Origin of the sequence: Streptococcus suis YS161, from assembly GCF_002760245.1 — a bacterium.
Lineage (GTDB): Bacteria > Bacillota > Bacilli > Lactobacillales > Streptococcaceae > Streptococcus > Streptococcus suis_I.
The window spans coordinates 1-57,671 of the sequence record NZ_ASCA01000059.1 but is presented as its reverse complement, the minus strand read 5'-3'; the positions used below and the strand labels follow the sequence as shown (position 1 = coordinate 57,671).

The following is a 57,671-nucleotide window of genomic DNA, read 5'->3' as shown; positions in this document are numbered from 1 at the left end:
TATATTCTTTGCTGTTCTATCGCTTATTTACAATAGCTCCGCTATATCTCCAACAACCTCAAAATTCCAACCAAGTCTCCTATAAGAGTCGATTTCTTCCTGACTATACGGGAAAGTATTCAGCAAAATGGAATCCATTCCCAATTCATGAGCAATAGCTATATCGGATGTCAAATCATTACCAACCATAACCGTTTCCTCAACATCAAGATTATTTTCCTCTAAAACCAGTTGAAGAAATGCTGGTTCAGGCTTCTTCATCTTAAAGTCAGAAGAGATATAAATTTTTTCCATCAAATCAGCACAACCTGTTATTTCTATTTCTGGTTGAGTAAAAATTCGTTGAGCATTGGAGAGAATAAATAATCGCACTTCTCTGTCCTTTAATGTCTGTAGACTAGTTAGGGTATTTTCATAAGCTTCTAACTTTTCACGTGAAAGCACGCGGAAAATCGTGGCTGCTACTTGCCCAAAAGTCTCTAAATCAGTCGGCTTATTGGTACTTTGGTTTTCATTTGGTGCATCCGTTAATAGGCGAATGAAGATTGTTTCTAAATCAATTTCGACATACTGATAACTCACTGTTTCCGCGAGAGATCTCTCTGCCTCTTCTACAAAACGATGATAGGCATTTTTCAACTGGCGCGGTCGATAGGAACAACCAAAAGCATTGTAAATCTGTGTTAGCTGATTCCAGACCTCTAGTTTATTCTCATCTGTACGAATGTCAACCAATGTACCATAAAAATCGAAGATATAGTTTTTGTAACTTTTCATGTCTTTCTCCCAATCTTTAGACAGCATTTTTTATATTATACCCCACAACGAAAACGTTTGCAATAATAGAACAAAAAAACCTACCACATCAGGTGATAGGTTTTTATTTTGATTGGAAACTCTATTATTTAAGAGTAACTGAAGCGCCTGCTTCTTCCAATTTAGCTTTGATTTCTTCAGCTTCTGCAGTTGCAACGCCTTCTTTAACCATAGCTGGTGCACCGTCAACAAGCTCTTTAGCTTCTTTAAGACCAAGACCAGTGATTTCACGTACAACTTTGATAACGCCAACTTTTTTGTCGCCAGCAGATGTCAATTCAACGTCGAATGAGTCTTTAGCTTCTTCAGCAGCACCACCAGCTGCAGCAACAGCTACAGGAGCAGCCGCAGTTACACCAAATTCTTCTTCGATAGCTTTAACAAGGTCGTTAAGCTCAAGGATAGTAGCTTCTTTAATTTCAGCAATAATGTTTTCAATGTTCAATGCCATTGTGATTTTCCTCCAATTTAGGTTTTTAAATAGTTTGTAGCACTAAGCAGCTACGCTCTGACGCATTAAGCCGCGTCTTCTTTTTCTGCAACAGCTTTGACAGCATATGCAACGTTGCGAACTGGCGCTTGAAGTACAGAAAGCAACATAGAAAGCATGCCTTCGCGGTTTGGCAATGTAGCAAGTGCTTCGATTTCTTCTTTAGAAGAAACTTTACCTTCTACAGCTCCACCTTTGATTTCAAGAGCATCAGCAGTTTTCGCGAAATCGTAAATTGTTTTAGCTGGAGCAACTGCATCGTTTGAGAATGCAACTGCAGATGGACCTACAAACAATTCTGCAAGACCTTCAAGACCAGCTTGCTCAGCAGCACGACGCAAGATTGAGTTTTTGATAACTTTGTACTCAACTTCTGCACCACGCAAGTTACGACGAAGAACTGTATCTTGTTCTACTGTCAAACCACGAGCGTCTACAACAACGATAGAGGTTGCAGCTTTCATTTGCTCAGCAACAGCATTTACTAATTCCGCTTTTTTAGCGATAATAGCTTCACTCATTTTTTTACCTCCGTTTTTATTTTGGGCTAGGCACAAAAAAATCGCACCTAAACCTAGACACGAAAGTACAAATACGTTTATCTCAATAATCGTTTTGTGCCTCGGTAGGATGTTTATGAGTCCAGCTCCCCTACTGTCTTAGGTCAGTTTTTTTCAAACCTCAATTATCATAACACAGTATTTTCAATAATGCAAGACTTTTCTCCTATTTTTTTAATTTTTTAAACATTTTTTCAAGCAGTATTGCCGTTTAGTTCGTTTTAGTTGTAGAGGTCAGACTTGGAATGTGAAACACGAATTGCTGTGATTTGCTTCGCAAATCTTATCTCCAACCTTTTTACCTCGATTTTTTCATTTCTAAGCTCAGGCTGAAACAGTTCACTGAACAGTTTCACTCCACTGGCCTGTTAAACCCAATCAACCACTGCACTGAGAAGTGACTTTGAATTTTTTGACCAGCCTCGTTTAAAGTTGAAAATAAGGAAACGAAGTTTCCTCGCTTGTCGAAGTAAGCTAAGATAAACTAAACATGACTCTAAAAAACAACTGCCATTCCCTTGAGAATAGCAGTTTAATCTTATTTAATCTTGTCTTCTTCGTAGTCACCATTTGGACAGACAACTTGTTTACCACCACCACGAACTTTTTTCTCAACGAGATAGTGGTCGCATTTCGGACAAGAACGCCCGACTGGCTTGTCCCAAGAAGTAAATTCACACTCTGGGTAGCGATCGCAACCATAGAAAAGACGATTGCGTTTACTCTTGCGTTCAATCACTTGCCCTTTTTGGCAAACTGGACAAGTCACACCGATTTCTTTAGTGATTTGCTTGGTATTGCGACAGTCTGGGAAATTACTACAAGCATAGAATTTCCCAAAACGTCCTAATTTAATAACCATTTCATGTCCACAAACATCACAGTCAAAGCCGGCTGGTTCATCCTTAATTTGGATTTTTTCCATCTGTTCTTCTGCCTTAGATAATTCTACCTTGAATGGCTGATAGAAACCGTCAATGACCTTCTGCCACTGCTCTTTCCCGATTTCTACATCATCCAATTTTTGTTCCATATCGGCTGTAAATTTGACATTGACAATATCTGGGAAAAATTCAACAATCAGCTTATTAACGATTTCTCCGAGTTCAGTTGGTTCAAATCGCTTAGCAGCAAGCTTAACATAATAGCGTTTTTGAATGGTTTCAATCGTTGGGGCATAGGTTGACGGGCGACCTACACCATTCTCCTCTAATGTTTTAATTAAGGTTGCTTCAGAGTAGCGAGCTGGTGGCTGAGTAAAGTGTTGTTCTGGATTTGTTGACGCGCGCACCACCGTGTCACCTTGTTCCATATCTGGCAACATTTTATTTTTATCAGCGTCGTTATAGACAGCCATATAACCATCAAATTTTACTTGGCTACCATTAGCAGCAAAGACAATACCATTTTGACCCAAACGAACACTCATGGTATCAAAAACTGCTGCAGCCATCTGACTTGCGACAAAACGATTCCAAATCAGTGTATATAGTCGCAACTGGTCCTTGTCCAGATATTTCGCAATTGATTCAGGTGTTAAGTTAACATTTGAGGGACGAATAGCTTCGTGGGCATCTTGTGCACCACTGGCATTTTTTACTTTATTACCATGCTTTGAATAGGTAGCACCAAAACGCTCCGTGATAAAGTCAGCAGCTTGTGCTTGTGCAACAGGGCTAATACGTGTTGAATCCGTACGCATATAGGTGATCAAACCTTGGGTACCACCTGTACCAAGACTAACACCCTCATAAAGTTGTTGGGCAACCATCATGGTTTTACGAGTACGGAAATTGATTTTATTAGCCGCATCCATCTGCATAGTAGAAGTTGTGTAAGGCAGAGGTGCATTTCGTTTGCGTTCCTTACGCTCAACCTGTTCTACTAAGAAATCATCCCCATCAAGTCGGGCGAGAATTTCTTTAACCTGCTCATTGTTTTCAATTTTAGTTTTCTTTCCATCTATACCGTAGAATGAAGCCTGGAATTTCTTGCTCCCTTTTTTGAAGGTTGCATCAATTGTCCAATATTCTTCTGGTTTGAAATTGCTGATTTCATTTTCACGGTCGATTATTAATTTGAGAGCAACCGATTGAACACGTCCTGCTGACAGACCTTTTTTGACTTTCTTCCATAAAATAGGTGATATGGAGTACCCTACAATACGGTCTAAGACGCGACGAGCTTGCTGGGCATCTACCAAGTCTAGGTTAATAGCACGTGGCTCCTGAAAGGCATTTTTTACTGCATCTTTTGTAATTTCATTAAAGACAACACGGTTTTTATCGTTTGCGTCCAATCCCAAAATGTGAGCCAAATGCCAAGAAATTGCTTCTCCTTCGCGGTCCGGGTCACTCGCGAGAAAGACTTGCTTAGCATTTTTTGCTTCTTTTTTCAAAGAATTGATGAGTGGTCCTTTTCCACGGATGTTGATGTACTCAGGTGCATAGTTGTTACCAAAGTCAATAGACATACTAGATTTCTTCAAATCACGAATATGACCAACTGAGGCAACAACCTTATAATTTTTACCAAGATACTTCTCAATCGTTTTGGCCTTGGCGGGCGATTCCACAATGACAAGATTCTTCTTGGTTGCTGTTTTTTTCTTAGTTACTGATTTTGTAGCCATTCTTATACCTTACAATTATTTTTAACCTCACAAAGAATATACTATTTTTTAATCAGTGTCAAGATTTTTATTTTCCTATAGGAAAACTTATTTTAAAATTGATAGTCCGAAAGGATGTCCAAACCTGATGTGATGCACTTTGCGCCTTCTTGAATCAAATGATGACAGCCATCTGATTTTCCATCTAAAATAGATCCTGGAATGGCATAAACTTCTCTTCCTTCTTCCAAGGCACGTTCGCAGGTAATCAAGCTACCAGACCGCATTTTTGCCTCACAAACCACCAAACCTTCTACCAAACCAGCGATAATCCGATTCCGTTCTGGGAAATGGTATTTGAGTGGCTGGGCACCCGGTTCATACTCTGTCAGCACCAAATGGTGTTTGCCAATGTAGGTCTGCAAGTCTTTGTTTTCTTTCGGGTAGACCTTATCCAAACCTGTTCCAATTACAGCAATGGTTTGGCCTCCATTTTTCAAACTGGCGATGTGGGCAGCCGTATCAATTCCTCTCGCCAAACCACTAACAATGACAAAGCGGTTATTGAGTTCCTTGATAATCTTTTGAACTGACTGAATGCCATTCTTGCTGGCATTTCGGGTACCAACAACTGCCAGCTTTGATTTTTCCAGCAATTCTAAATCCCCTTGATAAAACAAAAGGACAGGCGGATTGTAAATCTGTTTCAGTGCCAAAGGATAAATGTCATCCAAAATTGAAAATGATGGATACTTATTAAATTCCTCGCGACAGGCTTTTGTATCTAGATTCTTATAATTTTCCATAAATAGCACTGGATTTTTACATTCAGACACTACAGCGACATTTCGCAAGGTCAATTTTTTTCCGTGTTTTTCTTGATAGGCCAAAACTTTATTCACATTAAGATTGGTCAAACCTGCTTTTTTCCATTTAAACAATTCAAAATTATTCATTTTCTTCACCTCATCTAGTCTATTCGCAAGGCAAAGAAAAAATTCTCCCGAGGAAGAATTATTTTTTAGGTATTTCTTTGATAACACGCGCAGGATTGCCAGCCAAAACGACATTATCACCAAAAGACTTGGTCACAACTGAACCAGCACCAACAACCACATTGTTGCCCAAGGTCACGCCTGGTAAGATAATGGCGCCACCGCCAGCCCAGAAATTATCGCCAATGGTAATGGGAGAGCCATATTCCAAACCAGAATTTCGTTCATCAGGATCTAGTGGATGAAGTGGAGTTAGCAACTGTACATTGGGACCAAGCATGGCATTTTTCCCAATGGTAATGGGACAAACATCCAACATGGTACAGTTGAAATTTGCGTAAAAATCCTCACCAACATGAATATTGCTACCGTAATCACAGTAGAAATTTGGCTCCATGTAAATCCGCTCACCTGTAGCTCCAAGCCAGTTTTTCAATCGCTCAGAGCGGGCTTGTCCATCTAGTTCTTCGTTAAATTTTTTCATCTGTTGGCGGGCAAAGGTTCGCATCTCTCTCAATTCAGCATCTGCTGCCATATAAAATTGCCCAGCTATCATCTTTTCTTTTTCTGTTGGCATACCCCTACTCCTTTTTTCTTCTTAATACATATCATAGGATTTCTTATTCTAAAAGTCAATCTTTCTTGACAAGTCCAGCTAAGATTTGGTATTGTTCTTATTAATTTAAACCAACGAAAGAGGGAATCATGCAAGAAAAACATGAACAAACTATAACTTTGACTGCTGCAGAATTGATTGAGTTGATACAAACTGAATCGGTGCAATTGCTAGATGTTCGTGACCCAGAAGAATATTCAGTTGGTCATATTGGTGGTGCTATTAATTGTCCCATGGATCGGATTGCCGCATTTGATGGACCAGTCGACCAACACTATCTCCTCATCTGTAAGAGCGGAAAACGTAGCAAGCTGGCCAGAGAAATCCTGTCATCTAAGGGATTTAAGGCAAATGATATTGCAGGTGGCATGGATGCTTGGGACGGATTGATTGTGAAATAAGGGTATTTCGGAAAGGAAGCATCCTTTTTCTTTACTTTATTTTTTAAAAATTATATAATCTAGTTATCATTACTAGATAAAAGAGAGTAGATAATCATGAAACAAACCATCCCCTACTGGCATGAACTGCCAGACTTGGACCTCTATTTAGACCAAGTTCTGCTCTATGTTAATCAAGTAGTCAATTCTCAGGAAAGCCTTGAACAGAAGAGTTTATACTCAATGAAAATCAACAGTAGCCTAGGAAACGAAGCCGATGATAGAACTGGGGTTCATCAAGGCAAGTTGACAACTGATAATGTTGATTTTCGAAGAGTATTAACGGCTGCCATGATAAACAACTATGTCAAGCACAAGCAGCTCGAAAAACCTGTTAAGAAAAAATACCAAAAACAGCAAGTTGCCCGCTTGATTGCCTTGACTATCTTAAAAAATGTCTTTTCCATTCAAGAAATCAGTCAGACCTTACATCTTCTTCTTCAATATAGCAATTCAGAAACCTTATACAATCATTTTGTTGACTGCATGCGAAACGAGGAAAATGAAGAAACGCCTGACATCATTCGCTACGCTTGTCAATCCGTCAAACTCTACTACAAAACCCGTCAACTCACTATGGAGTTAGAAAGGAGTCACCATGAATCCTAGTTTGAAATTAAGTCTAAAACTTTCATTTGGTGAAGAAGTCGCAAATAGTGTGACACATGCAGTAGGGGCCTTGCTTATGCTGATTTTACTCCCTATTACTGCTATTCATTCTTTTCAAGACTATAACATGACAGCGGTGGTCGGCATGTCTATCTTTGTTATCAGTCTATTCCTCATGTTTATTTCTTCTTCAATCTATCATTCTATGCCCTATGATTCCATGCATAAGTACATTCTGCGCATAATCGACCATAGTATGATTTACATCGCTATCGCTGGGAGCTACACACCTGTTGCCCTATCCTTAGTCGGTGGTTGGCTGGGCTATCTGATTGTTGGTTTGCAGTGGGGATTGACTATTTTCGGTATACTCTATAAAATTTTTGCTAAAAAAATAAACGAAAAATTCAGCCTCTTCCTCTATCTCTTTATGGGCTGGTTGGTGGTCTTTATCCTGCCAGCCATTCTTCAAAAAACTGGACTTATTTTCGGAATTTTGATGCTGGCTGGTGGCTTGTCTTATACTATTGGAGCCCTCTTCTACGCCAAGAAAAAGCCCTACTTCCACATGATTTGGCATCTCTTTATCCTATTGGCTTCAGCACTGCAGTACATCGCCATTGTCTACTTTATGCTATAAGAAAACAGCTTCTAGAAAACTAGAGGCTGTTTTTACTACATTAAACTGATGATCATACCAAGCAGATAAAGAACTGACACGATGCCCAAAAACACCAAATGCACCTTTCGGCTCATGACTACATAGCCTACAAATTCCCGAATGAAGGCATTAAGGCTAAAGTAAAATTTGGTTTTGGCGCCATAGCCGATACATTTGATTTTCAATTGTCGGGCCAATAGCAGAGCTCTGAAAACGTGATAGTAATTGGTTACAAGTGCAAATCGACTGCCAGGTTTCATCAGGGCATAGGAAAATTTCAAGTTTTCTTCTGTGTTGGTCGATTGATTTTCGATGAGAATGTCTTCAGCAGGCACTCCTTTCTCCAAGGCATAATTTGCCATAGCTTGACCTTCAGCTATGAGTTCATCAGGACCTTGTCCGCCTGACATGATGAGCTTACTGCCAGGCTGTTTCTGGTAAATCGCTATGCCTTTGTCAATCCGCGAAGCCAAAAGTGGCGTCACCTTGTCACCAATCAGACCTGCTCCCAAGACCACTACATAATCAAGCTTTCCAGGGAAAAGATTAACCAAGTTGACAAAGCTAGATGTCGTATAAAGCATGCTGATGATAATGGCATAGGACACTAAAAATCCAACATAGACAAACACCATATTGAAAAAACTGATACCAGAAAGGGTGCTTGCTACAGACGGTGCGATAAAGAGATAAAAAGTTAAGCCGATAGCCAATCCTAAAGATAAAAAGTTATGGAAGCGCACACCTTCTCGCTTCAAAATCCGAAAACCATTTAGATAAAGTGTGAAAAGCAAGACAAATGGACCACTTAAGAAGGCTAGTGCCAATACCATTGCCAGAGCGATTGCCAATAACCGCAAGATTTCATTCGTTTCTAAAATACCTGTTGAAACAATCCAAGCCAAAGCCCAGACCAGGATGTTCAAGACAAATAGGGAGATAAAAATCGACCGCCGCTCCCAGAAATAGACGAGAGCAAATAGACCGATAGCCGCTAAAAATAACCAGAAAAAGACTGTCAAGACTAGTTTCCTCCTGCTAGCATAGATTTAATCGGCTCAAAGGTCTTTCGGTGAATGGGCGTAATGCCCAGCTTATTCAAGCCTTCTAAGTGTTCTGCTGTTCCGTAACCTGCATTCTTGGCAAAACCATAGCCAGAAAACTCCTTGTCATAGTCCGCCATCATCTTATCCCGCGTCACCTTGGCAACGATAGAGGCAGCTGCGATAGATAGGCTATTGGCATCTCCCTTGATGATGGAAGTTTGCGGTATGGGCGTGTCCAACTTCATAGCATCGATGAGCAGGTGGTCAGGTTTCTGGCTTAATTTCTCCAAAGCCTCCAACATGGCTAACTTGGTCGCCTCGTAGATATTGACCTGGTCGATGACAGCTGCATCTTTTATTCCCACACCGACTGCCACCGCTCGCTCCATGACTTCTTGGTAGATGGCTTCATGCTTGGACTTAGGGATTTTCTTAGAGTCGTTGAGGTAGCGGATTTTGCACCCTTTGGGCAAGATGACCGCCGCTGCCACCACAGGACCTGCTAGAGGCCCTCGGCCGACTTCGTCGATACCAGCGATGAACTCCACCCCATTTTCATAAAGAGCTTTTTCGTAAGATAGCATAGCTTCTAAGCGAGCATCTTCTGCTGCTTCTTTTTCCAGCTCCTTACGGCGTTTCTTGATAGCAGTCTGGACCCCTGCTCGCTCATCCTGAGATAGTTCCACCCAGACAGGGCTGTCTAGACTGTCCACCTGAGCCAGCAGAGCAGTTACTTCCTTAATCGTTGCCATCTAAGTCACTCACCCTGTCTAATGTATAAGTACCCAAGCGACCGTCCCGAATGTCCTTGACAAAGAGATTGTAGAAACGGTCATAATCATCACGGAAGCCCAATTTCTTGGTCCAGTCCATTATAAGTTCAGGTGTTTCCTGCTCCAAATCCATGCCCTTGAACCGCTCTTGTAGACGTTCTGGGTAGTTGGCTTTGAAGTAGTCCAAACCAAAAATGGTGACTTCGTCCATGGGCAAGAGTTGGTCCTTGATAGCCCCTGTCAGAGCCAACTTAAGTCCAACTTCCTGGTCCTCAAATTTAGGCCAGAGTATCCCAGGTGTATCAAGGATTTCAAGGTCTTTATTGGATTTGAGCCACTGTTGGCCTTTCGTCACACCTGGTTTGTTGCCAACAACGGCAATTTTCTTTCCAGCCAGACGATTCATGAGAGTGGATTTTCCAGCGTTTGGAATACCGATAATCATGGTCCGCAAGGTCTCCTTTTGAATCCCTCTTTCGCGGAGACGTTCAATCTTGTCTTTCATCAGACTCTTGGCTGCGTCGGTCACCTTTTTCACCGTCGCTTGCTCTTTTGAGTTGATAGCAAGGGTACGGATGCCTTGACTTTCAAAGTAGCTCTGCCATTCTTTTGTACGAACTGGGTCTGCTAAGTCGACCTTGTTGAGAATCATGAGCTTGGGCTTGTCGCCGACAATCTTGGTCAGCATGGGGTTTTGGCTAGATAGGGGCAGGCGAGCATCGACCAAAATGGTCACGAAATCAACGTGCTTGATGTTATCCTGCACCTGCCTGCGAGCTTTTGACATGTGGCCCGGAAACCATTGAATAATTGCCATGGGGTCCTCCTAAATATGATTCATTGAAAAAAGCCGTAAAAACGGCTTGTTTTTTTATTATTATAGCAGAAAATCAATATTTTGTCTTACTTGTTCCTCTTAAATTCTCTCCCGTAACTTTTCGACAAAGAGATAGGCTGCGGGACAAATCAGAGTATTTTTTATTGTTAAATTGTTGATTTGATAAATCTTCTTGCGGTCAGTATGCGGAAATTCTCGACAGGCTTTGGGACGAGCATCATAGATACTACATAGATTATCGCCTCCAAGAAAGGGACAGGGCATGGATTGAAATACCTTATCTCCGTCCTCATCCACACGCAAATACATATCCTCAAAAACTGGAAGTTTCATGCGCAAATACTTGGCAATTCGGGTAATATCTGCTTCTGTAAAGAGTGGTCCCAACGTTTTACAACAGTTGGCACACTCTGTACAGTCGATTTCAGAAAATACTTCGGCATGAATATCTTGAACAATTCTATCCAAATTTTTAGGTGCTTTTTTCTTCAAATTTGCTAGAAATTTTCGATGTTCTCCTTGCTTCTGCTGGGCCAATTGCTTGTATCTTTCAATGTCGACGGTCATAAACTCTCCTTTTCGACCACTATTATACCACAAACTAGCTATTGAGCTCTGCTATTTTTCAAAACCTTCTTCAGAAAAAATCCTGCGGGAAACTTCGGCTACAGGTAAACCAATAATGGTGTGAATATCCCCAGAAATACCTGCCACAAAGCGTGGATCCAGCTCCTGAATACCGTATGCACCTGCCTTGTCGAGTGGCTGCTTTTCACGGATATATGATTGAATAACCTCTTCAAGGGCTGGATAATAGTCGACAAAATCAATCTGTGCAACCGTATAAAAAACATCCAGTGAGTGTCTTGTCCGTAGGCAGACAGATGTTACAACGTGATGACTCTTTCCAAAATAGGAACGTAACATGGTTTCAGCTTCTGCCAAATCTTGAGGCTTGTTAAAAATTTGCCCATCTGACACGACGATTGTATCCGCAGAAATGTAGAGATGACCAGTTACCAAATCTATGTCCGATTTGGCTTTGGAAATTTCACAACAGGTTTTTGCAGCTCGAGTGAGAAAATCATCTGTAGCGAATTGTTTCATAAAATGTTCTTCGATACCACGCTCATCCACTTCAACTGATGCGATTTGTGGTTGTAAAAATTCCAATAATTGTTTACGACGCGGGGAGTTGCTAAGCAGAACGTAAGAACTAATCTGCTCACGATCCCCCTCTTTTTGATATTGAAATACAGTTTGCATGTTTATAATTCATTCCTTTCGTTTCACTCAAGGCACAACACTGAATGAAAAAGTGCTGTACTCTTTATTTTGGACTATAATTAAAGTGAGAAGACCTATCACTACTACAAATCACGTGGAGGAGAGTAAGTGAGTAGTTCAGCTACTACCTCGTATGTTTATAGGTGTGGCTCATCCCATCAAACACAACTAAATTGTGATAGTAAGCACGTAAACTTATAATTGGATAAGCAACTCGTTTGTGAAAGGGATGGGCAGTCAAGGGATAGGCTCTTCTCAAATTTGGCGAAGGGAGACCCCTCATGTTAAAAATCATTTACCCCAATTGTTGTGGCATTGATGTGCATAAAACCTTCATCGTAGCGGTTGTTGCCATCACCGACAAACAGGGCATCACGAGCTACCATCGTAAGCGTTTCTCAACCTTTACAAATGGACTAACTCAGCTACGAGACTGGCTGGAATACTATTCCTGCTTTGATGTCTGTATGGAATCTACTGGTAAATACTGGATTCCTGTCTTCAATATCTTAGAAAACGCCTGTAACATCTGCTTGGCTCACCCCAAGTATGTAAAAGCGATTCGTGGGAAGAAGACTGACAAGAAGGACGCACAATGGATTGCCGACCTCTTCAAACATGATTTAGTCGCTTCTAGCTTCATACCTCCGCTCAAAATCAGGCAACTTCGGGACCTCTTTCGCTACCACACGAAGCTCACGCAACTTCAGGTTAGCGAGAAAAATCGGTATCAAAATTGTCTCACGTGGTCTAACATCCAGATTGCAAGTGTCGTTTCCGATGTTTTCGGAAAAAGTGCTCAAGCCATTATCAAGAGCATCCTTGACAATTCGGAAGACAAACCTAATATAGAGCAGCTAGTTCACAAGAGAATGAAGGATAAACTTCAAGACTTAGAAGCCTCAATTGAGGGAGATTTGACACCCGAACAAGCTGAAAAAATCAGGATTATCAAAGCCTATTACGATGCCCTAGCTATTTGTAAAGAGGACTTAGAACAGATGATTCACGAACTAGGAAAAGAATACCAAGAACAGGTGAAGTTCATTCAAACCGTTCCTGGTTTTAAGAAAGAACTCTCTGCTCTTCGAATCATTTCTGAAATTGGAGCAGATATGACTGTTTTTGAATCTGCTGGAATGCTCTGTTCTTGGGCTGGTTTAGTTCCTGTAAACAATGAAAGTGCTGGAAAGAAATACTCCACTCGTATTTCCAAAGGTGGGAGATATCTCAAACCATTTCTTGTCCAAACTGCTAACGCCGTTGTCAAATCAGAGAAGCATCCTGAGTTGCGAAATAAATACCTTAAACTCAAGAAGCGGCGTGGGCATGGAAAGGCGATTATCGCTATCTATCGCAAACTTTTAGTAGCTATTTACCAAGTCCTTCTAAAAAAAGAAAATTACAATCCTACCTTACAAGGCATAACGGAAGTCAGAAATCCAAATAAGACAATGTCTATAAAAGATGCCATTCGTTTTGCACAACAACATGGTTTCAATGTAGCTTAATTTTAAAAATCAGGTTTCAAGACCTCTTTTCAGTGTGCCAAAAATTGGGATAAACAATAAGTCAATTAACAGTTATCTTTTTCAAACTTCCTCCAGTCAAAAACAGAGTCCGAAGACCCTGTTTTCAGATGATTGATTAATTTTCTTTTCTACGACCTACTGCCATGGCCAGTCCTGCAAGACCTAAACCAAACAGGCTGAGCGTCAGATTCATCTGGTCACCAGTATTTGGCAAGACTCCTGCTTTTGTAGTTTTTACTGGACTTGCTACTTCTGGTTTTTTATCTCCTACTTTCGGAGAATCAACTGGGGTCTTCTTGTCCGTTGCTGAAGTATTTTGTACTTGATTAGATGGTGAATCTGGATTTGAGGCTGGATTTTCTGGATCAGTATCCAATAAAATTTCGATAAAGTCTGGGGAGCCATCTTCATCCGTATCAATGCTTGAATTTACAGGAATGATACGTGAATATGGGTTGACAACCTCATAAGCTGATAAGTCAGCTGTCTTTAGGTATTCAGCAAAGACGCTGTCCATTGAAGGACCTTCTTCACGTGCTCCGCCAAGCATTGTGTAGCCATCACCACCAGCAGCAAGGAAGTCATTTGTTGCTAAATAGTACGTTTTTTCAAGATCCAAGGCGTCATATTCGCCAGTCTCTGGATTAAGAATACCGATAAGAAGAACACGTTCTTCTACAGGAAGAGTTGGATCGTAGAATACATTTGCTCCTGAAATGTGTAGGAATCCACCACTAGCTTCAAAGAGCGGCATACCATTTTCATCTAAAAGCATCTCGCCAGTTTCTGGATTCACTTGCAATGTAGATGATAAAGATTTGGTAAACATATCATAAATTTGCTGACCAGTCACAGTGATTTGAGAAACAATGTTACCAAATGGCAAGACTGCAATAATATCACCTTTTGTAACAGGCTGATCTTTAGCAATTGTTGCACGTAGACCACCACCGTTAGTCACAGCAAGGCTAGTTTTGTTTGAAAATCCTGTTTGACCATAGGCATAAATCGCATCCGTCACTGCATTCCCCAAGTTGGTTTCACGAACACGCACGTTTGAGCGGTCTCCGTTTAATTCCACTGGGTTATTTTCAATAACTACTTGAGCATTTTCAGCTTCATATTTTGCTTTAATTTCATCAACCAAGGCTGCGATTTTAGCATTTGGCGTCACGTTCTTAGTATCCTCAGCAGAAATCAAACTAGCTTCACCCAATAATTTATCGGATTTCAAGGTTACTTTACCAATATTGTTCAAGTAAGAGCCTGTTTGATTATAAGTAACGTTATCTCCATAGGTAGTCGCTTCTACCGTGTGGGAATGACCATCAATAACAATAACACGTTTACCAGCTAATTTACTATTTTTAGAAAGTGCTTCAGCAAGAGTTGAGCCTCTCCATTCAACAGGTGTTGTAGAATCGACACCTAGGTGAGCTAGAATGATATAGTTCTTGTAAACACGATTATCTGCTAGAGCACGCGCTTCCACTTCGTCAATCACTTTATTGACTTCTGTGACTGGGTCGGTAAACGTTACTCCCTCAACATTTTTCGGATGGGTTTTTGTAGCAGTTTCAGGTGTTGTTACACCGATAACTACAAATTCATCACCTACAACAGTTGGAGTTTTATCGACGATAGTTGAAGCTTCAAAAACACGAGCGCCATTAACGTAAGTGTTAGCACTCAATAGCGGGAAGTTCAAAGTTTCCTTGTACTTGATTGCTTGATCCATCCCAAAGTCAAATTCATGGTTACCAACAGCCATTGCATCATAGCCGACTTGGTTCATGATATTGGCGCGGTCTTCACCTTTTGTAGAGTTGGAAATTGGAAGTCCTTGGAAGGCATCACCAGCATCTACTACAATTGTATTTTCTACTTTGGCACGTTCTTCTTCAATGACTGCCGCAGCCTTAGCGTCACCGATGACATTCTTTTCTTCAAGAATGCGACCGTGAACGTCGTTTGTGTGGATAATAACTGCCTCTACTGTTTCTTCCGCAGCAGGAACAACAGTTTCCTCCGTTGCTACATTTTCAACTGACGTTGCTGGCTGATTGGTTGTCGTAGCTGCAGTCGTTGTCTCAGCAGCTTGTACTTGTTGAGCTAAAACAAATGGAGCCAACAAGAGTGTGGACATTACAGGCAACAAGATTTTTTTCTTTTTCATAAATAGACCTTTCTTCGGCATTTTTTATATCTCTATTATACACTTTTTATCAAAAAACAAAAACATTAAAATCGCTTACATGCAAAAATAGTTCGAAATAAGCGAATTAGCTATCTAATCCGCTCATTTCCTATTTACCAAATACTATTTGTCCATTTGCAATGGTGTAAAGGACCTGTCCTTTCAGACTATCACCAACAAACGGAGAATTAGCAGACTTCGAGGCAAAATCCGCTGTGACCAACCGATTTGCATTTGGGTCAAAAATAACAAGATCAGCTGGGCCATTTTCAGCAAGATAGCCAGCATCAAGACCATAGAGCTCGGCTGGATTAATAGTCATTTTCTCCAACAATTGCACGAGTGTCAGATGCCCTTCTTCCACCAGATGCGTCAAACCAAGTGAAAGCGAGGTTTCCAAGCCTGTCATTCCTGAAGGAGCTTGCGTAAGGTCCTCTACATTTTTCTCATCTGCGTGATGAGGTGCATGGTCCGTCGCAATGACAGAGATAACACCAGATTTCAACCCATCAATCACAGCCAAGCGATCACTTTCTAATCGTAGTGGCGGATTCATTTTAGCATTGGCACCTTTTGTTAGAAGTAATTCTTCTGTTCGTGAAAAATGTTGGGGTGCTACTTCTGCTGTAACATTTGCTCCGAGACCTTGAACAAATTCAACCACCTTGACCGACTCGGCTTTGGATAGATGCTGGATATGAACACGCGCACCCGTTTCATAGGCAATCATGACATCGCGAGCGACCATGCTGTATTCTGCTACGCCAGTTGCTCCACAAACATGAAAATGTTTTTCAGCTACTTGCTCGTTGAGTCCCAAGACACCATTCAGGTCAGGGTCTTCTTCATGCAGACTGATGAGACAGCCTTGCTCTTTGGCTAATTTCATAGCTTTTCTAACCACGCCAGCATTTGTCAAAGGAATACCGTCGTCCGAAAAGGCCACCGCTCCAGCTTCTAGCAAAGCAGGAAAATCAGTCAGATTTTGCCCATCGAAATGATCTGTAATGGTTGCCACACTATAAATGTGAATAGCTTCTTTTTTAGCGGAATCCAATACTTCTTTTAAGGTTTCAACATTTGAAATCGTCGGATTAGTGTTAGCCATCATGACAACAGAAGTAAAACCACCCGCTGCTGCAGAAAGAGCTCCTGTATGAATATCTTCTTTATGGGTCTGACCTGGCTCCCGAAAATGCACATGAACATCGACCAAACCAGGAGCAACGACTAATCCTGTCGCATCAATCACTTCTTGTTCAACATCTTCTGAAATCGACTCCGCAATCTTAACAATCTTACTTCCGTCCATCAAGATGTCGCAAACCTTGTCTAAACCAGATTGCGGATCCAATACTCGACCATTTTTCACTAATAACATTCATATTCTCCTTTGTAGTACCAAAGCCATTATCATCTACTATCGCAGCCAATCAATTCCTGTTCTGCCTTGTGAAGTCAAGTAGGCATTTGCTTGTGAGAAGGGCTTGCTTCCGAAGAAACCTCGATAGGCTGAAAGAGGGCTTGGATGAGCAGATTCGATAACCAGATGTTTTGGATTGGTTATCAACGCCTTTTTCTTGCGAGCATATGCACCCCAAAGAATATAGACAACAGGCTGGTCTAAGCTATTGACCACCTTAATAACAGCGTCCGTAAATGGCTCCCAGATTTGCCCTGCATGTCCATTTGCCTGACCTGCTGGAACAGTTAAACAAGCATTGAGCAAAAGCACACCTTGTTCCGCCCATGCTGTCAAATCATGATCTTGCTTGACGCCAATATCATCCGTCAATTCTTTTAAGATGTTTTGGAGAGATGGCGGAGCTGGTACCGAGTTTGGCACAGAGAAGGACAAGCCCTGAGCTTGACCAGGTCCGTGATAGGGATCCTGTCCCAAAATAACTACTTTAACCTCTTCCAAATCCGTTGTTTGAATGGCAGCAAATACCTTCTCACGAGGCGGATAAATGGTTCCACCAGCATAAACATGATCTAAAAACTGATTGATTTTACCAAAATAATGCTCTGGCAACTGTGCCTTTATCAATTCGTGCCAAGCTGAATGTTCCATAAACTGCTCCTAGTTTGAACTTTTCTCTTTAACAATATAAATCGGACGTTTCTTCGTTTCCAAGAAAACTTTTGCCAAATATTTACCGAGAATACCAATGGTCATCAACTGCAGACCTCCCAAAAATAGGATGATACAAATAGTCGACGGCCAGCCAATTGTAGGATCTCCGAACACCAAGGTTTTGAAAACCACAAAGACCATTAGAACTAGCGACAATAGGAAGGTGAAGAAACCTGTATAGGAGGCAATATTCAAAGGTGTATCTGAAAAATTGATGATTCCTTCAATAGAATAAGAAAGCAATTTCCAGAAAGACCAACTAGTTTCGCCAGCGACCCTCTCAACATTTTCATAGGGCAAGTATTCTGTTTCGAATCCTACCCAAGCAAAAATTCCTTTTGAAAAGCGATTGTATTCAGACACTGATAGAATGGCATCTACCATGTGACGACGCATGAGACGGAAATCACGGGCACCGTCTACTACCTCGACCTGGCTGATTTTATTCATCAATTTGTAGAATAATCTTGCAAAAAAGCTACGAATCGGTGGCTCACCATCTCGACTGACACGACGGGTTCCAACGCAATCTAAATCTGGATTTCCATCCAACATAGCCTTCATTTCCATCAACATTTCAGGTGGATCTTGTAAATCAACATCCATGACAGTCACTAGCTCACCTTGCGCAGCTTGTAGACCTGCATAGAGAGCAGCTTCTTTCCCAAAATTCCTTGAAAAGGAAAGATAGCGAACAGCTCGGTCTTGACCAGACAATTGGCGTAAAACCGTTAATGTCCTATCCTTTGAACCATCATTGACAAAAATATACTCAAATTGTTCCCCCATCTCCTTACGAACTTTCTCCATAGCATCGTAAAAATAGGGAATTGCCTCTTCTTCATTAAAACAAGGCACGATAACTGAAATCATCTATCTCTCCTCATACGGTCAATTATTGTATTCTCAAAATACGTTAGAGACTATTATACCATTTTACAGGATAAGTTCCCAGAAATCGTGCGTGGGCTTATTTTAAATCTAGTCTTCCTGCCAAGTTTCTTGATTTTGACGGAACTTTTTAAGCAGATTCAAACCATCTGCATTGATATATCCCTGTACTTTTGCGACCTTGATTAACTCTGAATAATTGCTAAGCGTCACCAATTTCACGCCAGCATTATCAAAATTACGATCTGCCTTTGGCAATTCATAGGTAAAGATTGCCACAACACCAATAACGTCAGCGCCTTCACGCTCAGCTGCTGCTACGGCATCTAGAACAGACCCTCCAGTAGAAATCAGGTCTTCAACGACAACCATTTTTTGTCCCTTGACGATGCGACCTTCTAATTGGTTCCCTGCACCATGGTCTTTTGGTTTGCTACGGATATATGCAAATGGCAAATTCATCCGATCTGCAATGATAGCACCATGAGGAATACCTGCTGTGGCAGTTCCGGCAATCACCTCAACCTCAGGAAATTCCTCTTCAATTCGTTGAACAAAGCCATCTTCAATCAGATTTCGAGTTTCAGGATAAGATAGTGTAATACGATTATCTGTATAGATAGGGGATTTGATACCTGATGCCCATGTAAATGGCTTTTCTGGACGCAGATGAACTGCCTTAATATCCAATAAGTGTGATGCGATTTCTGTTGCTAATGTCATAATAGACCTCCTTCTAAATGCGTACCATTACAACATGACCATCCCGCCGAATAGCCTGTCACTCCTAAAGTATTGGTTCAATCTATGAACCCTATAAAATATTTATCCCTGTTGAATTCTTACAGACTTCTCCTAGTCCACCATTTCAATCCATGAATCAAAATACTGTTCAATGAAATTGGTTTTCTCTTTTATTTCTGTCACGGTAAGTTTTTCATCAAGACCTGTCAGAACCCATTTATCCTCAACATCATCTCTGCGATGTATAATCGCGACCAATTTCCCCTCGAAGGATGTCAAGGGCTGCCGAACAGCTTTGGAAATGATGTAAACATCTTGCTCTTCACCATCTCCAGCCAATAGATTTGGGACGTAGCCGTAATTAATGGGGTACTGGTTGCCAAATTTATCAATATACCCGAGAGGTCTATCAATTATAATCTGATAAATCTTATCCACGATTCCACTCCTCTTTAATAGACAAATAGGTCTGGTAAGGATGTTCTGATTTTGTAATCGGGCGACCTACTACGATGTAATCACTACCGATTCGAGCAGCATCTGCTGGTGTCATAACTCGTTTCTGATCGCCTACTTCACCGCCAGTCGGACGAATCCCTGGCGTCAGGCACACAAAATCAGAACTTGTAGCATCTTTAATCAAAGCCACCTCATGCGCTGAACAAACCACCCCATCAAGACCAGCTTCTTGTGCTCTTTGAGCATAATGAACAACTGCTTCCTGCAAACTAGTCTGTATATTCTGGTCCGTTCTCATCTGCTCCTCTGAGGTAGAGGTCAACTGAGTGACCGCTATTAAAACAGCATCCTTACCCAATCCCCTTCGTGCTGCCTGCATCATCTCAACACCACCAGCAGCGTGAACGTTGGTCATATCCACACCGAGTTTTGCCAAGACTTTCATAGCCGACTCGACGGTATTAGGAATATCATGCAGTTTCAAATCTAGAAAAATACTGTGACCGCAGCCTTTCAAATAATTGATAATACCTGGTCCCTCCGCATAATACAACTCCATTCCAACCTTTACATAGAGTTTCTCATCTGGTGGGAACTGTTCCAAAAAAGACTGGACTTCTTCTTTACCTGCAAAGTCAAGGGCAATAATTGGTCTTGTTTCTTTCATAAAATCCTTTCATTTACACAAAAATCCCTGCCAAATCGGTCAGGGATGTGCACGAATTCAGCTTGAAAATCACTTTCAAGCATATTACATGACACCTTCCTAGCCTCTCTGGACTTAATTAAAGGAGATATTTTCTTTATATTACTCTTTTATTTTACCTTTGTCAACGCTTACCCAAGCTTTCTCTAACTTCTTGGCGTAAATTTTCTAATGTGTCAATCCCATAAACATCCATACGTTTTGGTAAATCCTTGATAATAGTTGGACAGGCAAATGGGTCTGTAAAGTTGGCCGTTCCAACCCCGATGGCTGAAGCTCCTGCAACCATCATCTCTATAGCCTTGTCCGCCGTATCCACACCACCCATACCAATAATTGGTAAATCAGTCATCTGAGCAACCTGACGAATGAGTTTGAGAGCAACCGGAAAAACTGCTGGACCTGACATTCCTCCTGTACCATTTGCCAAGATTGGTTGTCGAGTTTTGAGATTGAATCGCATACCAACCAAGGTATTTATCATCGTCAAGCCAGTCGCTCCAGCATCCTCAGCAGCCTTGGCCAATAGAGTTATGTCTGCCACACTTGGTGTCAACTTAACGTAAACAGGTACAGATGAGGCTTCGACTGCTGCTTTTACTGCTTGATAGGCTAATTCTGGCACCTGTCCAATCAAGAGACCATTATTTCCGTGGTCCACATTGGGACAGGAAATGTTCAGCTCGATAGCTTTTACGTTTGGAGCCTTTGAAATTTTCCCTGACACATAGGCATATTCTTCATTGGAAAAGCCAGCTACATTGGCAATGATTGGCAAGTCTGGGAAATGTTGCTCTAACCATGGTAATTTTTCGGATAAGACCGCCTCAACACCCGGATTTTGAAGTCCAATGGCATTGAGCATACCTGCCGGCGTTTCAGCCACACGGGGAGTCGCATTGCCATAACGAGGATGACGGGTAGTCGCCTTAATCATAATGGACCCAAGCTGGTTAAGGTCATAATAATCTGCATACTCCTGACCAAAACCGAAGCAGCCAGAGGCTGGAATGATGGGATTTTTCAAGTCCAAGCCTGGTAAGGAAATCGCTAATCGTTTTGTCATATCAACCTCCTACAAAATTAGACTACCTGTCGCAAAGACTGGACCTTCCTTGCAGACACGCTTGTTCTCGTGTTCTTGTCCCTCTTTGGGTTTGACAACACAGGCATAGCACGCCCCCATCCCGCAAGCCATCCTAGCCTCCAGTGAAATGTAGGCATGAGGATGTTCCTGAAAGCGTTGATCAACATAGTTCATCATAGCTGGTGCCCCACATGAGTAAATGGCTGCAAACTCGTTTGTCAGCTCTTCAACAACCGTTGCGACATTCCCCTTACGCCCATAGGAACCATCATCCGTTGTGACATAAACTTGACCATACTTGGCTAGTTCCTCTTCCAAAATGACGGCCTCTTTGGTGGCAAAGCCAATGACTGACGTGACATTGACACCACGGTTCGCCGCCTGTTTCGCCACTTCCACCAAGGGAGGAACACCGATTCCTCCGCCAATGATGAGAATGCGGTCTCCTTCTTTGAGAAAGTCTACTTCAAACCCTTTCCCAAGCGGTCCCATAACATCCAAATACTGCCCAACAGTCATTTTCGAAAAGACTTCCGTCCCTTGACCTTCCACTCGGTAAATAATCCGACATTGAGACTTATTCCGATCAATCTCGGAAATAGAAATCGGTCTCCGCAAGAGCATGGAATCATCTGGAATACGAATATGGATAAACTGCCCCATTTTCATATCTTGGACCATATCACCCTGCAAGATCATAGCAAATATACGTGGAGCAAGTTGGACTTGGTCCACCAGTAACATCTGTTCTTTTAAAATCATCTTTTCTCCTATTCTATATAACAATGACACAGAAAACAAGAAAGTCGATATAGAGAAAAAACCTTGCTGGCTAGCAAGGTTACACGAAAAGAAGGCAGTATTTGCCCTATTTATCACGTTCCCTTCTTCGCCTCTCTGGACTCAGTTAAAGGATATATTTTCAGCATTATACATTTTTTAGAATAATTTGTCAAATCATGTTACAATAGAGGTATGAGAATCCAACAATTATACTATATTATCAAAATTGCAGAAACAGGCAGTATGAATGAGGCTGCCAAACAACTCTTCATTACCCAACCCAGCCTTTCCAACGCTGTACGAGACCTGGAAAAAGAAATGAAAATTAAAATCTTTTTCCGTAATTCTAAGGGCATTACCCTGACAAAGGATGGCATGGAGTTTCTTTCCTACGCTCGTCAAATTGTTGAACAGACCGAACTATTGGAAGACCGCTATAAAAATCCGAATGCAAAACGCCAACTCTTCAGCGTCTCTTCCCAACACTATGCCTTTGTGGTTAACGCCTTTGTCTCACTTTTGAAAGAAACTGAGATGGAAGACTATGAACTCTTCCTACGTGAAACACGGACCTGGGAAATCATTGATGACGTTAAGAATTTCCGCTCAGAAATCGGAGTGCTTTTCCTCAACCATTTCAACCGTGATGTCCTGCTGAAACTTTTGGATGACAATCGACTATCCTATACAACTCTCTTCACTGCCAAACCACATGTATTTGTCAGCAAAACCAATCCTTTGGCACAAAGAAAGTCAATCACTCTCGATGATTTGGTAGATTTCCCCTATCTCAGCTACGAGCAAGGTATTCACAACTCCTTCTACTTTGCAGAAGAAATTCTAGCCCAGGAACACCATAAAAAATCGATTGTCGTATCTGACCGTGCCACACTCTTCAATCTCTTAATCGGTCTGGATGGCTATACAATCGCAACAGGTATCCTCAATTCAAATCTTAATGGAGATAATATTGTATCAATTCCTCTGGAATTTGATGATGAAATCGAATTGGTCTATATCCAACACGAAAAGGCATTGCTGTCCGACATGGGAGAAAAATTCATCAATTACCTACTTGAAGAGGTAAAATTCGACCAAAAATAAATACAATATTATTACAATATTATATAGACTAACACAAAATAATATGTTATAATATGTTTATGAAAGCCGTTGAAAAGAAGTTTGAAATATTTCAATTTCTGTATAGGAAACGCTTTCATTTTTTTATAATTTATGCTATAATAGACATATCATATATATTAAGGAGTGGTTAGATGGCTCAAAATAAAATGTTAGCTATGATTCTTGCTGGTGGACGTGGAACACGTCTAGAAGGGTTGACAAAAAAAGTCGCCAAACCAGCAGTCGCATTTGGCGGAAAGTACCGCATTATTGACTTTCCTCTCAGTAACTGTGCCAACTCAGGTATTGATATTGTCGGAGTTTTGACTCAGTATGAGCCTGTTCTCTTGAATTCATACGTTGCACAGTCTCAACGTTGGGGGCTTGATGTACAAGGATCTGGCGTCTTTGTATTACCACCGAGTGAAAAAATCGAAGGTTTCGGACTTTACAAAGGTACAGCCGACGCTATTACACAGAACATTGATTTCATTGATCTTCACGATCCAGAGTACGTATTGATTTTGTCTGGTGACCACATCTATAAGATGAACTACGACAAACTCCTTGATACACATATTCAGAAAAAAGCAGATGCTACGATTGCGGTTATCGAAGTTCCAATCAAAGAAGCTTCACGTTTTGGTATCATGAATACGGATGAAGATTACCGTATTGAAGAATTTGAAGAAAAACCAGAAAATCCTAAGAGCAATTTAGCATCAATGGGTATCTATATCTTCACTTGGAAGACCTTGAAAAAGTACCTTCAAGAAGATGATAAATTGGACACTTCATCTCACGATTTTGGGCACGACATCATTCCGAAATACTTAGAAGATGGCCGCACTCTCATTGCCCATCCATTCCGTGGTTATTGGAAAGACGTAGGTACCGTTAACAGCCTCTGGGAATCCAATATGGACTTGATTGATCACGCTGGAGATTTGGACCTTTCTGACCGCTCATGGAGAATCTATTCAGAGGATAAGGGATCTCCTGCCCAAGTCATTGGTGCAACTGCAACGGTTAAATCTGCCTATATTGATAAAGGGGCAGTTATTGATGGTACAGTAGAACATTCTGTTATTTCAACAGATGTACAGGTCAACCAAAATGCCGTAGTAAAAAATTCTGTCGTCCTGCCTGGTGCTATTATCGGCGAAGGTGTTGAACTTGACTACGTCATCGTCGCTGAAAATATTAAAATTGCCGACGGAGTTAAACTCACAGGAGACATCGACCATATCCTCTTGATTGACAAGAATGTAACCAAGTAAGAAAGGACTGCTATGCTAAGAAATACTCTCGGAATTGTAAATATTGAAGGAAACAACGTACATTTTGGTGACGTGATGAAGCACCGTGGCGTACAAGCTTTCGGTTTCTTAGGTCGTTATCGCCTAATTGACTTTGCTCTATCCAATATGTCAAACTCTGGAATTACAGAATTCCAAGTATACATGCCTGCTGAAATGCGTTCAACAATTCAGCACGTTGGTACAGGAAAACACTATAATATCAACAGCAAACGCGGTACCCTTCGCTTGCTCAATAGCGCAACAGACCCAAATAGTGTCTATCGTCACGATATTAATGCCTTCACAGAAAACATCCACTACATCGAAAAGTCTACAAAAGATTATGTGCTAGTTGCTCCATCTTACTTCATCTATAGCCAGGATTTTTCAAAAGTCATGGATGACCATATTGCAACGGATGCTGATATTACCGTTCTTTATAAAAACGTTTCAGATGCTAAAGAAAATTTCATCGGCTGCCAAACTCTCAAATTTGGTGAAGACCGTCGTGTCGTAGCTTTTGAGGAGAACCACGGTAAATATAAAAACCGTCCCGTTTCCCTTGAAGCCTACATTATGAAACGGACTACATTTATCGACTTGATTAAACGTGCTAACAAAGTGTCGTCTCTCTACTGGTTAAAAGATATTTTACGTGATACAGTTGACCAGTACAAGATTATGGGCTATGCACATCGTGATTATGTCGCATGTATCAATACGACAGCTTCCTACTTCAATACTCAAATTGAATTGATTGACCAAGATACCCGCAAACTCCTCTTCAAACATGATTGGCCAATCCATACCCAAACAAGTGATAGCTCACCATGTTTGTATGGTCCATTGGCAGAGGTCAAACGTAGCCTAATTTCAAATGGAGCGAACATCAATGGTCAAGTCGAAAATTCAGTCATTGACCGCGATGTTATCATTGAAGAAGGTGTTGTTATCAAAAACTCAATCATTCTCAATGGCGTGACAATCAAGAGTGGGGCGAATATTGAAAATGCAATTATCGATAAAGCAACTAAAATTATTCACCCAATTGACATCAAGGGAAGCGAAACTTCGCCTTCATACTTGAAACCACACCAAATCATTTAGGAGCTAACATGACAAAAAAATCTGTTCTCTTTGTAGCATCTGAAGGACTTCCATTCATCAAGACTGGTGGTTTGGCCGATGTAATCGGTTCCTTACCTAAAGAATTGGTAAAACAGGGGTTGGACGTCCGAGTGGTACTTCCTCTCTATAAGAAAATTGCTATCAATAACCATGCTGATTTCGATTACGTATCAAGTTTTGATGTGCGGGCTGGCGATATCCAATCTATGGCAAATGTTTACAGTCAGGTTGTTGATGGAGTAACATTCTATTTTATTGAGCACCGCGATTTCTTTGAACGCGATGAACTATATGGATACGACGATGATGCCATGCGTTTTGGCTATTTCCAACATGCTACATGTCGTCTGTTAGAAGCACTTCATTTCTTCCCAGATGTCATGCACACACATGACTGGCACACTGCTGCCCTTCCATTCCTTTGCCGTACTTTTTATAGCTACCGCGAAGAATTCCGCAATATCAAGCATGTATTCACTATTCATAACTTGGCTTTTCAAGGTATTTTCCACAAACAAGCACTTTGGTCAGCGCTTGGCATGGACTATAGCTACTATTTGGATGGTATTGCACGTTTTCATGATGAATGTATCAGCTTCATGAAGCTTGGTATCCTATACGCTGACAAGGTTACTACAGTTTCTGAAACTTATGCTCGCGAAATCCTAACGGAAGAATTCGGCGAAAACATGCAACATGTACTAGAGTTGCGCAAATATGACTTGGTTGGTATTGTCAATGGTATCGACTATGACAGTTGGGATAGTCAAACAGACCAGTACCTTGTGAGAAATTATAGTCTTGAAACGATTAAAAGTAAAAAGGCTAATAAACTGGCCCTGCAAGCACAATTTGCCCTTCCACAAGATGAGAATGTCCTATTGATAGGTATCGTCTCTCGTTTGACATGGCAAAAAGGGTTCTACCTCTTGACCGAGGTACTTGGCCATCTTCTTCAAGCCCATGTCCAATTTGTTATCTTAGGCAATGGTGAGGAAGACATTGAAAATGCCTTTAATCACTTTAAACATGCTTATCCTGATAAATTTGCATTCTACCGTGGTTACAATGAACCACTTGCCCATCAAATTTATGCAGCAAGTGATCTCTTCCTCATGCCTTCTATGTTTGAACCATGCGGCATTAGCCAGTTGATTTCAATGCACTACGGAACACTCCCTCTAGTGCGTGAAACAGGTGGATTGGTTGATACTGTAGCACCATACAATATGTCTACCAAGGAAGGAACTGGTTTTAGCTTTGGAGGGCGTGACGCTTACAATATGCGACAAGTCTATGATTTAGCCCTTCAAACCTACTATGACCGTCCCGATGACTGGTATGCCATGGTTGAACAAGCTATGAAGCATGATTTTAGTTGGACAGCTTCGGCAGAGAAATACATCTGGCTCTACCGTGAAATTAGTGGTTAGGAAATAAGATGAAAAAATAAACTGAATCGGAGTGCGACCAAGGTCCACTCCTTTTCAACAAGGAGATTGCTATGACAGAATTTACTGACCTAGATTTATATTATATGAATGCTGGTGAGCATACCACTCTTTACGAAAAAATGGGTGCTCACATTATAAAAGAACGAAACAAAATTATCGGAACTCAATTTCGTGTCTATGCCCCAAATGCCAGAGAAGTATTCTTAGTTGGCAACTTTAACGAGTGGCAACGCAGTCACTCTATGGAGCGTGAAATTGATGGAGTGTTTCAACTTTATGTAGACGGATTAAAATCCCTTGAAGATTATAAATACCTGATTATCACACACGATGGGCGTGAAATATATAAGGCTGACCCTTATGCATTTTTCAGCCAAGTTCGTCCAGACACTGCCTCTACAACCTACAATTCGCGTTATAAATTCAAAGATGACATCTGGATGTATAATCGTGTTAACTATGATTTTAAAGAACAGCCAGTATCCATCTACGAGGTGCACTTAGGTTCGTGGAAGCAAAAATTTGCTAATGAAAATGAAGGAGGAGCTCCTGTAGAAGCTTTCAATAGTTATAAGGAAATTACTCCACTTCTCATCGAACATATCAAGGAAAATAACTACACACATATTGAATTATTGCCAATTACCGAGCATCCTCTCGATGCGTCTTGGGGCTATCAGGTAACAGGCTACTATAGTCCAACTAGTCGCTATGGCAAGCCAGATGAACTTAAGTATTTAGTTGACCAATGTCACCAAGCAGGAATCGGAGTGATTCTTGACTGGGTACCACTTCATTTCTGTAAAGATGCTCATGGGCTCTACCAGTTTGATGGTAGTTGGCTATACGAATACTCCTACGAACAAGACCGTGAAAACCACCAGTGGGGGACTGCTAATTTTGACCTTGGAAAAGGACTGACTCGTTCTTTCCTTCTTTCCAATTTAAAATACTGGTTGGAATATTTCCATTTTGATGGCATCCGTGTTGATGCACTATCTTATCTCCTCTATTGGCGTGGTGAAACAGATGAGGATAAGATAAATCATTCCGCAATTGACTTTATCAAACGTGTCAATGCCATGGTCCATACCGACTATAAGGGAGTCTTGATGATTGCTGAAGACTCTTCAAGCTTTCCTAAAGTCACACATTCTCTAGAAGATGGCGGTATTGGATTTGATATGAAATGGGATCTGGGCTGGATGAATGATACACTAAAATTCGTGGAACGCCCTTCTATTTATCGAAAATATCACTCAAATGAAATCACTTTTGGTATGTACTATAACCAAAACGAGCAATTCTTACTACCACTTTCGCACGACGAAGTTGTTCATGGGAAGCACTCCATTATCGAGAAGATGAATGGCGACTACGAAGATAAGTTCCATCTGGCTCGAGTCTACTACAGCTTTTACTTCGCCCATCCTGGAAAGAAATTACTCTTCATGGGAAATGAATGGGGTCATATCCGTGAATGGCACGAATATACAGAAATGGACTGGGGACTGCTACAATTTCCAATCCACCATTCTTTCTATCAAATGATGAAAACATTATCTACTTTCTATAAAGAACATGATGCTTTCTGGAAATATGACTACCAAGCCTATGAAAAAGGATTTAATTGGGTAAAAATAGATGAAGAAGCAAGCCTGTATGCTTTTTCTCGCACTAGTGATGTGCAAGAAATCTTGACTATTCATAACTTTAATGATCAAGAACTATTTGACGTACACTTGGATTTGCCAGCTGAGAGCGAATATAAACTTGTCTTCTCATCTAATGCTATTCCAATGGACACATTTAGCCTCTATCCCGATGAAAATGGAGCTAGAATTACTGTACCACGTTTGACCAGTTTTTATCTAGAGCGTGTGAAATAATTATCTATAAAAAATGGAGTATTGAACCGACCCCAATTTTCTGTCTAACTTTTGGGGTGTGGCTCACTTACTCCATTCTTTTTTGCATGCAAAAACAACCATCGTTTCCGATGATTGTTCATTTCTCTTATTCAACACTTGTATATGTTGCAGCTTTCTCAAGGAAACTATCAAACTCACCACTTGCTTTTACTTCTGCGATAACCTTGTCTATCGCAGTTTTTAGTTCTGTACTACCTTTTGGCAAAGCAATGACTTTCGAATTCTCATCAATCGTTGGAAATTCAACGGATGCAACGGCTAAATCTGAATTCTGTGAAACATAACCAGCAGCAACTGGAGAATCCATTAAAATAGCATCAACTTTTCCTGATTTGAGCTCATTTACAGCTTCACCCATCAAGGTTAAAGAAATTATGTTAGCTTGACTAATGTTTTCCTGTGCGTAGGATTCTTGTGTTGAACCCTTTTGTACCGCGAGAGTTTTCCCGCTCATAGCATCAATTGAAGTGAGTGAATTGGCGCTATCTTTTTTGATAAGTAATACATCAGAAATTTGATAGTAACTTTCAGAGAAATCAAAAACTTTTGCACGCTCTTCTGAATAAGATAGACCAGCAATTGCAATATCAGCTTTGCCATTTTGAACGCTAGACAATACATTGTCAAAACTCATTGCTGAAACTTCAAGCTTGACCCCAAGTTCGTCGGCTATTTTTTGAGCCAACATGATATCTGCACCAACAACTTCATTCTTTCCATCAACTAGTGCCTGAAACTCGAATGGAGCATAGTCTGGACTAGTTGCCACTACCAATGTACCTTTTTCTTTAATTTTATCTAATGCGGATTGTGATGACGTCGAAGAACAAGCTGCCAATGTCAGTCCTGCTAAAACTGTTGCTGCTAATGCCAAGATTTTTTTCATATTTCCTAAATACCTTCTCTTTATTTTAATAAAATACTTATTCTAAAAAACAGAAGCTTATTGATTTTCATTGTATTTTCTTGCAGTTTTTCAGAATGTATTCTCATTTTAATTCATTTTTATACATTTGTCAAGAAAATATTATTTTTATTCAATTTAATCGTATAAAATTTAATTGTTAGCAATGGATAATTCATAGGCTTCTTGAACAAATTGATCCATCTGTCCAGATTCCACTAGTTTTGTAATGACAGAGTCAACTTTTTCCTTTAAAGCTGTACTTCCTTTTGGCAAGGCAATAGCATAGGCATCTGAATAGCTACTTTTTATCTCAGTATCTAAAATAACCAAGTCATCATTTTTGGCAACATAGGCTTTCGCAATCGGCTCTTCAAAAATAACTGCTTCTAGCTTCTGTGATTTTAATTGATTAATCAGCTCTCCGTTCGAAGCTAGAGCAATAACCGTGGAAGACGGAAGCTGTTCTTTAACAATTTGTTCTTGAATAGAACCTTTTTGTGCTCCTATATTTGCCTCTGCTAGAGAATCAAGCGATGTATATTGTGCAAGATCCTCTTTATTTATAATAACTTTATTGGTTGAGGTGTAGTAAGGAATGGAAAAATCATACACTTTTGCACGCTCTTCAGTGGCTGAAATTCCTGAAATGGCAATATCCGATTGCCCTGACTGGACATTGTTCAAAACATTATCAAAACTCATCGCTGAAAATTCAACTTCTACACCCAATTCTTGACCAATGGCTTTTGCAAGCTCAATGTCAGCTCCAACGATTGTATCTTTACCATCAACCAGTGTTCTAAACTCAAATGGTGGAAATTCTGGATTCAATGCAACAATTAGTTTTCCCTTTTCCTGAACATCCTTCAAAGAAGTATCTTCTCGAGTAGCATTTCCACTACAAGCACTTAGACCTACTGTTGCCAACAAAACCAATCCCGTCATAATATATTTTTTCATCATCATATTCTCCTTTAAAATAATCCTGTGCATACTTATACCGTTTTTTTATATAAAACATCGGACTTCCATTGTAGTAAAATGCATATTTTTTCTCCTTTTTTGAAAGATAAAGACATTTTACGTCATTTTTATACATTTGTCAACTAGTTTGTTGTATTTTTATTCAAACAACATAAAAAAGAAGCTATTTCTAGCTTCTACCTAAAATTCTTGTCCCACTCTCCATCGCTTCCTTTTTGGGTATAAAAGAACTCGGACAAATCTGGCTCATCCATGACTTTTAAGATTTCAAGTAAGTCATAGGCCAAATCCATCTGAGGCAGGTCCGACTTCTCGACCCAACGCACCTCACCTTCTTCAGTTGATCGGATAGTTCCTGTAAACTCTGTTGCCTTATAGAGAAATACAATGTAACGATTCCCTTCCTTATCCGGCCAATGTTTAAGACCAACCAAACGAGCATCTGTGACTGTTAAACCCGTTTCTTCTTGCACTTCTCTAACAACCAAATCATGGAAATTCTCGCCTTCTTCAATATGTCCCTCTTATGTCAAGTAACTGACACTATTTATTTACTAGATTTCACACTAATTGTATCACAAATCAACCTATCAAGAAAGAGACTTGATACGATTCAAGTCTCCTCTTCAACTATTTATAGATAACTGTAAAAAATCCGAGGCAGTCAACAACTACTTTTTCAATGTGAGTGCTAACTATTTCTTTTGTTAACCTATCATTACTCAACAACTGAAATGTATTAACTTCTTTCAGCTGTTCTTCTAAATTCCTAACAGTTTTGTCTATTACCATTTTCTTAGTAATGTAATCTTCCCTAGTCATCAGGCTATCCTTGTAGTCTTGGAAAAAGGATAGTTTTTGTCTCTTTAATCGCTCAATCTCTCTAAGAACTCTAGTCTTAGAAGCTTTTGGGCGGGACTTATCCTCCTCATACCCAAGTTTCTCCTTGATTGCTTGCTCAATCTTGTCTGCTCGGCATGACTTCATTTTTTCTCCCTGTCCTTTACAATAGCGACAGGAAAAATACTGATAACCTTGATGGTTATATGAACCAATCAAAGAATGGTCACAATGCTCACAACGAATCAGTCCTGTTAAAATGCTAGGAATTTTCGGAGGATGAGAGTGTTTTTTCTGGATAACCTTCTTAGCTTTTAATCGAGCAACTTGTTCAAATAGTTCTGATGAAATAATCGCTTCGTGATTGTTCTCAATCCGCTCCCACTCTGATTTTGGTCTGAAAACATGCTTCCCCCTTACATACGTCCGAGTATTAAACAGATAAGTTCCCTTATAGGCTTCATTCTTTAAAATTTGACCAACGGTAGTGCTACTCCAAACATTTCGTTTTTGCTCAGTTGTTAAACGGAGTGACTTTGCGTAACGTGCCTGACTGATTTGCATCTTTCGTTCTGCTGGAGTAATGACTTGTTCTTCATTCAGGAGTCGAGCAATTGTTTGGTAACTATTACCATCAAGATACAAGGTGAAAATCCGTCGAACAATTGGTGCAACTGTCTCGTCAATAATAATCTTGAAACGGTCCTCTGGATCCTTGAGATAACCAAATGGGGGCAACCAGCTCATGTTTTTGCCCGAGCGTTTCATGCTGTTCATCGCACTCTTAACCTTTTCAGAAACATCCTTGGCATAGAAATCATTGAGGAGGTTTCTAAACGGAACATCAATATCCAGTCCATTTTGTTCAGATGTCAAACTATCATATTGGTCATTTATAGCTATGAAGCGAACTCCGAGAAAAGGGAAAATATTTTCTAAATAATTCCCTAGTTCCAGATAATCACGCATAAAACGAGACAAATCCTTAACAATGATATGACGGATAATTCCCGACTTTACATCAGCCATTAAGCGTTGGAAAGCAGGCCGATTAAGACTTGTTCCTGAAAAACCATCGTCCACAAACTCCAAGCGTTCCCAATGATTAAAGTCTGATGACTGATCAAGGTACTGATTCAAAAGATAGCGTTGGTTGGTAATGGAGTTACTTTCGTCTGTCCCGTCCTCATCGACGGAAAGACGAAGGTATAAAGCCATTTTAGACATGGTCATCACCTCCCATCAGGCAGGTAAAAGTTACTATCACAGACTTATCCACTTCAACATCTATCCGTTCTATCACTTCATTAAGCAGTTCTGCCGTTAAAACTGATTGATTTTGGCATTTAGCAAGATGTTTAACCCAACTGACCTGCTGACTGTGTTTCTCCTCAATTTTCATCGCTAAAGCCTCATAATGGGCTATTTCTGTTGAGAGGGTTTCAATTTTTGAGGTAATCGTCGCCTTTTGAGACAAATAAGTCTCTCGTTCCTGAGCCTCAAGGCGGTAATTCAGATAAAGCTCGCTTTGCTCAGCTTGTAGACTAGCCAAAGTCCTTTGAAATTTTTTTATTTTCTTTTGGCAATCTCTAAGATATTCATTCCTCTTCATTTCTAATTTGGGCAATAAGTTTTTAACCGTGCCAAGCCGATTCATCTCTGCCTGAACCAAGCTCAACACAATCTTATCTAAGGCTTGTTCACTGATATAGACAGTTTGTTTCTCTGAAGGTGCTGAACCATGAAGATATTCCATAAAGTAATAGTAATCATACTCTGATTTGGAATTTGAGAAATGCTTACAGTACCTTCGCATTTGAGTTGATTGCCCCTTGACATAGATAAGCCCCTTATAACGATTAGTAGTACGAGGTTGAGTCTGTTTTCTTATGGAACGACGTTCCCTGATTAGTTTTTGAAGTGTTTGATGCTCTTCTTTAGTAATATAAGCTTCATGACAATCATCTACTTGAATAAAATCTTTCTCAGTTAAGGTTTTATTATGCCGACGTTGAATGAGACTGCCATAAAACGCAGGATTTTGTACCAGTCGCTGAAGATTAGCACTTCTCCATTGTCGGTTGTCTTGTTCTGTTCTATATACCTTTCCTGTTTGTCGATAAGTATCTGGAATAGCGATTTTCTGCCTGTTCAAGTATTTTGTCACTTGATTCACAGACTGACCTGCCAACAACTTCTCAAAAATATCGGACATAATTGGTTGAACCACTGAATCAATGGTCATTCGATTACCACCATCTTGTTTACTTAATTGGTAACCATATGGGGCAAAACCAGCAATGAAATAACCTTGCTTTGCTTTCTGAATATGACTAGCGGTAACTTTCTTGGAAATGTCCTTAGAATAGAGGTCATTGACCAAATTCTTAATTTCCACCTCAAAAGATTTTTTATCTTCCAATCCATTGAGAGTGTCTAGATTATCATTGATTGAGATAAAGCGAACCCCCATAAAAGGGAATACTTTATCAATCAGTCGTCCCATCTCAATGTAGTTACGACCCAGACGGGATAAGTCCCGAATCAAGATACAGTTGATAATCCCTTTTTTGAGGTCTTCCATCATGTCCTGGTAGGCAGGTCGATTAAAGTTTGTCCCAGAATACTCATAGTCGATGTAACACTTGGTTACAGTTAACCCTTTCTCCTTGGCAAAAGCTCTAGCAAGACTTTCTTGCGTCTCTAAGGACTGCGACTTGTTTCTCCAGGTTTCAGTACGTTCTTTGGATAGGCGAATGTAAATGCCCGTACGATAAGTTTGAAGTGGTACCTCATCTATCGTTTCCTTACGGTAGCGGTTCTTGGTACGTGCCATTAGACCACCTCCGTCTCTCGATGAGAAAACTGCTGGAGGAGTTCTAGTTCTGCCACATCATGAAACACTAAGGTCAACTCCTGATTCACATGAATGACAATGCGGTCAAGCAAGGAAACTAGAGTGAGGCGATTGAGCTCTCGGTTATTTTGTATGGTACTCAACTGGTCTAACCACTTCTCCTTATCCTGAAGTTTATCATACAGGATTTGAGCTAACTCTTTCTTTTGAATGATTGTGTCTTCAATTTGATTTAGTTTTTGGCGATAGCATCGCTGAAACTCTTGGTATTCTGTATCATTGATCAAACCGTCGTCTAAATCCAAATACAAGGACTGGAGCAACTGTTCGTACTTCTTGCGATTCTCAAGTAGAGAAGTAAAATCGACTTCCAAAAACTGTTCTTGATTAACATAATCAGGAACTGCTTTAATCAGATAAGACTTCCAGTCAAGATGTTGATGAATAAAGGTCGATACTAAGTCAAGTAATATCACTTGCTTGACTGCATGGCGACTACATCCTCTTCCGTTATTGTAGGTGCTACAAATATACTGAACAGTCTCTTTATCCTTGTAGCGGAGCTTTCGTTGTACAAGCTGAGCTTGACAGTCGCTGCAAAATAATAATCCTGCAAATAGGTCAGGCAGCTTCTTCCCATGTTTGACATCTCTGAGTAAGAGATTATTAGCAAGCTCAAACGTACTTTTTGAGATAATCGCCTCATGTGTATCATCAACTCGTACCCAATCTGCTGGATTCACAGCTACAGACTTTTGTGACTTGTAATTGAGTTTGGTTTGCTTCCCCTGTTCCAAACTACCTGTATAGACACGATTTGTCAAAATACGATTGACCATTTTCGTGTCCCACTTGTAGTTATGACCATGAAAACCTTTAATCTTTTCTTGACAGGCTTTCTTACGTTGTAGAGGCGTTTCTACCCCAGCTTGATTAAGAAACCCTGCAATAGCGTTTGACGAATATCCCTCTAATTTAAGAGTAAAGATTTTCTCAATAGTAGGGCGTACATTCTCATCAACCACTAGATGATTCCGTTGCTTTTCATCTTTGCGATAGCCATAAGGGGCAAAAGCTCCAATAAACTCGCCCTTTTGTCGTTTAGCTTTTTGAGTGCTTCGAACTTTGGTTGAAATGTCTCGACAGTAGCTATCGTTAATTAGACTTTTAATGGGCATAACCAAGTGTGTTTCATTTGTATCAGCAGTCATACTATCATAGTGATCATTAACCGAGATAAACCTAACTCCCATAGCAGGAAAAATTCGCTGAAGGTATTTCCCAGTCTCAATATAGTCACGACCGAAGCGTGACAAGTCCTTAACAATAATAGTATCAATTGTCTTATCATTCACCATAGCCATCATACGGTTAAAGTCAGGGCGGTTAAAGGTTAAGCCACTAATACCATCATCCATAAATTCTTCTAAAATGGTGAAATCATGATTTCTGGCATAATCTCTCAAAAGTGAGCGTTGGTTGATGATGGAATTACTTTCCACATTATCCCCATCATCTCGTGATAAGCGTAAATAAATACAGGTTTTTGTCATATGTATCTCCTTAATCAGTATTTAGGTGCTTACCGATTAAGGATTGAGGTTCTACAACTCTATTTTACATCATTTCTAAAAACATGTCCGCTAAAACCTCAAATTTTTTCAAGCTTTCGACCTAATAAATCATCTAAAATATCCGTCAGACTAAGTGACTTATTCGTCACTTGCACCGTCACCTTATAACCCTCAATCACAACCTGCGGTAATTCCGCACCTGTTTGTATTTTTTCCATAAACGTTTTTCCTTTACTTCAAAATATTGACCTCAGTGGGAAGAACTGGTTAAGTCCTACATGGGGATTGCACCCGCTGTCCTTTCTCGATGGCAGCCTGAACGTTCAGAAGTATCATTATCCTCATTTGTCTCATGGCAGATAGGTAACCAACCTATTTTATAGCCGATAATTCTCGCTCATCTCACGGCGTACCAGGCTAAATTGCTCCACAAATGATTAAAGTCCCACCTTGGTTTATTCAGTTGTCAATGAACAAACAAGGAGAGACTTCTATTTTTGTATTCTTTTACGAAAATCTGTTAGATGTAACAAATAATCCGTGCTCACACTATAAAGATTTGAAAGCTTAATCAAAATATCTACTGGCAATTCTCTGGTGCCACTTTCTATTCTAGAATAAAAGGATTGACTACAACTCAAATAATTTGAAATAAACTCTTGACTATAGTCAGAATCCTCCCTCAAATCTCTTAGTCGCCTATACATTCGTTCACTCCTAATGAAATTATAATTAAGATTTGAACGAATCTTAAATTTTATGCCAAATTGGCATAACAGATAATCCTACTCTGGAGAGAAATATCCTAAAAGTTCTGCTTTATGGATTGCCTCCTGCCTATTATTAACACCTAGCTTTGAAAATACATTTGCCAAATGATTCGAAACAGTCCGTTTGCTTAAAAATAAGGTTTCACAAATCTCATCAATTGTTAAACCATTTCTGACCGATTCTAACACTTCTATCTCTCGTTCAGACAAGATATCCACGATTTCTTCTACCGAAAAATACTTTTTTCCACTATATATACCTTTTAATTGAGTAAGAAGCTTATCTGGATCGATACTTTTATCAATAAAAGCATAAGCTCCCATCTTCTGAGCTCGATATTCATAAATTTTTTTGCTATATCCTGTTAAAATAACGATTTTAATACCTCGTTCTTTTTTTATCATTTCTTCTGCCAAGGCTAATCCATCTGTTTCATAAATACTAGTCAAATTAATATCTATCAAAATGATATCGTATCGACTATAATCAATATCATCTACTGATTGAAAATTTTCAATTAAATCAACATAATCAATTGTTTCTGATAGCTCTAAAATCATTTTTATGCTCTGACTAAACAACTTGTGATCATCAATTAATAAAATTTTCATAGCATAACTCCTTATCTATTGGTAATTGGATTTCTACTTGAAACATAGCATCCATTGTCTGAATTTCTATTGTTCCACCTAAAACACTGACACGATTTTCTAAATTCTTTAACCCATAACCAAGATGGTTACTAGAAATATCATAATCATTTTTACAAGATAAATAAATAATATCGTCAGATACAGAGAGAGATAACGAAATAATATGGCCTGACGAATATTTAACAGCATTGGTCACTAACTCTTCAATAAAGCGATAAAGAATCTTATCATACGGTTCCATTAGAAAAAAATCAGACTGAAAATCTGTTTCAACTTTTTTCATAGTCTCATATCTCCTCAATATTCTATCAATTAATGATGTATATTTTTTAGTTAACTCCTCATTGCCACTACTCATTGGTTGATAATAATCCATTCTCTCTCGGATACGTTGAACTAGTTCATCTGAGACATATCCAATCTGAGTTCTAAACTTCTCATCTTCTCCATATTTATTAAAATTTTTAATAGCCATCACGCTTTGTAATACTTCGTTATGAAGAAATTCTGCGAATTGTTGCTCTATATCTTCATTAGCTAACAAATTCTTCACCATCTTATTTCTTTTCAAAAATAAAACTTCTAAATAATCTTTTGCACCCGTTAGCCGCTTACCTCTAAATAATCTAATAAATTCTTCCGTTAGAAATCCAACTATCAGCACAAGTAAATTAAAACAAATAAAACTTTGTTTTAAGTCTAGCCTTACAATAATAAATGTAGTAACCAAAAGGATACTTACCCCCAGTAGTACTTTTAAACTTGCCTCAATATATAATAGTTTCAACTCATCTATCTTTTTTTGAAAACTCATATAAATTGTTTTCAAGTGGAACGCAACAAGTACCAAAAGAATTTCTACATACCATAAAAAGTTTAAAATACCAATATCAGTCGTATTAATATATAAAATAATATAAGTAACTGGTAGGAAAAATGAAAGGAAGGTTAAATTTTTCCTCTGGTAATTTAAAAAAGATTTCAACTCTTTTTTATACATCATTAACAGAATAATAGGTAAGTAAGAAATGAAAAATGATGTAAATATAGATAAAAATAAAAAGAGGGGCTTGCTAAAAAAATAAGATATCTCTGTAATAATTATAACAATAAAAGTTACAAAAAATAGTTCCTCACCTATTTTTTTACCTAACAAAATAATAGATACTGAACTATAAACTAATAGAAAAGAATTAATGGGATGAAGTAAATCTAAAAAATGGAATAATGTGTGTTCAACATTCAAATTCAGAGCCAATTGCCAACTAATTAAAAATAGCGATAGTAATAGCCACAACTTCAATTCACTATATTTAAACTTTAAGAAATTACAAATGTAAGTAGAAATAATCAACAAAATAATAAAAACAACTGCAAATTTTTGAGTAAAAGTTGATGAAAAGTCAAATGGAATTTGAAGGTATATATAAATCATTAATATAAAATGATTTATTAAAGTGATCCACCATAACAATAGTGAGTTATCAGAAATATTCTTTAACCACGTCTTCATATTTAAAATTTCCTACTATGATTTTTTATTATCATTATATCACAAAACCAGAATAAGGATAGCTAATATCCTATTCTGGTTTTCACTCATCGGGTCTGATTACTAGCCTTTAAACAAACTTTATAGGTAAAATAGATATAAACTGCAAATAAGCCAATCATAAACAATAAATATTTTGCATCAATGACAACTGTCGTATTCGCGAAATTTTCAAAGTAGCCTAATAAGCTGTTACTAAGTGAATAACTCAATGGAACAGCTATTAGCAACGGGATTAGAAAATAGGCAAGAATCTGTTGAAAAATAATTTTTTTATTTTGCTTTCTTTGATTTCCTAGTAAATAAAGTATATTGTAATCATTAACGCTTTCTAATGCATTTGTAGAAGCCTGCAACGACAGAATACTCAATGTGATGACTGTAAAAATAACTCCCACAAAAATTAGAACTAACACAATGACTCCCATAAATCCTAGATATAGTTCTGCTGATCGAACTTTTGTTTGATATACAAAATCAGATTGATTTCCTTCTTGATCCGTAAAATAATAATTTTCAATCCAGTTCTCTAAAAATGATTCAACATTTCGTTTATCAATCCCTTTTTTATATAAGGCTACATAATGTAAACTGTTAACAGTCAATTTTTTCGCTACTTTATCAGGAACGATCAATGTCCCTCGATCATTATTTTCTACTGTAGTAACAAAATAAACATTTTCCAAAGCACTTTTAGAACTTGACCTTAACTTTACACCGGAAACAGTCAATTCGTTATTTTTAGAGAGAAATTCCCTAATCTGCTTCCTAGTGCCTTTATAGTTTGCATTTATTAAAAATTCATTGTCTGACAAACTGACTTCTTTTTTCCCTTGAAGTCTTAATAAAGAATTGTAATCAGTAAGCGAAACAATATTAACGAACGAATCTCCTAATTCTTTATCTAAATCCCATAAATTGCTTGTATCAATAATATCTTTATAAGTCAATTCACTTATATAAATTGGATACTCAAACTCTTTATCAATAATCGAAAAGTCAAAACCATCTTCTTTTAACTTACTCTTTACATCTATATTGTTATAATGGTATTTTTCTCCCTTAAACATCTGCACATCAATATCATAAGGAATAAATTTATTTAAATCATTACTCAATGAACTGTAGGCGCTACCACTAAAAATCAATAAGCTAGTTGCTAATGTCAAGGAAAGCGATAATACCGATATAGTCACCGAATTACGATCTGCCTGTTTAGATAGTTGTCTGAGTTTAAATGAATTATATTTCTTGAAATACCAATTTGGCAATGAATAAGTTAAGCGGATCAAAGAATGGCTTAATGTACTGTAAAAAATAAATATAACTAATACAAACAGTGTTATAAGTAACATTCCCCAATTTCTAAGAATTGAAATATGAGTATAGTCTGATAGATAGACACATCCAAAGCAAATAACTAGTGCCGATAAGATAAATAATAGCACTTGCCACTTTGTTTCTCCTTTCGAAAAAATAGAACTTTTAACACCATTTTCTTGAATAAGAGAAATAATAGCTTGCTTTCTAAAGGTAAATATGTCCATCACACCAATAATTATACTTGTTGCTAAATATGATATTCCTAGTAAATTCACTGATTTCATGTCTAGGAAAAACATATTACCAAAATAATTCCCCATAAAAAAATTAGAGGCAATATGTGCTAGAACAATCAGTACTCCTAACCCTAAAATAAATCCTGCAAGCAAAGCAAACAGATTAACAACCATTGTCTCACAGAAAAGCGTTCCTACAATATGACGTTTTTTCATCCCCAATGTTGCGTATAGACCTAGCTCTTGTTTTCTTCGGCCTAATACGAAACCAGTGGAGTAAACAACTAAAAAAGCAATTGTACTCAATACAACGTAAGATAATAGCCCCATATATTGTGTCATAATGGTTGTCATCATCTCCTTAGCACCTGATAAACTTTGCATGACAGGATGACTTGGCAAAGCATTAAATGCATAGAGTAGACTATAAATTAACGTCAAACTAAGAAAGTAAACTGTGTATGTCTGTAAATTTCTTTGAACATTTCTAAGAATTAATTTTAGATACATCTTACTTCTCCTTATCGTGTATGTTTATAAATTTCTTGTAAATATTCTTCATTTGATAAAGAGTGGCGGTACATATCTGCTGTAACTTGCCCATCCTTTAATAGAATAATCCGTGATGAATACTTAGCTGCTGCTGGATCATGTGTCACCATTAAAATGGTAATGCCAAAATCTTGATTAATATCTTGCAGAAGAGCCATTAAATTTTCTGAGTTAGCCGAATCTAAAGCACCTGTTGGTTCATCTGCAATAAGCAGTTTAGATTCGTCAATTAGAGCACGTGCAGTTGCAACACGCTGTCTTTGTCCTCCTGATAATTGATTGGGAAATTTATTTCGTAATTGACCAATTGATAATTTTTCTAGGATATTTTCTATTTTTAAATGACAATCAGAAACTTTTTTTCCTTGAATCTGTAACGGTAAGACAATATTCTCATAAACTGTTAAAGTTTCAACTAAATTATAAGATTGAAAGATATAGGAAATATTTTGTGAGCGATAGTTTGCCAACTGATTATCTGTTGCATTGATTATATCAAATCCCTCAAAGGAAATATCACCTGACGTCGGCTTATCAATTGTTGAAATACAGTTTAACAAAGTTGTTTTTCCACTGCCGCTTGCTCCCATGATAGCAAGAAATTCTCCTGTCTTTACAGAGAGATTAACATCCGATAAAGCATGAACTAGACTATCTCCCTCCCCAAACTCTTTATTTAAATTTTTTACAACTAATTGTGACATAAGTATTCCTCCATTTCTATTTTACAAGACTATTATAATCAATCTGATCTTTAATATCATGAGTAATTCGTGCATAATCTCTCTAAAGACAAATAAAAAAGCCATAAACTAGTATGGCTTTTTAAATATACATCATTTCCGTTCTTTCCGTTTTTTCATAACGTAGACGACACCAATAATGGATACTCCTAAAATAAATACGGGAGCATAAAACTCCAGTGTTCCAATAATTCCTTCCATCTTACCCTCCAATCTTGTTCATTCTATCCACAGCGGACATTTGGTGATATACATTCATAAGAAAAAGTGAAAGCCCACCCACAGCGACCTTGACTAGTCATTCGAACTGCAGTTCTGAATCCAGCTGCGGAATTACCTGATAGTTCTTGATTGTCAATTTCATGACGCAAGCTATCAACTTCTACATAATTTTCTTTCATTTTGTTCCTCCTATAATTTATCATTTAACTCTATCTCTGTCAACTATAACAAGGAAAGTTTACACATCTCAAGAAACATATATACTTCCTAAATTAACAATTAACATTATTACTTGTACATTCATAAGAACATGTGAAACATCGACCGCAGCGACCAGCCAGAGTCATTTTAAATGCTGAATACCAGCCTCCTGCACCAGAAGTTCCTTCCAATTCTTGAGTGCTAATTTCAAAGTCTAAAGTGTCAATTTCTGAATTATATTGCTTATATAGTTGTTCCCATTCATTGAGCCCTTTCCCTGAAACATTCTTTAAAAATGTATCTAACTCCTGAGAATTATTGACATTATTAAATAGTTTTATCCATTTATCTGTAATTGCTGACATAGTAATTCCTCCTTATAATTACTTTAAGATTATCAAATTTTCAAGTAATGATAATGAGTATTCTATGCACTTTTGAGATTGAGAGAAATCTATTTTTAAAAATTTATATTTATTGTCATCAACAAACCTTTTTACTCCATTGAAATATTATCTCGTTGTTTGAGTTTAAGAGTTCCTCCTATATTTAACACTTTTACAAATGTTTCTAACTTTCTGGCTAATCCCTCATATTCATCAATTTCTTTACCAAATTCCTGTTGCATTATCAGTATGTCTTTATTAAGCTGATCTAGAGTTATCGATTCTGTCATGTTCATTTTAGAGAAGTCGTACTTAGCTAATTTCTTACTTTCGTGATCCTCACTCTTCAGATTAATAAATACTTCTGCCATCTTGTTCAAGGTGGCGATTTTTTCTTGTGTTTCTTCCAGCTTCATATCAAGCTCTGCAATTTCTAATACAAACTCATCTTTGATTTCTTGGTATTGTTTGTTTGCGTTAGACAGTCCAATCATAAGATTAATTTCAGAAATCTTCTCTTGAAGACTTTTTAAAGTTGGTCGTCTATAAGGGAGTTTTTGGCTATCGTTTGTCAATTGCCTGATTAAAGTTCTCCCTTTGATAAAACAATTTTTATCCGAGTTTACTTTGTTATAGACAAAGTAAGAGGACGTTTCTCGAATGTAAACTTTATATTTTTTCTGATTTTCTCCTTCTAGGATATCCAACTGATAGTTGGGAATAAAGATGAGCCCACTTTGTTTGATACCAAATGAAACCTTGATATAGATACCATCATCAACTAATTTCTCAATCTGATTATCCGTAAGTTCAACTTCAAACTCATGAACGGCATCTCGTTTTTCCTTGTATTTCTTGAAGGCTTCCTCGATTTCTTCTGCGGAGACTTTCTCCTTATGCTGCTTCTCTCGAAAAGTCTGATAATCTTCCTGAATATTTTCTAATGCTTGAATATCTCTTGCCTCTTTGTCTTCAAAGTAATGGTTAAAAAATGGAATGTCGTACAATTTCTTATCACTAACTTTTTTATGGCTTAGAGTAATCTTTTGACCATCTTCTTCTAGGGTAAAAATCACATTTTTTTGTTTTAACTCTATGGTTAGATTCAACTCTTTTGCTCTTACATGCAATTCTTCTAGTGAATGAACAGACTCTAATAAAAATTCTAAACGACTTTCAATCTCTTGTTTGGCAAAATGTGTTCTTAAAAATTCTTCATCATATAAGTCCCGTTTACTAAGTTGGCGACCTCGAATTGGTTTTGTCATTGTTCTATCAGTCATCAAAAAACGACTATGCTTCTGACTAAAATCAATCTGGACATGCAGCTGCTTTGCTTTCTCTAAAAAATCATCAAACGCTTTAGATTGCTGCATCAAAAAATAGAGACGTTGTTTCAATTCAAACTTATGACTAAATTCCCTATATTTTTTATAATCTCGGTAGGAATAACGCTTCTCAATAATTTTTGCACCAGCCATTTTAGAAATACGATCAGAAATCATCCGTAAGTTCCGCTCCTGGGCATAATCCCATTTGAGTTTCTTATCTGAATTGAGATCAACAGAATTGATAAGTATATGATTATGGGTATGTAACTTGTCTGTATGAGTAGCTACGATGAAGCGATAATTTCCACCAGTCAATTCTTTCACTGTTTCATAGCCAATACGATTAATTTCTTCAGGAGTGAGGCTGTCCTCAGGAGAAAAAGATTGAATCACATGATGGGCATGAATTTTTTGTTGTTTTCTTTCCAAACGGTCATTTCTCGAATCATACAATTCATCATTATTGATGAAATTGATATTGTACATCTTGACCATCTCTTCATAAGTTGGAAAGTCCAAGTAATTACTCATTCCAAAATCAGAAACGAATTCAAGATTATTGGTCTTCTCAGGATTGAGAATATATTTGATTAAGCGTCTACGATATTTTTTCCCATGAGTCGCAAAGTGTTTAGTGACTACCATGAAACTCCTTTAGCGCTTTAACATTCATATGAAACTCTTTCTCAACTTCAGAAATCATCTCGTCAATCCCTTGACTCAAACTTTTTAGTTGTTCCTGAGAAATGAGATGACTTTGGTTAATCGCACGTGTAATCTGATTGATGTTATTTCCAATCCTTCTCAATTCAAAAACGAGTTCCTTATAATTTGAAGTGTCAATTGTTAAAAATGTCATGTTTGGATTAAGCAATACTTTTCTAGCATATTCGGAAAAATTTTTACTCCTACTTTCTGCAATACGATTATTCAGTTGTTTTAATTCACTATCTGTTAAAAAGACTTTTTTCAAGTTGGTTCTGTAACGATATTCCATACTAACCTCTTATCTCATATACTTATCACGAAATGATTGACTTAGAGAATGTGATTGGCTTACTTCCACAATCAACTCCTGAACACAGGTCAATAAGATTGAAACATGCTCTTGAGTCACTTGATGATTTTGCTTAGCGATGACTAGTACCTCATATAAATCACGGCTAACCTGTTCTAACTTTTGTGATTGCCATAGGGAAAACCACATCTCAATACTTTTGTCATCGTCATCAGTTTTAAAGAGGTTATGCCGAAGAAATTCTGAAAAACTCTCTATCTGCTGATCTTTCATCATCTCTTTTATCTGTTTTTCTTCTTGTCTCGTCATTCTAAACTGCTTTCTAACGAGCCTAATATCTTGTTTCATTCTATCCATCCTTTCAAATCAGGCATTGTCTGACAATGTGAGGCAGCCTGACATTGTCAGACACCCCTCGAAAGACCTAACTCGTTCCTTGTTCGGTCTTTGCGAGCTCAGTTATTGTGTCCACAATAACCTAAAATCTAATCGCCAGCTGAACCCAAACCTTACAGGTTGGTCAGCCGACGATAAGAAAACATGGTGGCTTCGCCCCCAAACCCCCAAGAAAAAGTCAAGGGTTGATTTTCTAAAACTAGATAGAGTGTAACAAGAGAGAGCTGAAAAAATTATCACAGGAAAAGAAAAAGAGCCATTTGGCTCTCGAAAAATTTCTGAAATGAAATAGCTTAACCTAAAACTTCAAAATCATCACTACCATCGGCTTCACCTGTTAGACACGTGAAGCACATGTAGCTCCCTACCAGTGCACTCCCTGCTACCCAAATAGGAGATCCACAATTCATACACCTTGCCCCTCCTTCTTTTTCTTCAAGTACTGCACGCAAGGTTTCTTCAAGCTCTTTGGGATTGATGTCTGGATTATTATTGATAGTCAATTCGACAAATTCTTTGATTGAAATAAGATTCAATACTTTACCTCCGTTCTAATCTATTTTTTAGTCCGTGTCCATCTAAGCACTTATCATATCTTTATTGCCAATAAATCCATCCAATTTTTTGGAAAACCATAGTGTCTCAAATCCACTTGTTCTTGATTACTTTCTTCCAGAAGCTTTTGTAATTTTTTATTCCAAAAATTCTTAGTTTCTATGGACATTGACAAGATAAGATGTCTCATTGCTATAAAATAGATAAATAGTGTCTTGCTATCATTCTCTGAGTCTGTCACTAGCAACTCTCTGTCAGAATGATGAAAAGCTGGCAGTGTATGGTGTAAGCGACCATATAATCTGCCATTGTGTGAGCAAATATTCCTAAGATAACGAAGAGCGTTACACCAAGACAATAAGATTTTAGCTGGAATGTTATCATCCTTGTCCAAGGGAAGACTAATATAGGCAGCAACCTTATTTCGATATTCTGGTTGTAGGGCAACGAGGAAGGACGCTATATTTCCAAATGTCATTAAACGAAAAACGGTCCAAGGTAACACGACCCCATATTGGTTAATCTGATTCTTGATTGTGGCATCATCTTGTTTTTCCAAAATCAATCGTGACAAATGATATTTTGTTTTCAAAACAATATCCAGCCTCTTAGGATTTTCTTTTCGGTATTTAGATTGTTCTGAATAATAGAGAGTATCATCTTCAAAAATATAAGAAGTTTTATTGTATCCAATCGTCAGAGCATCAGCTGTACTCTTCTTCAAAAAAACTTCGATACGCTCCAATATCTCTTGAAGAAAATTTCTAAAGTAGCTATCAAATAAGTAAACTCTTTTTGCTTCTATGTATTTTCTGTCCACCAACTTCCCATATTGAGAGAATGATTGGAAGTCTATATCTCTTAAAAAGTCAATACAATCCTGTTTATAAAAATCATCATTCCCATTGTATTTGAAAGACCAGTTAGAGTTTTCTTTCATATGGACATATAACTGTTCTTCAGTTAAAGCCGGCTCAAGAGAACATTTTAATTGAGTTGGTGCTAATACTGGTCTATAAACCAACCTAGTTTTATCAGTAATATCTAAATCTAACGGCAAATAGTCCTTAAAATTTATTAATTCAAATACATTATTAGGCATAAAATATCTCTCCGCAATATGAAAAAAGGCCACCTAGTTATACATTGCTGTACCTTCGATGACTTCTAATCTAACTAAATTATACCACAACACCTCCTACTAAGCAAGAAATATTTTTACTTCGTTTGATTCAACGATGACACATATTTCAAAAAACAGGCCAAAATAATTGGTCTGTTATTTGTTATTATTGCTCTCTCGCCTACCTTGTCTAAATCTCTCAATGTTTTTTTCCAATTGTTCCGTGTCAAGTTTATTTTTCGCTTCTTGGATCGACTTATCAAGACTTTGTTCCTCATCGTTTATAACGCTTTGAGATAATTCAACGTTCCTATCAGGCTTAAAATTTGTATCAAAAACCACATCTAGGAGTTGTTCTACTTTGGTTAATTCAGTATCTGACATCTCAGATAGTCGATGAATCAGTCGTTTAAATTGATCCTGGTTCTGTTTTTTCTTTTGAAAAAATTTCATTATCTTCTCCTTCAATTGTAAAAAGGTAGCCCGCATAGGACTACCTGACTTATAAATCATCAATGGCTACTGAAATAGCCTGCAACTTTTTATTTTGGATTTTCTTTTCATCAATCAATTGATGAAGTTCTTCAATTTGCTTTTGACAGGCTGAAATATCCTTGTTATTTTGTGCAATGGTATCAGCCAAGTGTTGTTTATAGTCACTTGTGATATTTACCTTCTTCGGCTGACTTTGTTTAACGGTTGATGCGAGCGTTTGGTCATCTTTATATTTTGACTCCTTTTGTTGTTGTTCAAAAGCAGCCACATAGTCTACTTCTTCAATTGGTTTTTCATCCTGTTTATGGAAGAGTGCTGCGATTTTAGCTCGTTCTTCATGGGACGATGTTGGTTTCACATCGTCTAGTGGCTGATCAAAATTCCATGTTTTACTCATTCTGTATCCTCATTTCTGTAATTTGAGTGTAGTGTGGTTTCTTTACCAAAGGCTTGCTCTAGTGCTTCATGAAATGACAACTGACTAGATTGTTGCCGTTTGATAAAGGTACTGTACATAGCTGTTTGTAGTTGGTCTCGATAGTGTTCCAATTTCTCAGTCTCACGTGAGACTTTTTCTTCTTGTCTAGCTACTTTTTCAGCCAGACGTTCAATCACACTCATAGGGTGTCCTCCTTGTCACTTTCTAGATTATGATAGTGGACTTGATTTTGTTATCACAATTCCATAGCACGCTCTCGTTTAGGTGGAGGATGATTCTTATTAACTTGTGCTTGGGCTGTTTGGATACAATCACTTAAGGATAGTTCACTCTGCTGTTTCACAATATCATTCCAATCTGACTTTGTTTCAAGTCCTTGCAATGGTGGTAAATCTTGAGAAAGCGGAAGTCCTTTATCTGACAGTTTCTGACAAAATTCTCTTCCTGCCTCATCGTTATCAACAGCCAATGTTAATGCATTTGAATGAGTTTGGTAGAAGGTTGTCGTCTCTTGTATTGCCTGAAGATAATGACTAAGTCTGCTTGGATTTACTGTATCTAGAAATGCCAATTTCCCCTGTTCCTCTGCTGCTAGACGCAAGGTCTGATAAGCAATCACAGAAAGTTTTAAACCTTCCATTGAAATCAGGCGAACATCGGATAATTGCTTTTGGTAAAGCTGATAATAACTCATCATATCGATAACTGATTCACAAAAAATGAGTCGCTTAGGATTCCCAATATCGAAACTAATACCGACATAGCCATGAGATCCTTTCATGATTTTTTTGAGATAACCTCGATCGTGTTTTTCTTCATTTTTGACGAGACCTTGAAGGCTTGCGGCCTGTAAGACACCATTATGGTCATAGCTTTTAAACACTAAAACTGACTCCGCTTGATAAGTAGCTTGAGCAAGCAATCCTTGTCTACCAAAGGTATTGATAGTCTGATCACTTAGGCCACGGATGTCTTTTAAGTAAATACGTGCTTGCTGAAAGGGTTCTTCATGCAAATAATATTGAAACGGTTGATAAGTTTCTTCTATCAACTTAGCTTGTTCAAAATCCCCAGTTTCAAGATAGGATACAGCCTCTTTGAAAGTAACGCCTGCCACTAATTGAACAAAGTCTATCACATCCCCTTGTATATCTCTTGAAAACCATTTGAAAGTATTGGTATCCGCAAAAATCCGAAAGGAATCATGGTCTGGGTGTTCATAAATGTGTCCTGATAAACGTCTGAAGGAATAACCCAGACTTTCAGCCACATTTAAAATGGCCTTTTGTTTTACTGCTTTAATTCGTGTCATCTTGTCTCCCTATAAAAAAAGCAGAAGAATGTCTCCTGCTAGTTGTTCTCACTTGTTGTAGTTCAGTCGGTCATTTTTTGCGGACAGTTCATACATGCTATCCTTTTCTGTTCTCTGCTCCTGCGTTTGCTCTCGTTTGATTTCTCCCTCCGTATCTTCTTGGCACAAGCAGGACAATACCTTGATGCACCAGAGCCCGGGACATATTCAACGCCGCACACCGTACAATTTTTAGCGGGCATTGCTGCCCACCGTTTTGTAGGTATGATATGTAATTCATCGACAAAGCCGATGAATTTATAGTAAATCTTGATTTCCTGCTTCACTGTTCCGTCTGCCATCTTCTCACGCTCCGAAACAAGTATCTTGTCTATGAGTGCGTTTATAACTGTTGCATCCAGTTCTTTTAAGCCTTGATAATTTCGGATAAGGGCGAGGAAGTCACGGATTCCCCGTGATTTCTCGTAGCTTTCATTAAGAGTTTCCGTCACCTCTTTCAGCCTTGCTTCAATTTCAAGCTGCTCTTTCTGGTATTTCCCCGACATCATCTCAAAATTCCGCTCGGTAATACGCTCCATGACCTTATCCTCGTAGAGAGAGGAAAACAGCCTGTCCAGTTCCGCAAGGCGTTTGTTCAGCTTCTTACGTTCTTTCTCTAATGCTTTCGCCCTGCTCTGGTCTGTTTCCGTGAGCCGCTTTTCTATGGCCCTGACCGCCTTTTCATCATTCACTGCCATATCCGCAAAACAGTTGATGTCGGCAAGAACGGCATTGAATAAATCCCTTGCTTCTATATTGTGGGCACTACACTCGCTTCTTCCGTTTCTTGCATAATTATTACATGAATACTGTACACAGTCGATAATCTCTGGGCGTTTCCTCCTGTGTACGTTCATTGCCCGCAGAGCACATCCGCAGTCCACACACTTGATAACGCCTGCAAAAATATTTACAAATCCTCCCTTGTTCTGTGGAAGCCTACGACTTGTAATAAGCTGTTGGACAATATCAAATTCCTCCTGCGTGACTATTCCCTCATGGGTATTGGGTATCACTTCCCATTCTTCGGGCAGCTTAGAGGGGCGTTTCTTGCTTTTCATATTGGCGGCAATCCGTTTGTAGCCTACAAGATTTCCCGCATATATCGGGCTTCTTAAAATGCTCCTCACGCTGTTCCCACTCCAAATATAGCGTTTGTCCTCGTTCCCCTCAAAATGACGTTCAAAGCCTGTTTCGCCACGCTCCGCCGCATAAGCGGCAGGGCGTAGGATATGCTGTTTATTAAGATGTCTGCAAATTTTGGCAACTCCATTCCCTTTTAATGCAAGGTCGAATATCTCTTTTACAACATGTGCCACTTTATCATCTATCAGCAGATGGTTGTGGTCGGCAGGGTCTTTGATATAGCCATAAGGGGCGGTAGTTCCCATGAATTTCCCCTGTTGAAACCTCGCCCGATATGCCGATTTTATCTTAACAGATATGTCAGCGGCATACATTTCGTTTAAAATGTTGCGGAAAGGCGTGATGTCCATAGCAGATTTATTCAAGGTATCTACGCCGTCATTGACCGCTATATACCTCACGTTATGCTCTGGGAAGAAAACTTCCAGATATAACCCACAATCAAGATAGTTTCTCCCCAGACGGGATAAATCTTTCGTAATCACGCAGTTTATCAGACCGCTTTCAATGTCTTTTATCATATTCTGGAAACTTGGTCTTTGGAAATTTGTACCAGAATAACCATCGTCCACATACGTTTTTGCTATGTGCCATCCCTGCTTTTTCACATAATCCGTGAGGATGGATTTCTGTGTCGCAATGCTCGCACTCTCGTTATCCGTACCATCGTCTTTAGATAAGCGGCAATAAATGCCGACTAAATAGATTTTCTTTTCTTCTTTGATTCCTGCCATACTGTAAAACCTCCGTATCTGTCCTATCTGTTTTCATGTCCCATTGCGTACATTCTAAGCGGACAGCCCCTCATTGTCGAAGGTGTCGCCCTCGGCAATCTTCTTCCGAATATCCTCGGAGATAATCGGGACAAACGCTTCTGTAACGGTCTGTGTGCCGACATATTCACGGCTGATTATCATCTGCACTGGTGCTTTTGGCACGATACGCTTTCTCTTTTTATCTGCTTTCTTATCCTCGCCCATACTTAAATCTTCCTTTCCAGACAGGGCAGGGAAGAGTTTGGAAATGTCCCCGCCCTGCCAATCAGATACCATTAATCCTCGCTGTTTAATTCTTTCTGTAATGCTTTAAGGAGTGCCGCCGCTTCATCAGCGTTCAGCGTGATTCCCTTGCCGCACTTTTCACGGTTCGGGGAAAAGCTGCGGATGTCATACTTCGGCTCTTTCCCATTCCATGAAATGAGATTGATTTCCTTTGTGTAGCCACTGTCGCCCGTAGACAATACTGCGATTTCCTTTACGATTTCATACTGGATTTCTCTCATTCTCCATACCTCAACTCTCTGTATTTACTTCCCGAAAAAAGAAGATTAGCGGCTGTCACGGTTGCGTTTCCTCTGCAACTCACGCTCCAAAAGTTTGATGATGGTTTCCTCCATCTGCTTCGGCGTTGTGTTCTTCGGAAAGTATTTTTTCAGCTTGCTTGTGTTGATTTTCAAGGTTTCTTTCTGGTTGCCCTTTTCCTCCGTCATAATCGCAAATATCGTATCCATGTCAAGCCGCCCGCTCTGGCTTAACTGTTTCATCCGCTGTGCCTGTGAGAGTGAGGGCGTTGCTTCTTCGCTCTCCATCGTGGCAAAGAGGTTTTCCTGCTCGTCTTTCTTCAAGAAGGACAGTTCCACCGCAGGCGTGAGGGCGATTTTCCCCTCGTCCACCATCTGCAAAATCGGCGGTATCAGTTCCGTCAGGCGGATAAAACGCTGCACGGTCATCCTGCCCACGCCGAAGCCCTGTGCCACCTTGTCGTCCGTCCGCAACTTCGTCACAACTTGTGACGAGGTTAAGTCTGTGCGGAAACCCTGCCGCTTCATGGCTTCGGATTTCATCTTGTAAGCAAACGCCCGCTCCGATGGCAGGATATTCTCACGCTGCAAATTGCTGTCTACAAGGGTGATGATGGCTCGGTCACGGTCTAAGGGCAGGACAAACGCAGGCACGGTATTTATCCCTGCAAGTTCAGAAGCACGGACACGCCGCTGTCCTGCAATCACTTCATAACCGTCCCCGTCCTCTTTCGGGCGTGTGATTATCGGCGTGACAATGCCAAATTCCTTGATGCTTTCCGCTAACTCTGACAGTGTTTCATCTTCTGCCACATGAAACGGATTGTCGGGGAACGGGTACAAGTCTTTGGTCTTTAACACCTTAAAATCCTGTTTCTTCATTCACATATCTACCTTTCTTTCGCTCTGCTTCTATGATTTTTCTGCAATTCTTCCAACACTTCGGGCGGTATTTTTGACAGCAGCCGCCCCATCTGCTCGTTGGTTCTCTGCAATTCAAATATCTTCTGATTCGCTTTCTGCACCTTTAGTTCCTGCTCGTACTTTTCATCACGCATACGCCCCGCATAGTCTGATTCCTGCCCAATTCTCTCTTTCAAACTGTCGATATACGCCTGCTGTTTCCCGATTTCCTTAGAGAATTTCTCCACGTCTGGCAGCCATGCAGAGAGTAAATCTAACGCTTTATCCCTTTTCTTCCCTGCGTTAAAGGCGTTGATGTCGGATAGGGCAGACACGATTTCTTCATACTGTTTATCAAGCCTGCCGCCTAATTTATAGAGCCATGTGGGGACGTGTTTCCGCTTGGTTTCCATTGAGGACTGCCCCCGTTCAAGCTGATTCCACCGTGAGGACATCCGCTCATGGTAGGCGGTCTGCCACTCGGATAATGATTTCTGGTTGCCTAAGATAGCTTTCGCTGACAGCTTATTGTCTGGCGTAATCGGCACAAAGCAGAGGTGCATATGGGGCGTTCTCTCGTCCATATGGACGACAGCGGAGAGGATATTCTGCTTTCCAACACGCTCCGAAATGAAGTCAAGAGCCGTCTGGAAATACGCTTTTTGTTCTTCGGGCGGTAACTGGTTCATAAATTCTGGTGAAGCTGTGATGAGCGTTTCCACCATCATCACGCTGTCTTTCCTTGTCCTGCACCCCGCTTCGGCTACCATGCGGTTAATCTCTTTCTTGTAGGTGTACTTTGGTGGTGCTATGAGATGGTAATTGTTTTTAGAGCGTTCCATATCTATATCTGGGTTGCTTTTGTAGGCTTCTTTCTTCCGCTCGTTGTGGCGTTCACAAGCCGCAACGCCGCCCGCTTTTCGTTTCTGGAAACGCAGGATTGCATAAGGCATAGGCGGATTCCTCCTTTCTTTCGGCGGGTGACCGTCCTTTGGGGTGACAGCGGTGACGGTGGTGACAGCAGTTTTGGGATACCCCCTGCCGACTGCCGCAACTGTCACCCTCACCCCCTGCATGACGGTCATGTCGATGATGACGGTGTTTTTGGGATACCCCCCTCGCAAGAGCCGTCACCGTCATGCCGCCATTCTTTTATCCGAAGCCGTAAGGCGTAGGATAGCAGGGCACAGCCCTGCCTTAAGGGAGTCCAGAGGGAACGTCTGGCACACGACTTTGCAGGGCAAAGTGTAGTGTGTTACACCCTGTAAACGCAGTCGGAAAAATCGGAATGATTTTTCTGACCGCAGGGGTGGTTTTACACGACCGAAAAGGGCGAGTAAATCTCACGCCTGCATTTTGCGTTTACGGGGTGTTCTCCCGTAGGGATGACAGCGGCAGGGTATCCTAAAATCACTGTCACCACCGTCACTGCTGTCACCCGCAGGGCAGAGCCGCCTGCTTTACATGGCTTTAAGCGTCAATGACAGTAACAGGGGGGTATCCTAATATCGCTGTCACCACCATCACCGCTGTCACCCGCCCTCCTTGCAAGGGCAATCCGCCTGCCGTCTTTCCTGCGGCTGTACTGGTAGCAGATACGGTTCTCGCTTAAAAATGTGGTGCGGTATTCATTCAGCCATTTCGTAATCACCGTGGGTATGGTTTCCGTTTCCCCCATAGCGGCTAACAGTTCCGTTGCCGTGCCTATCCATTCTTCCTTATCCCTCATAAAATCCACCAACCGAAAAAGGACATCTGGTATCGTTTCTTTCGCAAGCTGCTCCTGCGTTTTCCGCTCCACAAGCTCCCAACGGCAATCACGGAAACGCAGCGTGTATTCCTGATAAGGCGTGTCCCTGCCCGTCACATACAGCTTGGCGGTGTCAGACGCACGTTTCTCCTTTTCCAGAACAAAGGTAGCGTCCGCACTCCCCGTTAATCCTGTCGTCCCAGACACCTTGTTGAACACGTCGCTGTCATTCTGCTTTCGGATGTGGTGTACGACAATGACCGCCAGAGAGTGCCTGTCGGCAAAGTCTTTGATGAGGGAGATGTCCCCATAGTCGCTTGCATAGGCATTGTCTTTTGAAGCTGTACGGACTTTCTGCAAGGTATCAATGACAATGAGCCTGCTGTCTGGGTAATCTTTCAGATAATCTTCAAGCTGCACGATAAGACCGTCTGACAGCTTGCAGCTTGCCACGGCAAAGTGGAGCCGCCCGCTTGCTTCGTCCGTCAAACGAAATAACCTGTCCTGTATGCGGCAGAACGTGTCCTCAAGGCAGAGGTAAAGCACATCGCCCTCCATTGTCGGCATATCCCATAAAGGGATTCCCTGCGACACGCATAAGCATAGCTTCAGCATGAGCCAGCTTTTGCCTATCTTCTGTGAGCCGCAGAACAGCGATAAGCCTGTCGGGATAAGGCTGTCCACCACAAAGGATGGTTTCTCAAGCGGTTCATAAAGGAGCGTTTCGGCGTTGACTGTCTGTAACTTCTGCATGGCTTTCCTCCTTTCGGGCGGTGTCTTTGTTTTCGTTGCACATAGGCGTTGACCTCCTTAAAAATAGATTTACTCCCACGGAAAAAAGTGAGAGTATGTAATGCCGCCAATCCCACACAAATAAAAAACAGATTTCTTTTTCGGGCGGTGTCGGTCACGGTTGGAGATATTTCTTCAATTTCCGCCTTTACTTTCTCCTTTGCAATCGCAACAGATTTCTGTATTGCCGAAGCGGTGCAATGCTCCATAGCGGCGATTTGGTAAAAATTGAACTCATACTCGTAGTAGAGCAGGAAACGCCGCCTTTGTATCTCTGGAAGGCTCCCAACCGCCTTATAGAGCGTTTCATTCCGTTCTTCCTCAACCATGCGTTCATCAAGGCTCTTAGGCACACGCAACGCCCGTCTGTAAAGGGTTTCGTCCCATACCTCGTTAAACTCCCTGTGCCGCTCGTCCCATTAGAAAAGATTCCTGTTCCTGCGCTCCATCTGCCGAAACTCCATAAAGAACTGTTCCGACACTTCCAACTCGTGGGATTTGCCCTGCCCGTCCTTAAAGCTGATAAAATACCTTGTGCCGCTTTCCGTGGATTCCTCCCGAAGCGTGTATGCCTTAACCCTGTATGCCATCCTGTTGTCCTCCTGCAAAAAATGAGTGAGGGGATTTCCATCCCTCACCCAGTAGCCCGCAGGATGGCAGGCTGTTTTAGAAGCTATAAAATTTTCCGCAGCTTCTTCCGCAGATGGTCTAACCTCGCATAGATGGCACCAGTCGTCAAATGCACAAGCGGGGCAATCTCCTTTGTGGAATACCCCTGCATTTTCAGCAGGACGATTTTCAAGGTACGCCCGTCCACCGTGACTAATACTTGATAGAGATTTTCGCTCTCAATCTCGTCCAGTAACTCCGCAACTGTATTCACCTCCGCTTGCCGCTCCCTGTCTGCCATGTCCTCAAGGTATTCCGCAACGTCATTCGTCCATCGGTAAAACCGCCTGTTGGAATTGAAGTCTGCCCTGTCCGCTATGCGTATCTGCTCAATGGTCGCTTCATCAACGCCGCACTCACGCAGCAGCTTTTCCTCCGCTTCTTTCCAGATACGCCATTTCCTGTCCTCCCGTCCGTGGTTGTATGCCATTCTTTCTTCCTCCAATCAGAATTGATTGAGAGGGCAGAGAAAAGCCCCCTCATTTTCCCAAAGGAAAAAACAAGGGGGCTGAACGCCTTAAATTTTAATTTTCTATTATCTTTCTTAGTTTTCTTAGGATTCTGGCTTTGCGTTTGTTCACAACGCTCTGGGTTATGCCTAACCTCGCCCCGACTTCACGCTCGGAAAGTCCGTCAAAAAAGATTGCCTGTATCAACTCCTGCTCACTATCCGACAACAAAGGCAGGGCGGCTTTCAGCCTGTCCACCATAACAGCATTGACAACGGTTTCCGCAATGTCCGCCGCTTCATCAGCGATAAAGTCCAGAGGATTCCCCTCGCTGTCCGTAAATCCGTCCAGAGATAGCAGGCTGTTCCTCGCATCTAATTTTTGCAGGTAACGCCACCGCTCCCTGTCACGGTAGAAGTCCGCATATTGCTCCCTTACGACTTCAAGCAGACAACCTTGGACGGGGATAAACAGCTTGTCCATATATCCCTTGTCGGCTTGCCTGCGGCGGCAGAAATCCGTATAGGACAGTTCCACATAGCCGCCGCTTTCTTTGATATATACTTTTCTTGGTGCGTATTTCACCGCTAATACCTCCAATCTGAATTTTTGAAATGTAAAAATCCAGATGGAGAGGCGGGGAGCGGCAACGCACACCAGAAACAGCCCTGCGGCACTTTCCAACAAAAAACGACAAAAGAAAAACCGCAAAGGCTCTGTGACCTTCACGGTTATGGGAAATACAAATTCTGTTGTATGGAGATTGTACTTCCACTTTCAAGGTGAGAAGTACCGCTGCACTGGCAGAAATTTTTTTAACTGGTTTCCTGCCATTCTCTGATATGCTATGTATTGATAAATTTTACTTCGTATGAGCAGATGAATAACCGCCCGAAAAAAGAACATAAAAAAATCCCTCCAAATTTAAAAACAAAT

General features: G+C 39.8%; 59 protein-coding genes, 2 pseudogenes and 1 other annotated feature. Of the genes and pseudogenes, 9 read left to right on the top strand and 52 right to left on the bottom strand.

The genetic code is table 11. The features are described 5' to 3' along the window. Positions 1–27: 27 nt before the first annotated feature. The 6 genes from SST111_RS08095 to SST111_RS08070 form a co-directional block, all read right to left on the bottom strand. A complete protein-coding gene (locus tag SST111_RS08095) occupies positions 28–777 on the bottom strand; it encodes an HAD family hydrolase (RefSeq protein WP_032510487.1) in 750 nt (249 codons plus the stop codon). Between the two features lie 124 nt (positions 778–901). Further along, complete coding sequence (rplL, locus tag SST111_RS08090; protein ID WP_002936483.1) at positions 902–1,267, bottom strand: 50S ribosomal protein L7/L12; 366 nt, start codon at positions 1,265–1,267, stop codon at positions 902–904. A gap of 65 nt (positions 1,268–1,332) precedes the next feature. Continuing rightward, positions 1,333–1,827 (bottom strand): 50S ribosomal protein L10, encoded by a 495-nt coding sequence (rplJ, locus tag SST111_RS08085; RefSeq protein WP_002936486.1) that lies wholly within the window; start codon positions 1,825–1,827, stop codon positions 1,333–1,335. 26 nt (positions 1,828–1,853) lie between these two features. Next, positions 1,854–1,988, bottom strand: a sequence feature (ribosomal protein L10 leader region). A gap of 416 nt (positions 1,989–2,404) precedes the next feature. After that, a complete protein-coding gene (topA, locus tag SST111_RS08080; protein ID WP_099810568.1) occupies positions 2,405–4,498 on the bottom strand; it encodes a type I DNA topoisomerase in 2,094 nt (697 codons plus the stop codon). 92 nt (positions 4,499–4,590) lie between these two features. Next, complete coding sequence (gene dprA / locus SST111_RS08075) at positions 4,591–5,433, bottom strand: DNA-processing protein DprA (protein ID WP_099810567.1); 843 nt, start codon at positions 5,431–5,433, stop codon at positions 4,591–4,593. 58 nt (positions 5,434–5,491) lie between these two features. Next, on the bottom strand, positions 5,492–6,049 hold the full coding sequence (locus SST111_RS08070) for a sugar O-acetyltransferase (RefSeq protein WP_029172336.1): 558 nt from the start codon (positions 6,047–6,049) through the stop codon (positions 5,492–5,494). Positions 6,050–6,177: 128 nt separating this feature from the next. On the opposite strand from SST111_RS08070, the gene SST111_RS08065 reads away from it, so the two are divergent. The 3 genes from SST111_RS08065 (at position 6,178) to trhA (ending at position 7,777) form a co-directional block, all read left to right on the top strand. Continuing rightward, positions 6,178–6,489, top strand: a complete 312-nt coding sequence (locus SST111_RS08065) for a rhodanese-like domain-containing protein (protein ID WP_099810566.1) — start codon at positions 6,178–6,180, stop codon at positions 6,487–6,489. A 96-nt stretch (positions 6,490–6,585) separates the two neighbouring features. Continuing rightward, the gene (locus SST111_RS08060; RefSeq protein WP_099810565.1) at positions 6,586–7,137 is read left to right on the top strand and encodes a DUF1836 domain-containing protein; all 552 of its coding nucleotides are present in this window, start codon (positions 6,586–6,588) and stop codon (positions 7,135–7,137) included. Next, positions 7,127–7,777: a PAQR family membrane homeostasis protein TrhA gene (gene trhA, locus SST111_RS08055; protein ID WP_099810564.1), complete on the top strand. Its 651-nt coding sequence runs from the start codon at positions 7,127–7,129 to the stop codon at positions 7,775–7,777. Before SST111_RS08060 ends, trhA begins: the two co-directional genes overlap by 11 nt. Before the next feature lie 35 nt (positions 7,778–7,812). Here the strand turns inward: trhA and SST111_RS08050 are convergent, their stop codons facing one another. The 5 genes from SST111_RS08050 to SST111_RS08030 form a co-directional block, all read right to left on the bottom strand. Next, a complete protein-coding gene (locus SST111_RS08050; RefSeq protein ID WP_099810563.1) occupies positions 7,813–8,820 on the bottom strand; it encodes a YdcF family protein in 1,008 nt (335 codons plus the stop codon). Positions 8,821–8,822: 2 nt separating this feature from the next. Then, the gene (locus SST111_RS08045) at positions 8,823–9,596 is read right to left on the bottom strand and encodes a ribonuclease HII (RefSeq protein WP_099810562.1); all 774 of its coding nucleotides are present in this window, start codon (positions 9,594–9,596) and stop codon (positions 8,823–8,825) included. Then, entirely contained in the window at positions 9,583–10,434 is an 852-nt protein-coding gene (gene ylqF / locus SST111_RS08040) for a ribosome biogenesis GTPase YlqF (RefSeq protein ID WP_099810561.1), read from the bottom strand. The genes SST111_RS08045 and ylqF overlap by 14 nt, the downstream gene beginning before the upstream one ends. Positions 10,435–10,533: 99 nt before the next feature. Further along, positions 10,534–11,022, bottom strand: coding sequence for a YkgJ family cysteine cluster protein (locus tag SST111_RS08035; RefSeq protein WP_024416230.1), 489 nt, complete (start codon positions 11,020–11,022; stop codon positions 10,534–10,536). A 51-nt stretch (positions 11,023–11,073) separates the two neighbouring features. Continuing rightward, complete coding sequence (locus tag SST111_RS08030; RefSeq protein WP_099810560.1) at positions 11,074–11,721, bottom strand: Maf family protein; 648 nt, start codon at positions 11,719–11,721, stop codon at positions 11,074–11,076. Positions 11,722–12,023: 302 nt separating this feature from the next. Between SST111_RS08030 and SST111_RS08025 the strand changes: the two genes are divergently transcribed. After that, entirely contained in the window at positions 12,024–13,253 is a 1,230-nt protein-coding gene (locus tag SST111_RS08025; protein WP_099810559.1) for an IS110 family transposase, read from the top strand. Positions 13,254–13,389: 136 nt separating this feature from the next. Here the strand turns inward: SST111_RS08025 and nt5e are convergent, their stop codons facing one another. The 9 genes from nt5e to SST111_RS07980 all read right to left on the bottom strand — a co-directional run bounded on the left by nt5e (position 13,390) and on the right by SST111_RS07980 (position 22,257). Beyond that, positions 13,390–15,450, bottom strand: coding sequence for a cell surface ecto-5'-nucleotidase Nt5e (gene nt5e / locus SST111_RS08020; RefSeq protein WP_180274043.1), 2,061 nt, complete (start codon positions 15,448–15,450; stop codon positions 13,390–13,392). A gap of 130 nt (positions 15,451–15,580) precedes the next feature. After that, the gene (locus SST111_RS08015; protein ID WP_099810557.1) at positions 15,581–16,852 is read right to left on the bottom strand and encodes a dihydroorotase; all 1,272 of its coding nucleotides are present in this window, start codon (positions 16,850–16,852) and stop codon (positions 15,581–15,583) included. Between the two features lie 39 nt (positions 16,853–16,891). Next, positions 16,892–17,545 carry a uracil-DNA glycosylase gene (locus SST111_RS08010; protein ID WP_002939547.1) on the bottom strand — a complete coding sequence of 218 codons (654 nt, stop codon included), beginning with the start codon at positions 17,543–17,545 and terminating at the stop codon, positions 16,892–16,894. A 9-nt stretch (positions 17,546–17,554) separates the two neighbouring features. Then, a complete protein-coding gene (locus SST111_RS08005) occupies positions 17,555–18,481 on the bottom strand; it encodes a glycosyltransferase family 2 protein (RefSeq protein WP_099810556.1) in 927 nt (308 codons plus the stop codon). A 108-nt stretch (positions 18,482–18,589) separates the two neighbouring features. Beyond that, positions 18,590–19,222 (bottom strand): orotate phosphoribosyltransferase, encoded by a 633-nt coding sequence (pyrE, locus tag SST111_RS08000; RefSeq protein WP_014637891.1) that lies wholly within the window; start codon positions 19,220–19,222, stop codon positions 18,590–18,592. Between the two features lie 132 nt (positions 19,223–19,354). Further along, positions 19,355–19,681: an inorganic diphosphatase gene (locus SST111_RS07995; protein WP_014735820.1), complete on the bottom strand. Its 327-nt coding sequence runs from the start codon at positions 19,679–19,681 to the stop codon at positions 19,355–19,357. Further along, positions 19,674–20,369: an orotidine-5'-phosphate decarboxylase gene (pyrF, locus tag SST111_RS07990; RefSeq protein WP_024376226.1), complete on the bottom strand. Its 696-nt coding sequence runs from the start codon at positions 20,367–20,369 to the stop codon at positions 19,674–19,676. The genes SST111_RS07995 and pyrF overlap by 8 nt, the downstream gene beginning before the upstream one ends. A gap of 163 nt (positions 20,370–20,532) precedes the next feature. Next, positions 20,533–21,474: a dihydroorotate dehydrogenase gene (locus SST111_RS07985; protein ID WP_099810555.1), complete on the bottom strand. Its 942-nt coding sequence runs from the start codon at positions 21,472–21,474 to the stop codon at positions 20,533–20,535. Positions 21,475–21,483: 9 nt separating this feature from the next. Further along, positions 21,484–22,257, bottom strand: coding sequence for a dihydroorotate dehydrogenase electron transfer subunit (locus SST111_RS07980; protein WP_257211826.1), 774 nt, complete (start codon positions 22,255–22,257; stop codon positions 21,484–21,486). A 213-nt stretch (positions 22,258–22,470) separates the two neighbouring features. Here SST111_RS07980 and SST111_RS07975 point away from each other — a divergent pair, with 213 nt between their 5' ends. The 5 genes from SST111_RS07975 to glgB all read left to right on the top strand — a co-directional run bounded on the left by SST111_RS07975 (position 22,471) and on the right by glgB (position 29,175). Further along, the gene (locus SST111_RS07975) at positions 22,471–23,382 is read left to right on the top strand and encodes a LysR family transcriptional regulator (RefSeq protein ID WP_012775137.1); all 912 of its coding nucleotides are present in this window, start codon (positions 22,471–22,473) and stop codon (positions 23,380–23,382) included. A 173-nt stretch (positions 23,383–23,555) separates the two neighbouring features. After that, the gene (locus SST111_RS07970) at positions 23,556–24,683 is read left to right on the top strand and encodes a glucose-1-phosphate adenylyltransferase (RefSeq protein ID WP_002935156.1); all 1,128 of its coding nucleotides are present in this window, start codon (positions 23,556–23,558) and stop codon (positions 24,681–24,683) included. A 12-nt stretch (positions 24,684–24,695) separates the two neighbouring features. Continuing rightward, positions 24,696–25,811, top strand: a complete 1,116-nt coding sequence (gene glgD / locus SST111_RS07965; RefSeq protein ID WP_002935157.1) for a glucose-1-phosphate adenylyltransferase subunit GlgD — start codon at positions 24,696–24,698, stop codon at positions 25,809–25,811. Positions 25,812–25,819: 8 nt separating this feature from the next. Next, a complete protein-coding gene (gene glgA / locus SST111_RS07960; protein WP_099810553.1) occupies positions 25,820–27,265 on the top strand; it encodes a glycogen synthase GlgA in 1,446 nt (481 codons plus the stop codon). 71 nt (positions 27,266–27,336) lie between these two features. Then, complete coding sequence (gene glgB / locus SST111_RS07955) at positions 27,337–29,175, top strand: 1,4-alpha-glucan branching protein GlgB (RefSeq protein WP_099810552.1); 1,839 nt, start codon at positions 27,337–27,339, stop codon at positions 29,173–29,175. Between the two features lie 127 nt (positions 29,176–29,302). On the opposite strand, the gene SST111_RS07950 is transcribed toward glgB, so the two are convergent. From SST111_RS07950 to SST111_RS07790, 32 genes and pseudogenes are all read right to left on the bottom strand, one after another. Next, positions 29,303–30,103, bottom strand: a complete 801-nt coding sequence (locus SST111_RS07950; protein ID WP_002939567.1) for a transporter substrate-binding domain-containing protein — start codon at positions 30,101–30,103, stop codon at positions 29,303–29,305. A 171-nt stretch (positions 30,104–30,274) separates the two neighbouring features. Next, positions 30,275–31,084, bottom strand: coding sequence for a transporter substrate-binding domain-containing protein (locus SST111_RS07945; RefSeq protein WP_079268556.1), 810 nt, complete (start codon positions 31,082–31,084; stop codon positions 30,275–30,277). A gap of 200 nt (positions 31,085–31,284) precedes the next feature. Continuing rightward, positions 31,285–31,629: pseudogene (locus SST111_RS07940) on the bottom strand (8-oxo-dGTP diphosphatase); the annotation flags it as partial. A 109-nt stretch (positions 31,630–31,738) separates the two neighbouring features. After that, the gene (locus SST111_RS07935; RefSeq protein WP_099810551.1) at positions 31,739–33,175 is read right to left on the bottom strand and encodes a recombinase family protein; all 1,437 of its coding nucleotides are present in this window, start codon (positions 33,173–33,175) and stop codon (positions 31,739–31,741) included. After that, positions 33,168–34,784 (bottom strand): recombinase family protein, encoded by a 1,617-nt coding sequence (locus SST111_RS07930; protein WP_099810550.1) that lies wholly within the window; start codon positions 34,782–34,784, stop codon positions 33,168–33,170. Before SST111_RS07930 ends, SST111_RS07935 begins: the two co-directional genes overlap by 8 nt. Continuing rightward, positions 34,784–36,358, bottom strand: a complete 1,575-nt coding sequence (locus SST111_RS07925; protein ID WP_099810549.1) for a recombinase family protein — start codon at positions 36,356–36,358, stop codon at positions 34,784–34,786. Before SST111_RS07925 ends, SST111_RS07930 begins: the two co-directional genes overlap by 1 nt. Positions 36,359–36,456: 98 nt before the next feature. After that, positions 36,457–36,597 (bottom strand): hypothetical protein, encoded by a 141-nt coding sequence (locus SST111_RS07920; protein WP_032499446.1) that lies wholly within the window; start codon positions 36,595–36,597, stop codon positions 36,457–36,459. A gap of 273 nt (positions 36,598–36,870) precedes the next feature. After that, on the bottom strand, positions 36,871–37,086 hold the full coding sequence (locus tag SST111_RS07915; RefSeq protein ID WP_024395821.1) for a helix-turn-helix domain-containing protein: 216 nt from the start codon (positions 37,084–37,086) through the stop codon (positions 36,871–36,873). 78 nt (positions 37,087–37,164) lie between these two features. Continuing rightward, positions 37,165–37,761 carry a response regulator transcription factor gene (locus tag SST111_RS07910; protein ID WP_029187296.1) on the bottom strand — a complete coding sequence of 199 codons (597 nt, stop codon included), beginning with the start codon at positions 37,759–37,761 and terminating at the stop codon, positions 37,165–37,167. Beyond that, positions 37,742–39,316, bottom strand: a complete 1,575-nt coding sequence (locus SST111_RS07905; protein ID WP_024394053.1) for a sensor histidine kinase — start codon at positions 39,314–39,316, stop codon at positions 37,742–37,744. The genes SST111_RS07910 and SST111_RS07905 overlap by 20 nt, the downstream gene beginning before the upstream one ends. An 86-nt stretch (positions 39,317–39,402) precedes the next feature. After that, on the bottom strand, positions 39,403–41,424 hold the full coding sequence (locus SST111_RS07900; RefSeq protein ID WP_099810548.1) for an FtsX-like permease family protein: 2,022 nt from the start codon (positions 41,422–41,424) through the stop codon (positions 39,403–39,405). Positions 41,425–41,435: 11 nt separating this feature from the next. Further along, positions 41,436–42,170, bottom strand: coding sequence for an ABC transporter ATP-binding protein (locus tag SST111_RS07895; protein ID WP_024394055.1), 735 nt, complete (start codon positions 42,168–42,170; stop codon positions 41,436–41,438). Between the two features lie 263 nt (positions 42,171–42,433). Then, positions 42,434–42,610 (bottom strand): salivaricin M family lantibiotic, encoded by a 177-nt coding sequence (gene slmA, locus SST111_RS07890; protein ID WP_099810547.1) that lies wholly within the window; start codon positions 42,608–42,610, stop codon positions 42,434–42,436. A 93-nt stretch (positions 42,611–42,703) separates the two neighbouring features. Beyond that, on the bottom strand, positions 42,704–42,997 hold the full coding sequence (gene slmA, locus SST111_RS12635) for a salivaricin M family lantibiotic (RefSeq protein WP_373560740.1): 294 nt from the start codon (positions 42,995–42,997) through the stop codon (positions 42,704–42,706). A 131-nt stretch (positions 42,998–43,128) separates the two neighbouring features. Continuing rightward, positions 43,129–44,994 carry an SAG1250 family conjugative relaxase gene (locus SST111_RS07880; RefSeq protein WP_099810546.1) on the bottom strand — a complete coding sequence of 622 codons (1,866 nt, stop codon included), beginning with the start codon at positions 44,992–44,994 and terminating at the stop codon, positions 43,129–43,131. Further along, a complete protein-coding gene (locus SST111_RS07875) occupies positions 44,981–45,346 on the bottom strand; it encodes a MobC family plasmid mobilization relaxosome protein (RefSeq protein WP_024394063.1) in 366 nt (121 codons plus the stop codon). The genes SST111_RS07880 and SST111_RS07875 overlap by 14 nt, the downstream gene beginning before the upstream one ends. A 9-nt stretch (positions 45,347–45,355) precedes the next feature. Next, complete coding sequence (locus SST111_RS07870) at positions 45,356–45,715, bottom strand: SAG1252 family conjugative relaxosome accessory protein (protein ID WP_024394064.1); 360 nt, start codon at positions 45,713–45,715, stop codon at positions 45,356–45,358. Positions 45,716–46,056: 341 nt separating this feature from the next. Then, positions 46,057–46,299: a hypothetical protein gene (locus SST111_RS07860; RefSeq protein WP_002936408.1), complete on the bottom strand. Its 243-nt coding sequence runs from the start codon at positions 46,297–46,299 to the stop codon at positions 46,057–46,059. Between the two features lie 53 nt (positions 46,300–46,352). Continuing rightward, a complete protein-coding gene (locus SST111_RS07855; protein WP_017768987.1) occupies positions 46,353–47,420 on the bottom strand; it encodes an Abi family protein in 1,068 nt (355 codons plus the stop codon). A 177-nt stretch (positions 47,421–47,597) separates the two neighbouring features. Next, positions 47,598–47,894, bottom strand: a complete 297-nt coding sequence (locus tag SST111_RS07850) for a hypothetical protein (protein WP_180274042.1) — start codon at positions 47,892–47,894, stop codon at positions 47,598–47,600. A gap of 49 nt (positions 47,895–47,943) precedes the next feature. Then, complete coding sequence (locus SST111_RS07845; RefSeq protein ID WP_024408868.1) at positions 47,944–48,333, bottom strand: DUF5945 family protein; 390 nt, start codon at positions 48,331–48,333, stop codon at positions 47,944–47,946. Beyond that, a complete protein-coding gene (locus SST111_RS07840) occupies positions 48,330–48,557 on the bottom strand; it encodes a DUF5965 family protein (RefSeq protein ID WP_012775533.1) in 228 nt (75 codons plus the stop codon). Before SST111_RS07840 ends, SST111_RS07845 begins: the two co-directional genes overlap by 4 nt. A gap of 53 nt (positions 48,558–48,610) precedes the next feature. Beyond that, positions 48,611–49,687, bottom strand: coding sequence for a toprim domain-containing protein (locus SST111_RS07835; protein ID WP_099810543.1), 1,077 nt, complete (start codon positions 49,685–49,687; stop codon positions 48,611–48,613). Positions 49,688–49,749: 62 nt separating this feature from the next. Next, positions 49,750–51,606: a recombinase family protein gene (locus SST111_RS07830; protein WP_001820670.1), complete on the bottom strand. Its 1,857-nt coding sequence runs from the start codon at positions 51,604–51,606 to the stop codon at positions 49,750–49,752. 54 nt (positions 51,607–51,660) lie between these two features. Next, on the bottom strand, positions 51,661–51,924 hold the full coding sequence (locus tag SST111_RS07825; RefSeq protein ID WP_000253176.1) for a hypothetical protein: 264 nt from the start codon (positions 51,922–51,924) through the stop codon (positions 51,661–51,663). After that, positions 51,924–52,154 (bottom strand): YdbC family protein, encoded by a 231-nt coding sequence (locus SST111_RS07820; RefSeq protein ID WP_001206986.1) that lies wholly within the window; start codon positions 52,152–52,154, stop codon positions 51,924–51,926. Before SST111_RS07820 ends, SST111_RS07825 begins: the two co-directional genes overlap by 1 nt. A 45-nt stretch (positions 52,155–52,199) precedes the next feature. After that, positions 52,200–53,054, bottom strand: coding sequence for a ParB/RepB/Spo0J family partition protein (locus SST111_RS07815; protein ID WP_000743700.1), 855 nt, complete (start codon positions 53,052–53,054; stop codon positions 52,200–52,202). An 8-nt stretch (positions 53,055–53,062) separates the two neighbouring features. Beyond that, the gene (gene mobV / locus SST111_RS07810; RefSeq protein WP_001820668.1) at positions 53,063–54,028 is read right to left on the bottom strand and encodes a MobV family relaxase; all 966 of its coding nucleotides are present in this window, start codon (positions 54,026–54,028) and stop codon (positions 53,063–53,065) included. Positions 54,029–54,552: 524 nt separating this feature from the next. Beyond that, complete coding sequence (locus SST111_RS07805; protein WP_001170964.1) at positions 54,553–55,578, bottom strand: AAA family ATPase; 1,026 nt, start codon at positions 55,576–55,578, stop codon at positions 54,553–54,555. Between the two features lie 154 nt (positions 55,579–55,732). After that, positions 55,733–56,207, bottom strand: a pseudogene (locus tag SST111_RS12585) (RNA polymerase sigma factor). An 83-nt stretch (positions 56,208–56,290) separates the two neighbouring features. After that, positions 56,291–56,716, bottom strand: coding sequence for a sigma-70 family RNA polymerase sigma factor (locus SST111_RS07795; RefSeq protein ID WP_043035759.1), 426 nt, complete (start codon positions 56,714–56,716; stop codon positions 56,291–56,293). Between the two features lie 94 nt (positions 56,717–56,810). Then, entirely contained in the window at positions 56,811–57,464 is a 654-nt protein-coding gene (locus SST111_RS07790) for a sigma-70 family RNA polymerase sigma factor (RefSeq protein WP_004852858.1), read from the bottom strand. Positions 57,465–57,671 lie beyond the last annotated feature (207 nt).

Coding starts and splice junctions, on each gene's coding strand:
- SST111_RS08045 (WP_099810562.1), bottom strand. CDS start 9,596: ATGGCAACGATTAAGGAAGTAACTGCTCTGCTGGCTCAGGTGGACAGT.
- SST111_RS07805 (WP_001170964.1), bottom strand. CDS start 55,578: ATGCAGAAGTTACAGACAGTCAACGCCGAAACGCTCCTTTATGAACCG.
- SST111_RS07815 (WP_000743700.1), bottom strand. CDS start 53,054: ATGAAGAAACAGGATTTTAAGGTGTTAAAGACCAAAGACTTGTACCCG.
- trhA (WP_099810564.1), top strand. CDS start 7,127: ATGAATCCTAGTTTGAAATTAAGTCTAAAACTTTCATTTGGTGAAGAA.
- SST111_RS07835 (WP_099810543.1), bottom strand. CDS start 49,687: ATGACACGAATTAAAGCAGTAAAACAAAAGGCCATTTTAAATGTGGCT.
- SST111_RS08060 (WP_099810565.1), top strand. CDS start 6,586: ATGAAACAAACCATCCCCTACTGGCATGAACTGCCAGACTTGGACCTC.
- slmA (WP_099810547.1), bottom strand. CDS start 42,610: ATGAAAGAAAATTATGTAGAAGTTGATAGCTTGCGTCATGAAATTGAC.
- SST111_RS07850 (WP_180274042.1), bottom strand. CDS start 47,894: ATGAAATTTTTTCAAAAGAAAAAACAGAACCAGGATCAATTTAAACGA.
- SST111_RS07945 (WP_079268556.1), bottom strand. CDS start 31,084: ATGAAAAAATATATTATGACGGGATTGGTTTTGTTGGCAACAGTAGGT.
- SST111_RS07875 (WP_024394063.1), bottom strand. CDS start 45,346: ATGGAATATCGTTACAGAACCAACTTGAAAAAAGTCTTTTTAACAGAT.
- SST111_RS07985 (WP_099810555.1), bottom strand. CDS start 21,474: ATGACAAAACGATTAGCGATTTCCTTACCAGGCTTGGACTTGAAAAAT.
- pyrE (WP_014637891.1), bottom strand. CDS start 19,222: ATGACATTAGCAACAGAAATCGCATCACACTTATTGGATATTAAGGCA.
- nt5e (WP_180274043.1), bottom strand. CDS start 15,450: ATGAAAAAGAAAAAAATCTTGTTGCCTGTAATGTCCACACTCTTGTTG.
- SST111_RS07840 (WP_012775533.1), bottom strand. CDS start 48,557: ATGAGTGTGATTGAACGTCTGGCTGAAAAAGTAGCTAGACAAGAAGAA.
- SST111_RS08010 (WP_002939547.1), bottom strand. CDS start 17,545: ATGGAACATTCAGCTTGGCACGAATTGATAAAGGCACAGTTGCCAGAG.
- rplJ (WP_002936486.1), bottom strand. CDS start 1,827: ATGAGTGAAGCTATTATCGCTAAAAAAGCGGAATTAGTAAATGCTGTT.
- SST111_RS07915 (WP_024395821.1), bottom strand. CDS start 37,086: ATGTATAGGCGACTAAGAGATTTGAGGGAGGATTCTGACTATAGTCAA.
- SST111_RS08070 (WP_029172336.1), bottom strand. CDS start 6,049: ATGCCAACAGAAAAAGAAAAGATGATAGCTGGGCAATTTTATATGGCA.
- SST111_RS07895 (WP_024394055.1), bottom strand. CDS start 42,170: ATGTCACAATTAGTTGTAAAAAATTTAAATAAAGAGTTTGGGGAGGGA.
- SST111_RS07980 (WP_257211826.1), bottom strand. CDS start 22,257: ATGATTTTAAAAGAACAGATGTTACTGGTGGACCAAGTCCAACTTGCT.
- topA (WP_099810568.1), bottom strand. CDS start 4,498: ATGGCTACAAAATCAGTAACTAAGAAAAAAACAGCAACCAAGAAGAAT.
- SST111_RS07845 (WP_024408868.1), bottom strand. CDS start 48,333: ATGAGTAAAACATGGAATTTTGATCAGCCACTAGACGATGTGAAACCA.
- SST111_RS08025 (WP_099810559.1), top strand. CDS start 12,024: ATGTTAAAAATCATTTACCCCAATTGTTGTGGCATTGATGTGCATAAA.
- SST111_RS07880 (WP_099810546.1), bottom strand. CDS start 44,994: ATGGTAGTCACTAAACACTTTGCGACTCATGGGAAAAAATATCGTAGA.
- SST111_RS07900 (WP_099810548.1), bottom strand. CDS start 41,424: ATGTATCTAAAATTAATTCTTAGAAATGTTCAAAGAAATTTACAGACA.
- SST111_RS07910 (WP_029187296.1), bottom strand. CDS start 37,761: ATGAAAATTTTATTAATTGATGATCACAAGTTGTTTAGTCAGAGCATA.
- SST111_RS07855 (WP_017768987.1), bottom strand. CDS start 47,420: ATGCCTAATAATGTATTTGAATTAATAAATTTTAAGGACTATTTGCCG.
- SST111_RS07830 (WP_001820670.1), bottom strand. CDS start 51,606: ATGGCAGGAATCAAAGAAGAAAAGAAAATCTATTTAGTCGGCATTTAT.
- SST111_RS07950 (WP_002939567.1), bottom strand. CDS start 30,103: ATGAAAAAAATCTTGGCATTAGCAGCAACAGTTTTAGCAGGACTGACA.
- SST111_RS07935 (WP_099810551.1), bottom strand. CDS start 33,175: ATGTCTAAAATGGCTTTATACCTTCGTCTTTCCGTCGATGAGGACGGG.
- SST111_RS08015 (WP_099810557.1), bottom strand. CDS start 16,852: ATGTTATTAGTGAAAAATGGTCGAGTATTGGATCCGCAATCTGGTTTA.
- rplL (WP_002936483.1), bottom strand. CDS start 1,267: ATGGCATTGAACATTGAAAACATTATTGCTGAAATTAAAGAAGCTACT.
- SST111_RS07970 (WP_002935156.1), top strand. CDS start 23,556: ATGGCTCAAAATAAAATGTTAGCTATGATTCTTGCTGGTGGACGTGGA.
- SST111_RS08035 (WP_024416230.1), bottom strand. CDS start 11,022: ATGACCGTCGACATTGAAAGATACAAGCAATTGGCCCAGCAGAAGCAA.
- SST111_RS07820 (WP_001206986.1), bottom strand. CDS start 52,154: ATGAGAGAAATCCAGTATGAAATCGTAAAGGAAATCGCAGTATTGTCT.
- SST111_RS07870 (WP_024394064.1), bottom strand. CDS start 45,715: ATGAAACAAGATATTAGGCTCGTTAGAAAGCAGTTTAGAATGACGAGA.
- SST111_RS07920 (WP_032499446.1), bottom strand. CDS start 36,597: ATGGAAAAAATACAAACAGGTGCGGAATTACCGCAGGTTGTGATTGAG.
- SST111_RS08030 (WP_099810560.1), bottom strand. CDS start 11,721: ATGCAAACTGTATTTCAATATCAAAAAGAGGGGGATCGTGAGCAGATT.
- SST111_RS07930 (WP_099810550.1), bottom strand. CDS start 34,784: ATGGCACGTACCAAGAACCGCTACCGTAAGGAAACGATAGATGAGGTA.
- SST111_RS07975 (WP_012775137.1), top strand. CDS start 22,471: ATGAGAATCCAACAATTATACTATATTATCAAAATTGCAGAAACAGGC.
- SST111_RS07905 (WP_024394053.1), bottom strand. CDS start 39,316: ATGAAGACGTGGTTAAAGAATATTTCTGATAACTCACTATTGTTATGG.
- SST111_RS08005 (WP_099810556.1), bottom strand. CDS start 18,481: ATGATTTCAGTTATCGTGCCTTGTTTTAATGAAGAAGAGGCAATTCCC.
- SST111_RS07925 (WP_099810549.1), bottom strand. CDS start 36,358: ATGACAAAAACCTGTATTTATTTACGCTTATCACGAGATGATGGGGAT.
- glgD (WP_002935157.1), top strand. CDS start 24,696: ATGCTAAGAAATACTCTCGGAATTGTAAATATTGAAGGAAACAACGTA.
- mobV (WP_001820668.1), bottom strand. CDS start 54,028: ATGCCTTATGCAATCCTGCGTTTCCAGAAACGAAAAGCGGGCGGCGTT.
- SST111_RS07795 (WP_043035759.1), bottom strand. CDS start 56,716: ATGGCATACAACCACGGACGGGAGGACAGGAAATGGCGTATCTGGAAA.
- SST111_RS08095 (WP_032510487.1), bottom strand. CDS start 777: ATGAAAAGTTACAAAAACTATATCTTCGATTTTTATGGTACATTGGTT.
- SST111_RS08065 (WP_099810566.1), top strand. CDS start 6,178: ATGCAAGAAAAACATGAACAAACTATAACTTTGACTGCTGCAGAATTG.
- pyrF (WP_024376226.1), bottom strand. CDS start 20,369: ATGAAAGAAACAAGACCAATTATTGCCCTTGACTTTGCAGGTAAAGAA.
- slmA (WP_373560740.1), bottom strand. CDS start 42,997: ATGTCAGCAATTACAGATAAATGGATAAAACTATTTAATAATGTCAAT.
- glgA (WP_099810553.1), top strand. CDS start 25,820: ATGACAAAAAAATCTGTTCTCTTTGTAGCATCTGAAGGACTTCCATTC.
- dprA (WP_099810567.1), bottom strand. CDS start 5,433: ATGAATAATTTTGAATTGTTTAAATGGAAAAAAGCAGGTTTGACCAAT.
- SST111_RS07825 (WP_000253176.1), bottom strand. CDS start 51,924: ATGGTATCTGATTGGCAGGGCGGGGACATTTCCAAACTCTTCCCTGCC.
- ylqF (WP_099810561.1), bottom strand. CDS start 10,434: ATGGCAATTATTCAATGGTTTCCGGGCCACATGTCAAAAGCTCGCAGG.
- glgB (WP_099810552.1), top strand. CDS start 27,337: ATGACAGAATTTACTGACCTAGATTTATATTATATGAATGCTGGTGAG.